General features: G+C 41.4%; 40 protein-coding genes (1 of these 40 cut by a window edge). 16 read left to right on the top strand and 24 right to left on the bottom strand.

What is annotated here, in order from left to right; all coding sequences use genetic code 11:
- Positions 1–800: 800 nt before the first annotated feature.
- From CDC33_RS02480 to CDC33_RS02470, 3 genes are all read left to right on the top strand, one after another.
- Complete coding sequence (locus CDC33_RS02480) at positions 801–1,346, top strand: COP23 domain-containing protein (protein ID WP_109007152.1); 546 nt, start codon at positions 801–803, stop codon at positions 1,344–1,346.
- A 395-nt stretch (positions 1,347–1,741) separates the two neighbouring features.
- Positions 1,742–2,869: a S1 family serine peptidase gene (locus tag CDC33_RS02475; protein ID WP_109007151.1), complete on the top strand. Its 1,128-nt coding sequence runs from the start codon at positions 1,742–1,744 to the stop codon at positions 2,867–2,869.
- Entirely contained in the window at positions 2,866–4,896 is a 2,031-nt protein-coding gene (locus CDC33_RS02470) for a tetratricopeptide repeat protein (protein ID WP_146195764.1), read from the top strand. Before CDC33_RS02475 ends, CDC33_RS02470 begins: the two co-directional genes overlap by 4 nt.
- Positions 4,897–4,925: 29 nt before the next feature.
- On the opposite strand, the gene CDC33_RS02465 is transcribed toward CDC33_RS02470, so the two are convergent.
- Positions 4,926–5,384 carry an HNH endonuclease gene (locus tag CDC33_RS02465; RefSeq protein ID WP_109007149.1) on the bottom strand — a complete coding sequence of 153 codons (459 nt, stop codon included), beginning with the start codon at positions 5,382–5,384 and terminating at the stop codon, positions 4,926–4,928.
- Positions 5,381–5,620, bottom strand: a complete 240-nt coding sequence (locus tag CDC33_RS02460) for a hypothetical protein (protein WP_109007148.1) — start codon at positions 5,618–5,620, stop codon at positions 5,381–5,383. Before CDC33_RS02460 ends, CDC33_RS02465 begins: the two co-directional genes overlap by 4 nt.
- Positions 5,621–6,077: 457 nt before the next feature.
- Between CDC33_RS02460 and CDC33_RS02455 the strand changes: the two genes are divergently transcribed.
- On the top strand, positions 6,078–7,235 hold the full coding sequence (locus tag CDC33_RS02455; protein ID WP_109007147.1) for a trypsin-like peptidase domain-containing protein: 1,158 nt from the start codon (positions 6,078–6,080) through the stop codon (positions 7,233–7,235).
- Between the two features lie 289 nt (positions 7,236–7,524).
- Here the strand turns inward: CDC33_RS02455 and CDC33_RS02450 are convergent, their stop codons facing one another.
- The 4 genes from CDC33_RS02450 to CDC33_RS02435 form a co-directional block, all read right to left on the bottom strand.
- Entirely contained in the window at positions 7,525–8,733 is a 1,209-nt protein-coding gene (locus CDC33_RS02450) for a 4-hydroxy-3-methylbut-2-enyl diphosphate reductase (protein WP_109007146.1), read from the bottom strand.
- Positions 8,734–8,848: 115 nt separating this feature from the next.
- Positions 8,849–9,715, bottom strand: coding sequence for an SGNH/GDSL hydrolase family protein (locus CDC33_RS02445; protein WP_109007145.1), 867 nt, complete (start codon positions 9,713–9,715; stop codon positions 8,849–8,851).
- A 134-nt stretch (positions 9,716–9,849) separates the two neighbouring features.
- Positions 9,850–11,292: an ammonium transporter gene (locus tag CDC33_RS02440; RefSeq protein WP_109007144.1), complete on the bottom strand. Its 1,443-nt coding sequence runs from the start codon at positions 11,290–11,292 to the stop codon at positions 9,850–9,852.
- A 487-nt stretch (positions 11,293–11,779) separates the two neighbouring features.
- Complete coding sequence (locus tag CDC33_RS02435; RefSeq protein WP_109007143.1) at positions 11,780–12,100, bottom strand: YnfA family protein; 321 nt, start codon at positions 12,098–12,100, stop codon at positions 11,780–11,782.
- Positions 12,101–12,341: 241 nt separating this feature from the next.
- On the opposite strand from CDC33_RS02435, the gene CDC33_RS02430 reads away from it, so the two are divergent.
- The 6 genes from CDC33_RS02430 to CDC33_RS02405 all read left to right on the top strand — a co-directional run bounded on the left by CDC33_RS02430 (position 12,342) and on the right by CDC33_RS02405 (position 24,801).
- The gene (locus CDC33_RS02430; RefSeq protein WP_109007142.1) at positions 12,342–17,009 is read left to right on the top strand and encodes a GAF domain-containing protein; all 4,668 of its coding nucleotides are present in this window, start codon (positions 12,342–12,344) and stop codon (positions 17,007–17,009) included.
- Between the two features lie 181 nt (positions 17,010–17,190).
- The gene (locus CDC33_RS02425; RefSeq protein WP_109007141.1) at positions 17,191–17,616 is read left to right on the top strand and encodes a DUF4363 family protein; all 426 of its coding nucleotides are present in this window, start codon (positions 17,191–17,193) and stop codon (positions 17,614–17,616) included.
- Between the two features lie 202 nt (positions 17,617–17,818).
- The gene (locus tag CDC33_RS02420) at positions 17,819–18,100 is read left to right on the top strand and encodes a peptidase (RefSeq protein WP_109007140.1); all 282 of its coding nucleotides are present in this window, start codon (positions 17,819–17,821) and stop codon (positions 18,098–18,100) included.
- A gap of 613 nt (positions 18,101–18,713) precedes the next feature.
- Positions 18,714–20,525, top strand: coding sequence for a calcium-binding protein (locus tag CDC33_RS02415; RefSeq protein ID WP_109007139.1), 1,812 nt, complete (start codon positions 18,714–18,716; stop codon positions 20,523–20,525).
- 478 nt (positions 20,526–21,003) lie between these two features.
- Positions 21,004–22,794 (top strand): pre-peptidase C-terminal domain-containing protein, encoded by a 1,791-nt coding sequence (locus tag CDC33_RS02410; RefSeq protein ID WP_109007138.1) that lies wholly within the window; start codon positions 21,004–21,006, stop codon positions 22,792–22,794.
- A gap of 669 nt (positions 22,795–23,463) precedes the next feature.
- A complete protein-coding gene (locus CDC33_RS02405) occupies positions 23,464–24,801 on the top strand; it encodes a pre-peptidase C-terminal domain-containing protein (protein WP_109007137.1) in 1,338 nt (445 codons plus the stop codon).
- Between the two features lie 113 nt (positions 24,802–24,914).
- Here CDC33_RS02405 and CDC33_RS02400 read toward each other — a convergent pair whose 3' ends face one another.
- Positions 24,915–26,117, bottom strand: a complete 1,203-nt coding sequence (locus tag CDC33_RS02400; protein WP_109007136.1) for a phosphoglycerate kinase — start codon at positions 26,115–26,117, stop codon at positions 24,915–24,917.
- Positions 26,118–26,206: 89 nt separating this feature from the next.
- Between CDC33_RS02400 and CDC33_RS02395 the strand changes: the two genes are divergently transcribed.
- Positions 26,207–26,617 carry a universal stress protein gene (locus CDC33_RS02395; protein ID WP_109012408.1) on the top strand — a complete coding sequence of 137 codons (411 nt, stop codon included), beginning with the start codon at positions 26,207–26,209 and terminating at the stop codon, positions 26,615–26,617.
- A 799-nt stretch (positions 26,618–27,416) separates the two neighbouring features.
- Here the strand turns inward: CDC33_RS02395 and CDC33_RS02385 are convergent.
- From CDC33_RS02385 to CDC33_RS02355, 7 genes are all read right to left on the bottom strand, one after another.
- Positions 27,417–28,385 carry an ABC transporter permease gene (locus CDC33_RS02385; RefSeq protein WP_109007135.1) on the bottom strand — a complete coding sequence of 323 codons (969 nt, stop codon included), beginning with the start codon at positions 28,383–28,385 and terminating at the stop codon, positions 27,417–27,419.
- Between the two features lie 6 nt (positions 28,386–28,391).
- Positions 28,392–29,339 carry an ABC transporter permease gene (locus CDC33_RS02380; RefSeq protein WP_109007134.1) on the bottom strand — a complete coding sequence of 316 codons (948 nt, stop codon included), beginning with the start codon at positions 29,337–29,339 and terminating at the stop codon, positions 28,392–28,394.
- Positions 29,332–30,888 carry a sugar ABC transporter ATP-binding protein gene (locus CDC33_RS02375; protein ID WP_109007133.1) on the bottom strand — a complete coding sequence of 519 codons (1,557 nt, stop codon included), beginning with the start codon at positions 30,886–30,888 and terminating at the stop codon, positions 29,332–29,334. The genes CDC33_RS02380 and CDC33_RS02375 overlap by 8 nt, the downstream gene beginning before the upstream one ends.
- A gap of 175 nt (positions 30,889–31,063) precedes the next feature.
- The gene (locus tag CDC33_RS02370; RefSeq protein WP_244919109.1) at positions 31,064–32,041 is read right to left on the bottom strand and encodes an ABC transporter substrate-binding protein; all 978 of its coding nucleotides are present in this window, start codon (positions 32,039–32,041) and stop codon (positions 31,064–31,066) included.
- 446 nt (positions 32,042–32,487) lie between these two features.
- The gene (locus CDC33_RS02365) at positions 32,488–32,943 is read right to left on the bottom strand and encodes a DUF1392 domain-containing protein (RefSeq protein ID WP_109007132.1); all 456 of its coding nucleotides are present in this window, start codon (positions 32,941–32,943) and stop codon (positions 32,488–32,490) included.
- A 301-nt stretch (positions 32,944–33,244) separates the two neighbouring features.
- Positions 33,245–33,955 (bottom strand): GDYXXLXY domain-containing protein, encoded by a 711-nt coding sequence (locus CDC33_RS02360; RefSeq protein WP_109007131.1) that lies wholly within the window; start codon positions 33,953–33,955, stop codon positions 33,245–33,247.
- Positions 33,956–34,161: 206 nt separating this feature from the next.
- The gene (locus CDC33_RS02355; RefSeq protein ID WP_109007130.1) at positions 34,162–35,577 is read right to left on the bottom strand and encodes a DUF2157 domain-containing protein; all 1,416 of its coding nucleotides are present in this window, start codon (positions 35,575–35,577) and stop codon (positions 34,162–34,164) included.
- A gap of 175 nt (positions 35,578–35,752) precedes the next feature.
- Here CDC33_RS02355 and CDC33_RS02350 point away from each other — a divergent pair, with 175 nt between their 5' ends.
- Both CDC33_RS02350 and CDC33_RS02345 read left to right on the top strand, forming a co-directional pair.
- Entirely contained in the window at positions 35,753–36,718 is a 966-nt protein-coding gene (locus tag CDC33_RS02350) for an RsmB/NOP family class I SAM-dependent RNA methyltransferase (RefSeq protein WP_109007129.1), read from the top strand.
- Between the two features lie 404 nt (positions 36,719–37,122).
- Complete coding sequence (locus CDC33_RS02345; RefSeq protein ID WP_109007128.1) at positions 37,123–37,572, top strand: NUDIX hydrolase; 450 nt, start codon at positions 37,123–37,125, stop codon at positions 37,570–37,572.
- 228 nt (positions 37,573–37,800) lie between these two features.
- Here CDC33_RS02345 and CDC33_RS02340 read toward each other — a convergent pair whose 3' ends face one another.
- The 3 genes from CDC33_RS02340 to CDC33_RS37655 all read right to left on the bottom strand — a co-directional run bounded on the left by CDC33_RS02340 (position 37,801) and on the right by CDC33_RS37655 (position 39,851).
- The gene (locus CDC33_RS02340; RefSeq protein WP_109007127.1) at positions 37,801–38,598 is read right to left on the bottom strand and encodes a GH25 family lysozyme; all 798 of its coding nucleotides are present in this window, start codon (positions 38,596–38,598) and stop codon (positions 37,801–37,803) included.
- A gap of 101 nt (positions 38,599–38,699) precedes the next feature.
- A complete protein-coding gene (locus tag CDC33_RS02335; RefSeq protein ID WP_109007126.1) occupies positions 38,700–39,341 on the bottom strand; it encodes a DUF4232 domain-containing protein in 642 nt (213 codons plus the stop codon).
- Between the two features lie 321 nt (positions 39,342–39,662).
- On the bottom strand, positions 39,663–39,851 hold the full coding sequence (locus CDC33_RS37655) for a hypothetical protein (protein WP_146195763.1): 189 nt from the start codon (positions 39,849–39,851) through the stop codon (positions 39,663–39,665).
- A 123-nt stretch (positions 39,852–39,974) separates the two neighbouring features.
- Here CDC33_RS37655 and CDC33_RS37650 point away from each other — a divergent pair, with 123 nt between their 5' ends.
- Entirely contained in the window at positions 39,975–40,175 is a 201-nt protein-coding gene (locus tag CDC33_RS37650) for a hypothetical protein (protein ID WP_146195762.1), read from the top strand.
- On the opposite strand, the gene CDC33_RS02325 is transcribed toward CDC33_RS37650, so the two are convergent.
- The 3 genes from CDC33_RS02325 to trmFO all read right to left on the bottom strand — a co-directional run bounded on the left by CDC33_RS02325 (position 40,153) and on the right by trmFO (position 42,662).
- Positions 40,153–40,488, bottom strand: a complete 336-nt coding sequence (locus CDC33_RS02325) for a hypothetical protein (RefSeq protein ID WP_109007125.1) — start codon at positions 40,486–40,488, stop codon at positions 40,153–40,155. The two genes, CDC33_RS37650 and CDC33_RS02325, sit on opposite strands and share 23 nt — an antisense overlap.
- A gap of 205 nt (positions 40,489–40,693) precedes the next feature.
- The gene (locus tag CDC33_RS02320) at positions 40,694–41,095 is read right to left on the bottom strand and encodes a fasciclin domain-containing protein (protein ID WP_109007124.1); all 402 of its coding nucleotides are present in this window, start codon (positions 41,093–41,095) and stop codon (positions 40,694–40,696) included.
- Positions 41,096–41,345: 250 nt separating this feature from the next.
- Positions 41,346–42,662, bottom strand: coding sequence for an FADH(2)-oxidizing methylenetetrahydrofolate--tRNA-(uracil(54)-C(5))-methyltransferase TrmFO (gene trmFO, locus CDC33_RS02315; RefSeq protein WP_109007123.1), 1,317 nt, complete (start codon positions 42,660–42,662; stop codon positions 41,346–41,348).
- A gap of 49 nt (positions 42,663–42,711) precedes the next feature.
- On the opposite strand from trmFO, the gene CDC33_RS41110 reads away from it, so the two are divergent.
- Positions 42,712–42,819, top strand: a complete 108-nt coding sequence (locus CDC33_RS41110; RefSeq protein ID WP_280524443.1) for an HNH endonuclease — start codon at positions 42,712–42,714, stop codon at positions 42,817–42,819.
- A 14-nt stretch (positions 42,820–42,833) separates the two neighbouring features.
- Here CDC33_RS41110 and CDC33_RS02305 read toward each other — a convergent pair whose 3' ends face one another.
- The 4 genes from CDC33_RS02305 to CDC33_RS02290 all read right to left on the bottom strand — a co-directional run bounded on the left by CDC33_RS02305 (position 42,834) and on the right by CDC33_RS02290 (position 46,572).
- Entirely contained in the window at positions 42,834–43,529 is a 696-nt protein-coding gene (locus CDC33_RS02305) for a Uma2 family endonuclease (RefSeq protein WP_109007122.1), read from the bottom strand.
- A 116-nt stretch (positions 43,530–43,645) separates the two neighbouring features.
- Positions 43,646–44,437 carry an Rpn family recombination-promoting nuclease/putative transposase gene (locus tag CDC33_RS02300; RefSeq protein ID WP_109007121.1) on the bottom strand — a complete coding sequence of 264 codons (792 nt, stop codon included), beginning with the start codon at positions 44,435–44,437 and terminating at the stop codon, positions 43,646–43,648.
- A 131-nt stretch (positions 44,438–44,568) separates the two neighbouring features.
- A complete protein-coding gene (gene panB, locus CDC33_RS02295) occupies positions 44,569–45,339 on the bottom strand; it encodes a 3-methyl-2-oxobutanoate hydroxymethyltransferase (RefSeq protein ID WP_109007120.1) in 771 nt (256 codons plus the stop codon).
- Positions 45,340–45,465: 126 nt separating this feature from the next.
- Positions 45,466–46,572 carry a ligand-binding sensor domain-containing protein gene (locus CDC33_RS02290; RefSeq protein WP_109007119.1) on the bottom strand — a complete coding sequence of 369 codons (1,107 nt, stop codon included), beginning with the start codon at positions 46,570–46,572 and terminating at the stop codon, positions 45,466–45,468.
- 797 nt (positions 46,573–47,369) lie between these two features.
- Here CDC33_RS02290 and CDC33_RS02285 point away from each other — a divergent pair.
- On the top strand, positions 47,370–48,020 hold the 5' end (the start) of the coding sequence (locus CDC33_RS02285) for a form I ribulose bisphosphate carboxylase large subunit (RefSeq protein WP_100900845.1). Its footprint extends 780 nt past the window's final position; 651 of the gene's 1,431 nt are visible here — the first part of the coding sequence; the start codon lies at positions 47,370–47,372; the stop codon falls past the right edge of the window.

The raw sequence follows: 48,020 nt of genomic DNA, 5'->3' as shown, positions 1-48,020 counted from the left end.
CAACCCCCAAGAATTTACATAAAGCCATTAGACTTCTTGCAAAAGTCCCTAACACCCCACCCCCAACCCCTCCCCGCTAGCGGGGAGGGGAGCGTTTGCGTCAGCAAATGCGGGGTGGGGTTCTTTATTTTTGATTTATGCAAGAGGTCTATTCAATAGGTGCTCATGGGGGAAACCCCCTACAGCCCTTCGGGCATCCTACCGCAGGCGCTAGCCTCTACCTTTGGGAGAAGACCGCACTGGCTTGGCTATACAGACAAAACCCACGAAGGTGGGTTAGAAACCCTTGGTTTTATCGTGCTGACTTACTTAACACAGCCTAGATTTTGCTAAAAATAATACCATTATTTTGCCTTTACCCCAAATCAAGGAATCGATAAATTCGATAAACGTAGTTTTCAGTAATAAGTTATCCATCAAATAAATCAGGAATTTTTGGGGTACTTGACTTTGTGCCACTCACCAAGATTAGATTGTTTTAGTAGCAGTTATATTTCTCTAAAAACAAAATAATGTGGATGACAACAAGACAAGTAGTAAGCATGAAGAAATTTCATATTTACTTTAGCAAGTCTCAGTTAGAGACTGACAATGGTGAAGAAAACTTCACCTCCAAATCTGTGCGACTGAGATAAATGAACTTTTTATCAAATATAGAGTTGTGTGTAAATTTGATTTTAAGATAAATCTCAAGAATCAAGTTTGATTTTTTATTTGTACTGATTGTGCTGGTTTTGAGAAAATATCTGATACGCAATTATTCCAAAAGCCTTGTTTTTCAAAATTTACCGAGAAAAATTATGCAACTCAAACCAATCGTTTCTCTATTCACTAGCTGTGCTTTGACTGCTGTTTGTATCACTTCTATAATTAATCAAGCCAAAGCTGATGATGAAGTTCGTTTTATCTGTGCTTCAGGTTATGACCAAGCAACTAATCTGCGCTTTCCCACTACTTACGCTTGGACAGAACGGGGGAAAATTGCAATTATACGTTGGAAATATGCCTGGTTTACTAGTCAGACTGTTACCCCAGAAGAGAGGTGTCAACAAGTATCGTCTCGATTCCAGACTGCTTACAACAATCAAAGTCTGGCTTATATCGTCAATGGTACTGTGAATAATCAAGCGGTAATTTGCACAGCCAAACAAGAAGACGCTGCTTGCGATACCACACTGTTAACTCTACGACCTCAAGACAATCCTCTACAGATTCTCGATGATCTCAAAGACATTCTTAGAGGACGTGCTACTAAACCAGTAGAGCATAGTTCTAAACAACAACCAGTTTACTACAAAATTGACATCAAGAAGTTTTTGCAAACAGCCCCGGTTGAGAAGGAATAAGATCAAATTTAAATTGAGATATCGTACCTGAACCATCAGCCGCTAGGGGTTTATAACCCCTAGCTAAGAGGTTGTTTGAAAAGTGATTGGCTGTGATTTTAATTGCATTGTTACCCCCCTTAGTCCCCCCTTGTAAAGGGGGGAAACAAGAAAAATCCGGTTCCCTCGCCTTGTATTGGAGAGGGTTAGGGAGGGGGAAAAAAATATTTGATACATCAATCATGACTTTTCAAACATCCTCTAAAAGCTCAAGTCATCTCCAGATGACTAAATAAGAATTTCACTCCACTTGAGTAGAGTTAAGTTATTACCCTGCAACTTTGAGTTCTAGGCAGGATGAGTCGCTTAAAATTATTTGTTCATCATTTTTCTATATACTTTATCCAACTACAAAAATGAAACAATTCAATTCGTTGATTATCGCCATCTTAAGCACTTGCTTTCTACTACCTATCACCAACGCGGCGACATCCCAGCAAGTAGCTAATCAACCTACTTCTCTATTGGCAAGTACCTTATCTCCAGAAAAAATTCGTCAACTAGCTCAAGCTGTCACTATAAAAGTTTTAAGTAATCGTAAAGGTGGAAGTGGAGTATTAATCAACAAACAAGGGACAACTTACACCGTCCTCACCAACGCTCATGTTATTAGCAATAAGGAAAGCCATAGAATTCAAACACCTGATGGGAAAATATATACAGCTACAGTTATTAGTCAAGGTGATTCTTTAAAAGGTAATGATTTAGCCGTCTTGCAGTTTCAATCTCAAGAAAAATATCAAATCGTTGCTTTAGCCATCACCTCAGAAGTATCAGAAAATCAATCAGTATTTACTGCTGGGTTTCCTGAAGATAGTCAAGAATTAGTTATCAATAATGGTAAAATCTCCCTGTTATCTACTCAACCATTAGTTGGAGGTTATCAGATTGGTTATACCAATGAAATTCGACAAGGTATGAGTGGAGGGGCTTTATTAAATCAAGCAGGTGAATTAATCGGGATAAATGGATTAACAAACAATGCCATTTTAAATGAGGCTTATTCTTATCAGGATGGAACTCGACCCAGTGCGGAACAAATTCAGCAATTGCGACAACTGAGTTTTGCCGTTCCCATTCAAACTTTAGCCCAAGTTGCGCCTAATTTAGCAATTATTCCTCCACAATGGCGCAATCAGCAACAACCTACAAGACCAGCAAGTAAAACATTCGTTGAGAAAGTTGATAGTATTGCTCAACAGATTACTGTAAGAATTGATTCCAAAAATAATGGGAATGGTTCAGGAGTAATTATTGCTAAACAAGGTGATACTTATTATGTAGCCACTGCACTTCATGTTGTAAAAAATCCAGATAATTATAAAATTATTGCCCCAGATGGCAAGCAGTATGCAGTACAGCAATCAAACATATTTAAATCAGAGGGATTAGACGCAGCAGTGGTTAAATTTACCAGTAATCAAACTTATGCAGTTGCTAGAATTGCTAAATATAACCTATATTATTCTTGGAAAAAACCGTGATTAAACTCCAACCTGATGATGCTGAGGGCTATAGTTCACGGGGTCTTTTTTATTCTTGGTATTTGATAAATTATCAAGCAGCATTAGCAGATTATAATCAAGCGATTAAACTTCAACCTGATGATGCTGATGGCTATAGATTACGGGGTAATGTTTATTTATATTATTTAAAAAATTATCAAGCAGCACTTGCAGATTTGAATCAAGCAATTAAACTCTATAGTCAAGAGATTAAACTCCAACCTGATGATGCTAGTAACTATAGTTCACGGGGTGATGTTTATTCGCATTTAAACAATTATCAAGCAGCATTAGCAGATTATAATCAAGCGGTTAAACTCGAACCTGATGATGCTAATAACTATAGCTCACGGGGTAAGATTTATCGTGAGTTAAACAATTATCAAGCAGCATTAGCAGATTATAATCAAGCAATTAAACTCTATAGTCCAGCGATTAAAGTCCTACCTGCTAGTAACTATATTCTACGAGCTAATGTTTATTTCAAGTTCAAAAATTATCAAGCAGCATTAGTAGATTATAATCATCTGATTAAACTCCAACCTGATTATGCTGAAAACTATAAATTGCGGGGTAATGTTTATTCGCAGTTAAAAAATTATCAAGCAGCATTAGCAGATTATAATCAAGCGATTAAACTCCAACCTGATGATGGTAGTAACTATAGTTCACGGGGTTATGTTTATTCAATGTTAAAAAATTATCCAGCAGCATTAGCAGATTTTAATCAAGCGATTAAACTCCAATTTGATGATACTGATAGCTATCTTTTCCGGGCTAATGTTTATTACCAGTTAAAAAATTATCAAGCAGCACTTGCAGAGTTTAATCAAGCGATTAAACTCCAACCTGATCGTGCTGTTCTCTATGGATTACGGGCTAATGTTTATTCGCAATTAAACAATTATCAAGCAGCATTAGCAGATTATAGTCAAGCAATTAAACTCCAACCTGATAATGCTAGTGATTATAGTTCACGGGGTGATGTTTATTCAAAGTTAAAAAATAATCAAGCAGCACTTACAGATTATAATCAAGCAATTAAACTCTATAGTCAAGAGATTAAACTTCAACCTGATAATGCTAGTAACTATAGTTCACGGGCTGGTGTTTATTCTAAGTTAAAAAATTATCAAGCAGCGTTAGCAGACTTGAATCAAGCGATTAAACTTCAACCTGATGATGCTAGTAACTATAGTTCACGGGGTCAGGTTTATTTTAAGTTAAAAAATTATCAAGCAGCGTTAGCAGATTTTAATCAAGCAATTAAGATTCAGCCTGATAATGCCAACACCTACTTTTTCCGGGGTTATGTTCATGTTGGGTTAAAAGATTATCAAGGAGCATTAGCAGATTTTAATCAAGTAATTAAGCTTCAGCCTGATAATGCCAACGCCTACTTTGGACGAGGCGATGTTTATGTTGCGTTAAAAGATTATCAGAAAGCATTAGTAGATTTTAATCAAGGAATTCAGCTTCAACCTGATAAAGCCTACGCCTATGTTGGACGGGGCAATGTTTATTTTCAGTTAAAAGACTATCAAGCATCACTTGCAGATTATAATCAAGCAATTAAGATTCAACCTGATAATGCCAACGCCTACTTTTCGCGGGGCGTTATCTACCAAAAGCAAGGAAGCGATCGCGCCGCACTGTCAGAATACAATCAGGCGCTTACCAAAGATGGAAAATTTATAGCAGCTATTATCAACATTGGCAACATAAAATACGAAAATGGAGATGTAGAAGGAGCAATACAGCAGTGGCAAAAAGCTGTTCAAATTAACAGTAGTGTAGCAGAACCACAAATGGCATTAGCTGTTGCTTTATATGCCAAAGGTGAGCAACAAAAAGCTCTAAATATGGCACAAGCCGCCTTGCGTTTAGATAAAAGCTTTGCTGATGTTGACGTTCTCAAACAAAATCTTTGGGGGACGCGCTTAGTTGCAGAAGCACAAAAACTCCTTTCCCATCCTACTATCCAAGCATTGCGAACAAAGCAGTAGTTTGTGTTTCTAGCCAAACTAATTCAACCTTAAACCTCACTTTCTTGTCGAGGGTCTTCATCTGGTGGATGCCAACCACCTTTTATCCAAAGACGACGTGCCTTAATGATAGAACCCTCGTTGTGACGTTCATCATTGAAGTCTAAACGATTACAAGTAGCCCTTCCTATGGAAGTAATGCCAATGATTTTTAAACCATCTACTGACCAGATAAAGTGATCTGACCACTTTTGCTGACGAGGATGAAACAATGGGATAATTTCTCCAGTATTTGGATCAATCCCAGTTGTGAAGTTATAGCGATATCCATTGCAACGTTGACAAGCTAATGCTAAATTATCCAGTTCATCAGAACCATTTATAGAACGTGGGAGGATATGGTCAATAGAAAATTGAGCCGCACTCGCTTCTTCTAAGGAATGACAGTATTCGCAAAGAAACTTTGCCCTTTCCCTGACTAATTTTCTGATGCCACCATTAATTGTCACGATTCAGCAATGATTCTGGCATTGAGTAAAGTAAAAATCCTATCAAGTTCCAATATGCCTGTCAACTCAGCTTCCTCTTCTGAGGTGAGAAATCCAGCTTTTCTCTTAAGAGAAAGTTCTTCGAGTCGAGACTGTAATTCATCAGTAAATTTAAACAAATGTAGATTGCGAATTTTACTGATTTTGATTCCAGACTCTACCCAGAATGAAGGTTGAACCATCATTTGAGTAATCATAAACTGTGTGCATCGTTTAATTGAGCGGATTAGTTTTATTCTAACAGCGAATTTTGCTTGCTTTGCTTTTTCTAGATATCTTTATACCTGACACCCAAAAGCCCTTATCTCAAGGATTTCAGCTTACAGCAGAATTCAGGAGTAAAAGTCAGAAGTAAAACAGGGTTAGGAGTAGCCTCAGACTGAAGTCTGTTAGCGAAGTTGAAGCTGATAATGTTGAAAAAAACTTCACTCAAATAGTGTAATATCTTGCATTGGTGAATTTATTCTCAAATTGTGAGTTGATTTGGTAAATCGGAATAAGATACTTATTAGTCGAAGAAGTTAAATATTTCATGTCTCATGCATAAGCCCAAAAAAGAGTAGAAAAAGAACAATTTTTGAAACCGTCTCCTGGGCATAAAGCACGCGATTTTTTGTTACTAAGGTTATTTCACTTATTAAGGATGATTGAAAAATGAATAGAAAATTTTTAACAATAGGAACTTCAGCCATTTTAACAACTGTTATTGGGGGGATTTGTGTTAGTAATTTATTTGGTTGCCAACTACCTGGAATCGCTAAAAACCCTCAAAAATTTGAGCCTAATTTCCTAAGTGAGAATCCTAAAGAAATAAAATCAAGTATTCTTATTGCAGAAAATTCTGAAGAACAAAACCGGATTCAATTATACGAAAAAGCTAGTAAATCTGTAGTGGCGATCGCCACTGGTTTCGGACATGGTAGTGGTTTTATTGTCAGTCCAGATGGTCTAGTTTTAACTAATGCTCACGTTGTCGAAGATAGTTCTAAAGCTGTTGCAGTAGTACTAGCTGATGGTACACAAGTCTTAGCTGATTTGGTTGGTTTTGCATCTGGGGGTTTAGATTTAGCCGCACTCAAGATTCGCAATCAAAAAAATCTGCCTTATCTGCGTTTAGCTACTCCTGGTTCAGCACGAGTAGGTCAATCTGTCTATGCTATTGGTACTCCCCTGAGACTGGAATTCCAAAATACTTTGACCTATGGTGTTATCAGTCGCATTGATACAAAATTGGCCTTAATCCAACATGATGCAGCAGTGAATCCCGGCAATTCTGGAGGCCCACTGCTCAACTCTAATGGGCAAGTAATTGGTGTCAATAGTGCCATTTTTAATGATACCGAAATTAAAAGATTTATTGGCATTAGTTTTGCAATCCCTACAGAATTAATTCAGCCTTTTTTAGTAGCTGTAGAACAAGGTAATGCTCAGTTAGCAAGTGGGCGTCAACAACCTAGTAATAGTCAAGATACGGATTTACCGTTGAATGGTCAAGTTTTACAAGCGAGTCTGAAAAATGGCGATCGCATTTTACCAAATAATAGCTATTTTCACACTTATGTGTTTGAAGGTAAAGCAGGTCAACAGATAACTATTGAGATGGATAGTCAGCAAATAGACTCTCACTTATACTTACTGCTTCCTGCTAAAGAACGACTAATAGCACAGAATGACGACATTTCCCCAAAGGATTTTAATGCTCGATTGACTGTTACCTTACCAGAAAATGGTATTTACTATCTGTTGGCTAACACTTTTGAAGCAGGAGAATCTGGTAGTTACAGTTTACGCGCAGCGATATCTCAGCAGTAATTTAATGTGAGTTCGACGGGTATAAAGAACCCCACTTCCATTCCTCTCCCCGCAACGGGGAGAGGCTTTGAAACCTTGATTTTTTTGTTCAAAACTCGAAAGATTTCTGCCCCTCTTCGACACGGAGAGGGGTTGGGGAGAGGTTCATCGAACTCACGTTAATTTATTTTTAGTTGGTGAACTATTGGGTATAAATAAACATACTCAGATCCCCGACTTCTTTGATAAGTTGGGGATCTATTTGCTGAGTATTTTATGTTTAATTAGGTTGCTATACACCCTCTAAAATTTAAACTACTGCTGCTGTTGCTTTCATTGCAAAAATTTTCTCAATCACATCTTCTACTACCTTATCTGGCGTGGAAGCACCAGAAGTAATTCCCACAACAATTTCTCCATCTGGCAACCAGTTTTCTGTAGTTATCAACTGCCCATTTAATTGCCGATGTTCTATATAATCTCCTGATTTAATCCGTTCAACAGTATCAATATGATAAGAAGGAATTCCCCGCTCAAAAGCAATTTGTTGCAGTTGAGTAGTATTCGATGAATTAAACCCACCAATTACTACCATTAAATCTAAATTATGTTCCACTAACTCCAACATTGCATCTTGGCGTTCTTGAGTGGCGTCACAAATAGTATTGAAGCTTTGGAAATGCTGATTTAACTCAGTGGGGCCATACTTCTGTAACATAGTCCGCTCAAAAAGCTTGCCGATTTGCTCAGTTTCGCCTTTCAGCATCGTAGTTTGGTTAGCAATACCAACTCTTGCTAAATCTTGATCGGGGTCAAATCCTGCTGAACAAGCTTTAGCAAATTTTGTCAGAAATTCTTCACGGTTCCCACCATTGATAATATAGTCAGCAACATATTCTGCTTCTTGCAAATTCAAAACAATTAAATACTTGCCAGCAAAAGAACTAGTAGCAACTGTTTCCTCGTGCTTATATTTACCGTGAATTATTGATGTATAATCGATTTTTTTGTGTTTTTCTACTGTATTCCAAACTTTAGATACCCAAGGGCAAGTTGTATCAACAATTTTGCAGCCTTTATCGTGAAGTATCTGCATTTCTTGAACGCTAGCCCCAAAGGCGGGTAATATGACTACATCACCAGTTCCAACAACAGAAAAGTCTTTATTCTTTCCTTCAATGGGGATGAATTCTACCTCCATCTCCTGCATACGCTGATTTACAGAAGGGTTGTGGATAATCTCGTTAGTAATCCAGATGTGTTCTGTAGGGAAGTGCTGGCGGGTTTCGTAGGCCATGGCCACAGCGCGTTCTACACCCCAGCAAAAGCCAAAGGCTTGTGCTAGTCGAATTGTCACATCACCCCGTTGTAGAGTGTAATTGCGATCGCGAATTTCTTGAATCAAGTTACTCTGATACTCAGATTGCAACTGGGTGGCAACTTCTGCTTGATGACCAAACCCCTTGCGATTATAATTTTCGGAATGTTGCAGGCTGCGCTTAAAAGCTTTTGTATCCATTAGATTTGTCTACTTAAACCACTATTTCTTATTTTCTCGCGCTCAGACGCGATTTATACAAAGTTGTATTCAAAGATATTATCAGAGAGGGTAAAGGGTAAAGGATTTAATGCCTTTACCCTTTACCCTTTAACCTTTTCCCCTCTTCTTCTTGCTGGGGTTTTAATTCGATCTCGCTATAAATCTGCAATGCAGAACGCCAAACTATATAGCCTTCAGGACTTAAATGTAAGCCATCAGTAGTAAATTCGCGGCGGAGATTACCTTGTTTGTTGGTAAACAGGGGATGTAAATCGAGATATTTGACACCTTTTTTGTTACAAATACTTTGCAGTTGCTGATTTAATTCACGAATGCGACTATTGTCAACAGCCAGAAGTTTATCTCGTCCTTTCCAGGTTGCTTCATCTGCGCCATGTGGCAAAATCGATTGGACAACAATCTGCGCCGTGGGATGCGTCTTTCGTAGGTAATTGATAATTTGACGCTGATTATTTAAAATTACCCTGTCGCTCACCCCTCGAATTAGGTCATTAATGCCAATCATCACAAAAATCACCTCTGGCTGGGTGCGGTCAAATATCTCCAATCTTTTCAAAAGTCCATTGCTGGTTTCGCCAGAAATCCCTTGATTGAGCCAATTTTTACCTTCAGGTAATAACTCAGGCGGAAACCACAAACTCAAAGAATCTCCCACCAAGATCGTTAAATGCGGAGGACGTTGGTCTGCGGCTACCTTGGCTTCTTGCGTGAGGATATCTATCCACTGCTGATAAGAGAGTTGGTGACGACGACCTAAATCAGGTGTAGCAATTTCGGGTGAGAAGTTACGGCTGATTGGCTCTGGGGATGTTACTATCCCAAAAAAAGCGGACAATCTCTGCTGTTGCCAAATTAGCAGGATGACCGCCAACATTAGGATGCCGTTGGTTAACAGCGAGAAAAATGCCCAGATAGGGAAGGTTTTTACAGATGTAGACACGACTAGCGAAATTTACCAATTAATTTGAATCAAATTTTAACGCTAGCGATCGCAAATCAGCCCAATTTTGGATTTTGGATTGAAAGAAAAATCTAAAATCTAAAATCCAAAATTGAAGGACTCAGCACTCTTTACTAAGTAGGACGATCGCCAAACTCGGAGTTGTAACCTTCTTCACCGTGTTCGTTGATATCCAAACCTTGCAATTCAGCTTCTTCTTTTACACGCAGACCGACTGTAGCATCGATAATCTTGAGAATAATCCACGTACCAACACCTGCGATCGCATAAGCAACGGCAATTGCTATTAGTTCAATTCCCAATTCACCAAAATTACCACGTAACACTCCGTCTTTACCTCCGCCGTTGACTTGAGTAGTGGCAAAGATGGCGGTTAAGATTGCCCCCACAGTACCACCAACGCCATGCACGGGATAGGTATCTAAAGCATCGTCAACTTCTAGCTTGTGCTTGAAACTCACAGCATAGAAGCAAACAAAGGCAGTGATGAAACCAATTAAAATCGCTGATAGCGGTGTGACAAATCCGGCGGCAGGAGTGATACCCACTAAACCAGCAACAGCTCCTGTAGCCGCTCCTACAGCTGTTGGTTTACCCCGTAAAGCTGCTTCCAAAATTAGCCACATTAAAGCCGCCGCCGCCGCCGCCGTATTAGTGGCAACAAAGGCTGTTGTTGCTAAATTTGTTGTTAAGTTACCAGAAGTTCCACTAGCAACAGATAGGGCACTCCCAGCGTTGAAGCCGAACCAACCGAACCATAGCAAGCCAGCACCCAGCAAAATGAAGGGGACATTGTGTGGTGGGCTAAGACGATCGGGATGGGTTTTCCGAGGCCCAAGGACGAGCGCAGCTACTAGCGCTGAAACGCCAGAACTAATATGAACTACTGTCCCACCTGCAAAGTCGAGGGCACCCAATCCACCAGCTAAACCTAAGAATCCACCTTTTGCCCATACCATGTGTGCCAGGGGGGCGTAAACAAAGGTTGACCACAGCAGCACAAACAGCGAATAGGCGCGGAAACTCATCCGCTCAACGATCGCTCCAGAAATTAGGGCTGGGGTGATAATGGCAAACATGGCTTGGTAGATCGTGAATGCCTGGTGGGGTATCGTTCCGGCGTATGAGACGACATCAGCATATTTGGGGTCTGCTGCTTTGAGGGCGTCTTCATAAGGCAGATGCGGCAAGTAGCCTTGAGTTTCTAAACCAACACCATTCAACCCGAACCATTGCAATCCACCGATAAATGGTAAACCTGGTGCAAAGGAAAGACTATAACCCCAGAGAATCCAGGTAACTCCCACGATCGCCATCAACACAAAGCTCATCATCAATGTGTTTAGAATATTGCGCGATCGTACAAATCCACCATAAAAGAACGCCAATCCTGGTGTCATTAGCAGCACCAGTGCTGCTGAAATCAGCATAAATGCCGTATCTCCAGTATCAGCAGCAGGCACAGCAGCTGGTGTTTGGGCAAAAGCATTGCCCATCAGCGGCCCTCCTAAAAACAGTAGGGTCATAGCCCCAATGATCGCAATTTTCTTCAACACTTTTTTCCTTCCTAAGCACCAATTATTTGTATACTTAACTACATTTGATTACTTTTAGTTATACATTTTTGTGTTGAAAGTTACTTAACCTTAATTTTCTGGAAATGTTAACGAAAATATAATCCTGTTTGTAGTTGCCAACGTTTAAATAAGGATGTAAACATGCAATGATTGCATGTTTATTTTTTGAACAATAGCATTTTATTCAAACGCTACAAAATTCCAAATTTTTAGTTACCTACTGTTACAAACCAAGATCCTTGTGATAATTGAGAATCATTCTAAATTATTGTCAGTCACTTTGATCGGAAAATTTAGCCAAATATGTGATTTTTTTGGATATCTCCCGCATACATCCGTAGATATCCAGATGCCTGATTCTTACAGGTTAGTTGCCAAAAAATTTTTGCAATTTTGGATGAGGTATTATCCGTTTAAAAGGTAATACCATAAAAGTTCTTGGTCAAAAATAGTATAGAAATTTTACTTAAATTCTGGGTGCAAACATGATAATTAAAACACTCACTAAAGCTAAACATGCTCCGATTAAGTCGTAGCGGTCTGGAGTAACCCCGTCTACCTTCCAACCCCAGAACATTGCCATTGCGATAAACACGCCGTAAGCCGCATAGACTCTGCCAAAATTTGCCGATTGGAGAGTTGCAATAATCCCATAGAAAGCCAAAGCAATTCCACCTAATATGCCCCACCATAAAGGCTTACCTTCGCGCAACCACAACCAGACTAGGTAGCCGCCTCCGATTTCAAATAAACCAGCCCACAAAAAATACAGTAGGGACTTAATCATTTAACAGATTCTTTCATAAGATCGAACTCAGTGAAATTACGCTAACGCTTTTAACTAAAGTGTTGTCATTAATTAAAGTAAGTTTGTTGAACTGGGTACTGGGGATTGGGGACTGGGAACTGAGTACTGCGTACTAAGGAATGGGAAGAAACAAAATAAGGACTTCTTTTTTAATAATCCCTAATTCCCAATCCCCCAATCCCTAATCCCCAGTCCCTAGCCCCTAATCCCCAGAATAAGGATGAAAGCACCATTACCTGATAACGAACCACAGAGAATCGAGACGCTTTTACAGTATAAAATTCTCGACACGCCATCTGAAGCCGCTTTTGATGACCTCACCCGTTTAGCCTCGTATATTTGTCAGACTCCTACTGCTTTAATTAGCTTAGTTGATACAAACCGTCAGTGGTTCAAGTCAAAAGTCGGCTTGGATGCCCTAGAAACACATCGAGATTTCGCATTCTGTGCCCATGCTATTCTACAGCCTGATGTTTTTATTGTGCCTGATGCAACAAATGACAAAAAGTTCGCCACCAACCCACTGGTAACATCTGACCCAAAGATTCGGTTTTATGCTGGTGTACCTCTGACTAATCCTGAAGGATATGCACTAGGAACTCTCTGTGTAATTGACTACGTACCACGAGAACTTGCACCAGAACAAGTTGAGGCATTACGAACTTTAGGTCGTCAAGTCATCAAGCAACTGGAATTACGCCGAAATTTAGCAAGTTTGGTACTTGTAACCAAGAAAAGCAAACAGGCGCAGCAGGTAAGCAAGCAATTTTTCAAAAAGATTGCAGCAGGTTTTGGTTTAGCATCGGTAATTTTAGTTTTGATTGGCGTGGTTTCTTATCAAAATACAAGAGAATCTACTAATAATCGCAGTATAGTAAAAAATACTTATAAAAAAATTGAGAGTCTAGAAAAACTACAGTACCAGATAAAGGATGCTGAGACTGGACAAAGTGGTTACATTTTAACTGGAAAACAAACTTATCTCAAACCTTATCAAGCAGCACTTGGTAACGTCGAGCAAGAAATTGCCAACTTGAAAAGTTTAACAGCAGATCAACCGAATCAACAAAAGCAAATTGCAACGCTTGAATTTTTAATAAGGGCTAAACTTACTGAACTAAAACAAACTATTGACTTGCGCCAAAACAAGGGATTAGAGACGGCATTGCAAGTACTAGTGAAAAATGATCAACAAAATCTCATGGATGATATCCGCAAGGCGATTAATGAGATGGAAAACCAGGAAAGGGGACGACTCCAACAGCAGTTACAAGCAAAAAAAGCCACTAGTCGTAACACAATTCTGATACTTGCGATCGCCATAAGCCTAAGTTTTATCGTTCTTGCTGTAGTCTACTACTTCATCTATCGTGAGGTGATTGAGCGCAAAAGGACAGAAGAAGCTTTAAACCAAGAACGCAACTTTATCTCAGCAGTCCTGGATACAGCCAGCGCCTTAGTAGTAGTTGCTGACTCCCAAGGAAAAATTGTTCGCTTCAATCAAGCTTGTGAGCAAACAACAGGTTACTCCTTCGATGAGGTGAGGGGTAGGTATTTTTGGAACTTGTTCCTACCTCCTGAAGAGGTGGAGTCAGTCAAAGCAGTTTTTGAAGAATTATTAACAGGTAGAGGCTTCCTAGAACACGAAAACTATTGGGTAATAAAGGATGGTAGCCGCCGACTGATTGCCTGGTCGAATACCTTCTTAAAAGACTATGAAGGAGCGGTGGAATACATTGTTGCCACTGGTATTGACATCACCGATCACAAACGAACACAAAAGCATCTGACTGCCCAATATGCTGTAACTCGCGTTTTAGCGGAGTCCGCCACGATTAGCGAAGCTACTCGCCAAACCCTGCAAGGAATCTGCGAGAGTTTGGCATGGGATTTGGGTGAAATTTGGATGGTGGATGAGCAAGCAAATGTGCTGCGTTTTGTCGATATGTGGCATAAGGCATCCCTTGAGGTGCAAGAGTTAGCAGCACTAAATCGGCAAACCACCCTTGCACCAGGAAGTGGTCTACCTGGCCGGGTTTGGGCTAGTTCTGAACCTCTTTGGATCGCTGATATCGTTAAAGAACTCAGTTTCTCCCGCTTCAAAATCAACGCTGAAGTACAACTACATGCAGCTTTTGGTTTTCCGATTCGTAGCGGTCAGAAAATCCTTGGTGTGATTACTTGCTTTAACCGTCAGATTCAACCACCTGACCAAGATTTGCTCAAAACGGTGAATTCTATCGGTGAGCAAGTAGGGCAATTTATCCAACGTAAACAGGCTGAAGAAGAAGTACAACGGCAAAACTTGCGATCGCAATTATTTACCGAAATCACCCTCAAGATTCGCCAGTCTTTACAAATCGAAGAAATTCTCCAAATCACTGTCGAGGAGGTACAAAGAATTCTCCAGACTGACCGAGTTTTAATCTATCAAGTTTTGCCTGATGAATCTGCACCTACCGTTATTGAAGCAGTAGTTTCTGGCTTACCAACAATCAAAGAGCAAAACATCAGCGCCCCCTACTTTCGAGCCGAATATCTACAGCAGTACTATCTACAGCAGTACCGTCAAGGACAAATTTTAGGGCTAGCTAATTTCGATCTGCCAGAAGTCGAACAAAACCATCTAGAATTAATCCAACAGTTTGGGGTCAAAGTCAATTTGGTTGTGCCCATTCTTGTCAAAGAAGAACTTCGTGGTTTGCTCATAGTTCATCAGTGTGACGATTCTCACCACTGGTCTAGCTTTGAAACTCATCTTTTACGACAAATAGCCGACCAAGTAGGTATTGCCTTAGCCCAAGCTCAATTATTAGCAGCAGAAACTCGTCAGCGACAAGAACTTGAAATTGCCCGTCGCCAAGCCGAATTAGCTTCTCAGGCTAAAAGTGCCTTTTTGGCAAATATCAGTCATGAAATTCGCACTCCAATGAACGCTGTATTGGGCATGACCAGTTTGGTGTTAGATACTCCCTTAGACCCAGAACAGCGAGATTTTATTGAAACAATTCGTAGTAGTGGAGACGCCCTTTTAAGTTTAATCAACGAGATTTTGGATCTTTCCAAACTTGAGGCTGGAGAGATGGCTCTCGAAACTCTAGATTTTGACCTATCCACTTGTCTGGAAGAAGTAGTGGAATTATTGGCTCCCTCAGCCCATAACAAGGGATTAGAAATTGGCGCACTGATTGAACATAACGTCCCCACCCACCTCAAAGGAGATACTGGGAGACTGCGGCAAATTCTCATGAACTTAATCAGCAACGCTATCAAGTTCACCAGCGCTGGCGAAGTATTAGTACAAGCCGAACTGCGTTCTCTTACCTCTACTACAGCCACCATTCATTTTGCCATCACAGATACAGGTCTTGGCATTAGCCCTGAAGATCAACGCAAACTCTTTATGCCATTTACCCAAGTGGACGCTTCTACCACTCGCAAGTATGGTGGTACTGGTCTGGGATTAGCCATCTGTAAACAACTAGTGACTTTAATGGGAGGAGTCATTGGGGTAGAAAGTCAGATCGGTAAAGGATCTAAGTTTTGGTTTGAGGTGCTTTTTACAAAGCTTGTTGAGCCTGCTTTACCAAAATGCGAACGCGGACTTTTGAACAATCGCCGCTTGTTATTAGTGGATAACAACACTATTAATTACAAAATTATCTATCATCAAGCTACTCATTGGGGAATGCAGGTAGATCAAGCTGACAGTATTGCTGCTGCCCTCAAAGTTATTCAGTCAGAGCAGGGTAAATCTTATGATGTTGCCTTGGTTGATATAAAAAATGACATGATAATAGAAGAACAAATTAAAGCCAATTCTGCAATTACTAAAATACCTTTGATTATGCTCACCTCTACTAATCAACGGGATGAAGTGCAGCAGACGCTCAAAATTGGATTTACTGCTTATTTGGTCAAACCGATTAAGCCATCACGACTCCTTGATGCCATTATGAATATTTTAGAAAGTCAGTCAGAATCAGAACAAGGAGCTAAAGGCTCTTGGCTAAAAGCTACTGAAAAAATCCAAAGTCAAGAAAATTCAGGCATTCTGACCTCTTCCCCTTACCCCGCTACTAAATCGAAGTTAAGAATTCTCTTAGCTGAAGATAATTTGGTAAATCAGAAAGTAGCCTTGAAGCAACTCGATAGTTTGGGCTACAAAGCCGATGTCGTTGCTAATGGCAAGGAAGTTTTACAGCTATTAGAAAAAATTCCTTACGATTTGATTTTAATGGATTGCCAAATGCCAATTCTTGACGGTTTAGAAACCACAAAAGAAATTCATCGTTGGCAAGAAGATACTTTTGCTCTCCGTCGTCGTCCTGTAGTGATTGCGATGACCGCTAATGCGATGAAAGAAGATCAAGAAAGGTGTCTCAATGCCGGAATGGATGACTACCTGACTAAGCCAGTGTTTAAAGAAAAATTGGCTGCGACTCTAGAGCATTGGACAGGTGTAATCCTCTCAAAACAAGAGGCTGTTGTATATGAGCAGACAGTTACTACTGATTTAGCAATTGACTGGGAACACTTGCATCGGATATCGGGAAATGACACAGAATTTGAGTTAAGTCTATTGCAAGTATGCGTTGAAGATATTAAACCCCGTTTAGAGATAATTAAAGCAGCGATCGCATCTCATGACTTTGGGCAAATTGCGCGAGAAGCTCATCATCTTAAAGGTGCTAGTGCCAACATTGGAGCCACTGTTATGTATCTAGCATCTGACAAACTAGAACGATTGGCTTACCATCAAGACCTTAGAAATACTACTAACTTAATTTTAGAGTTAAAAGAATTTCTTAACAGCATTCAAGATTTTTTAATCAGAAAGGAGGTAACAAATCACACCTTCTTACCAACCAAAAACGATGATGTATAAACCCGCGATTAATGCAAAAACAGCCTTGATGCACCCGTGTTAGTAAAGATTTGTATATAATATTACAAAGTTATAATGCACGAAAAGCTGCATCAAATCTTTCTACATCTCCAACAACTTTAGCTGATATAGTAGCTGATACCGTCGGTATTTGGCGATTTATCATTATTCAAGAGGTCTTATGAAACGCTTAATCTACATCATCCCCGTTACTGCAATTGCCTTACTGACATTAGTAGGATGCAACAGCGATCAAAAATCTACTACCCAGACTCCTGCTGCTACTGAAAACACTTCGGGTACAGCAGTATCCAAAACAACTGTTGCTACACAGGAAGGTTTTAAGACTTTGGTCAGTGTAGTTTCAAATACTAAAACTGCGGTGCAAGGCGGAAACTTTGACAAAGCTCAACAAGAATTTAATAAGTTTGAAAACTCTTGGTCTAAGGTTGAGGATGGTGTCAAAACTAAATCTTCAAAAACCTATAATGTAATCGAAGATACTGCGACTCAGGTAAAGGGTGCGCTGAAGGCAAAAGATAAAGCGAAAGCTCTTAAAGGGTTACAAACACTTAATACAAGTATTGCCAGTGTTTCTAAAAAGTGAGGTAAAGCTAACATAGAGCAGAAGTCAGCCCCTTTGGGGAAGTCAAAAGTTAATAATTTTGAATCCGATAAATGAATTTAGTTGTGCTGCATCCAAATTATTTTTTGGTCAAAAGACACAAGATAGTAGGAAAACAGTCGTCTTTATATCTGGGTTTAAACAAATAGCGAACTACTATAGTTTCCACTGGAGATTTTGGATAATGCGTTCATTTCGCAAGTACCACCGGACTCTAGCGATTATTTTGGCTTTACCACTTGCTGTAACATTGTTAACTGGAATTGCAGCTACGCTGGTAGGTGAGTGGTCAGCTAACCTGGGAATAGGGCGTAGTCTACTGCTTTCAATTCATCGTGGTGAAATATTTGGTTTACAGGGAATCTACCCGATTTTAAACGGACTAGGATTATTGGGATTATTGGTTACAGGATTAAGTATGACTAGTTTGTTTGGTAGAAAAAAGCCAAAATCCGAGAAGGATTAGAAAAGACATAATTTCACTTCCCATGCGATCGCATAGTAAAAAAATTATTACTAGCCCTTTTAAGGTATGCTTAACCCCAGTTTAATGCTAGCAGTGGATGCATTTCCTTGTGAAGATGGTCATGCTCAGGAGCGCTTTCCCAGAAAAATCAATAGGTTGAAACAATAATTAATTAAATTTTACACATAACACATATATTTGAATATATTATCAATCATATTTATCGAAAATTTAAAGTTTTGATAAAGTAGTTGATGTAACCTTGTACTTCATTATAATTAAATAGTTACAACGTTAGTTTAAAAAAGTCTGGAAAAAGAACCAAAATATTTAATATAGTTGCTTACTATTTGGGTTATTAATTAAGAGACTTTCAAAAAAACTATCTAATTCTTTAAAGTAGGCGTCTTGCTCGCGCGTAAGCAAAGGCGGGTTTTTCAGGTCAGCCCACAATAAATAGCTGGATATTTTTTCTTTATAAGTTATTAACCAAATAATTTAGTAGTTTTTAATTTAGATTACACAAATGGTAAGTAATCTATATCTTTACTGATAAATAGTTCTTTGACTGAGGCTGAACTTACGTATTAGTGAGCAATTCAGGAGAAATAACATGGCATTTATTTTCGGCAAAACAAGTGCTGACAATCTTTTAGGGACTTCGGGAAATGACACGATAGTTGGTTGGGCTAGTGGTGGTAATGCCAATAGCACTTCTGGTAATGACACTTTGAATGGTGCAGATGGTAACGATTCTCTTGCAGGTGGGACAGCAAACGACAGTTTAAGCGGTGGAAACGGCAATGACACACTTGATGGTGGCACAGGAAACGACACTCTAATAGGTGGTGCAGGCAATGACACTTTCATAAGCAGTCAGGATAACGACAGCATTAATGGCGGAGATGGCATTGATACCGCAGACTACAGTCAATTAAATCAAACCATTACCTTGTCAGGTTTTGGAACCATTGAAAAAGCTGGAAAATTTGGTCAAGACCAACTCTTTAGAGTAGAAAAGGTTATTGCTAATCCTAATGTTGCCAACAACACCATAGATGCATCCCAATCTTTGGCTGAGGTATCTATCACTGTTAACCTGCAAACCCAAAGTTTAGCTGCTAGTAACGTTCCTGGCTTGGGAAGATTGTCATTTACAGCAGTCAACTTTGATAATGTCAAAGGCACAAATGGAAATGACAGCATTGTGGGTGACAGGCAAAATAACCGATTATCCGGTAATAATGGCAATGACACACTTGATGGGGGCTTAGGTGCTGACACTTTGAGTGGGGGAGCAGGCGACGACACTTACATCATTGATAGTACTACCGACACCATTACGGAAGCTGCGGATTCAGGCACAGATACCGTTCTGTCTTCTGTTACCTACACACTCGGTGCTAATCTGGAGAATCTGAGGCTGACGGGAACTAGCGCCATCAATGCGACAGGTAACAGTCTTAATAACATCCTCATCGGTACTAATTTGAGTAGCAACACTCTCAATGGAAGAGCAGGCGATGACTCAATAATCGGTGGTAGCGGCGATGATATCCTCAACGGTGAGGACGGCGATGATAGACTACGAAGCGGACTCGACAATGACAGACTCAATGGCGGGTCTGGAGATGATGTCTTCATCAGTGTTTTTACTGGTGGTTTTCCTGGTGGTAATCTGCTTCCACCTGGATTAGGGGAAACTGATACCTTAACAGGTGGGACTGGGGCAGATAGATTTATCCTGGGGGACTTTATAAGTGTTTTCTACGACGATAACAACACTGTCAATCCTGGTTTTGGGGACTTCGCTACTATTACTGACTTCGACTCTAGTCAAGATCAAATTCAACTCAAAGGATCTTCACTAGACTACCGTCTAGAAGTTATTGGAAACAACACACGAATATTCTTAGACAAACCTGGAGCAGAGCCAGATGAAATTATAAGTGTTGTTCTGGGGAGAAACAATCTCACACTTGATAGTGATGACTTCCTTTTCAACTATGAGCTGGAAATTCCTGGAAAAGGTACAAACAACTCACTGTTAACTGCTGAAGTGTTAGGTTCCTTGTCATCAGGCTCAAACGTTAATGCTTCAGGCCAGATAGCAACAGTTCAACCAGGGGATAATCCCGATTTCGACTTTTATAATTTTTCTTTAGCAAATTCAGGAACTGTCACTATCAGGACAGTGACATCGGGAGATTCAGTTCTTGGACTGTTTAACGATACTGGGACTTTGGTGCAAAGTGACGACGATAGTGGCGGTAACAATTCGTCATTAATTACCAGTTCGTTGAGTGCGGGTACATACTCCATTTCAGTGAGTAAATTTCCTTTCTTGCCTGAAGATGGCGGAACTTTCTCTGGTAGCAGCTCTAGACCTGATTTTTCTTATACGCTAGAAGTCAGTGTGGCATAAGAAGGTTGTTAAATTAAAGATTGTAATTTCAGGCATTTAGTTTCCACAGTTTTTCCCCTATTTAATGTAGAGACTTTACATATAAAGTCTCTATATAATTCTAAAGATGGCTATTAACCATCATCTAAAGCCGCAATTCCAGGCAATACCTTGCTTTCAACTAACTCCAAGCTAGCGCCGCCCTCGGTAGAGATGTGGCTCATTTGGTCGGCTAAACCGACTGAATAATTATGTAATGCTTAAGTATTATTAAGTTTTACATAATTTCTAGATTTTTATATGAATTAAAGAAATGCATTCTAATATGCATTTCTTTAATAGAAAATTATTTTTTGGTATAAAAAAGATTTGCTACCAAAAAATCTGACTCAGATTGCTATAAATTACACAAATGGCAAGTAATCTACATCTTTACTGATGAATAGTTATTTGACTGAGGCTGAACTTACGTATTAGTGAGAAATTTAGGAGAAATAACATGGCATTTATTTTCGGCAAAACAAGTGCTGACAATCTTTTAGGGACTTCGGGAAATGACACGATAGTTGGTTGGGCTAGTGGTGGTAATGCCAATAGCACTTCTGGTAATGACACTTTGAATGGTGTAGATGGTAATGATTCTCTTGCAGGTGGGACAGCAAACGACAGTTTAAGCGGTGGAAACGGCAATGACACACTTGATGGTGGCACAGGAAACGACACTCTAATAGGTGGTGCAGGCAATGACACTTTCATAAGCAGTCAGGATAATGACAGCATTAATGGCGGAGATGGCATTGATACCGCAGACTACAGTCAATTAAATCAAACCATTACCTTGTCAGGTTTTGGAACCATTGAAAAAGCTGGAAAATTTGGTCAAGACCAACTCTTTAGAGTAGAAAAGGTTATTGCTAATCCTAATGTTGCCAACAACACCATAGATGCATCCCAATCTTTGGCTGAGGTATCTATCACTGTTAATCTGCAAACCCAAAGTTTAGCTGCCAGTAACGTTCCTGGCTTGGGAAGATTGTCATTTACAGCAGTCAACTTTGATAATGTCATCGGCACAAATGGAAATGACAGCATTGTTGGTGACAGGCAAAATAACCGATTATCCGGTAATAATGGCAATGACACACTTGATGGGGGCTTGGGTACTGACACTTTGAGTGGGGGAGCAGGCGACGACACTTACATCATTGATAGTACTACCGACACCATTACAGAGGCTGCAAATTCAGGCACAGATACCGTCCGGTCTTCTGTCACCTACATACTAGGCACCAATCTAGAAAATTTGAGACTAAGGGAAGGTAGCGATATCACCGGAACAGGTAACAGTCTTAGCAACTTCATTTTTGGTAATACTTCTAACAACACTTTGAATGGCGGAGCAGGCGATGATACTCTAGATGGTAATAATGGCAATGATATCCTCAATGGTGGCGACGGTAATGATAGTCTACAGGGCGGGCCAGGCAATGAGGTACTCAATGGCGGAGCTGGAGACGACATCCTCATAGGTGTTTTCCCCGGTAGTCCACTTCCACCTGGAATAGGAGAAACTGATCGCTTTACAGGTGGAGATGGGGCAGATAGATTTATCCTAGGGGATGCTCTAAATGTTTTCTACGACGATAACAATACTACCAGTCCTGGTTTTGGGGACTTGGCTACTATTACTGACTTCGACTCTAGCCAAGATCGAATTGAACTCAAAGGAACTCCACAAGACTACCGCTTGCAAACTATTACAGGCAACACACGAATATTCTTAGACAAACCGACAGGAGAGCAAGATGAAATCATCGGTGTTCTGGAAGGAAAAACCAATCTTAAACTTGATAGTGATGACTTCCTTTTCTATGAGCGGGAAAATCCTGGAGAAGATACAAACAACTCACTAGACAGCGCTGAAGGGTTAGGTTTCTTATCATCAGGCTCAGACATTAATATCTCAGCCCAGTTGGCAACAGTTCAACCAGGGGATAATTCCGATTTCGACTTTTTTAAATTTTCTGTAGCCAATTCAGGAACTGTCACTATTAGTACGGCGACATCTGGAGATACAATTCTCGGTCTGTTTGACAGTGCTGGAACTGTATTAGAAACTAACGACGATAATGGCTTAGACCAGTCATCATTAATCAATACTTTCCTAAATGCAGGTACGTACTCAATTTCAGTGAGTAAATTTAGTTTCTTACCTGAAGATGGCGGAATTTTCTCTGGTAGCACTTCTGTACCTGATTTTTCTTATACGCTAGGAGTCAGTTTTGCATAAGGATGTTGTCAACTTAAAAAAGTACTGACATCAGAGCGCAGATTCGAGGATATTTTTCCTTCTATTTAGTTAGGGGAACACGGTAACGTGTCTCCCTTACCTAAGAAAAGACCATTTATCAGGCAAGATTATTTTCTTCTAAATTTAGACAAGATATAGTAACAAGCAGCGCTCTCTTGTGTTGAACTATCAACTCCCGTTTGTCACTTTTCAAGACATAGTTTGAAATATTTTTTAATTAAAAGTTAGATTATAGATAAATATATCTGTACTAAAAATAATCTTTATTAAGATTTTTAAACTTTAGTAACATATAGTTGATGTAACATTGTATATCATGCATATTTAAAAAAATTAGAATGTGGGTTCCAAAAAATTTGGGATTTGATCTAATTACTTTCCATTTGGGTGATAAATTAAGGAACTTTCAAAAAAGAAATTATCTAATTTTTTAGAGTAGGCGTCTCCCTCCCGCGTAAGCAAAGGCGGGTTTTTCGGGTCAGCCTACAATAAATAAGTGGATATTTTTTCTTTATAAGTTATTAACCAAATAATTAGTGGTTTTTAATTTAGATTACACAAATGGCAAATAATCTACATCTTTACTGATGAATAGTTATTTGACTGAGGCTGAACTTACGTATTAGTGAGAAATTCAGGAGAAATAACATGGCATTTATTTTCGGCAAAACAAGTGCTGACAATCTTTCTGGGACTTCGGGAAATGACACGATAGTTGGTTGGGCTAGTGGTGGTAATGCCAATAGCATCTCCGGTAATGACACTTTAAATGGTGTAGATGGTAATGATTCTCTCGCAGGTGGGACGGCAAACGACAGCCTAATCGGTGGAAATGGCAATGACACACTTGATGGGGGCTTAGGTACTGACACTTTGAGTGGGGGAGCAGGCGACGACACTTACCTTGTTGACACTACTCTTGATACCATTACAGAGGCTGCGAATTCAGGCACAGATACCGTCCGGTCTTCTGTATCCTATACACTAGGTGCCAATCTAGAAAACCTGACGCTGAGGGAAGGTGGGGACATCACTGGGACAGGTAACAATCTTAGCAACTTCATTTTTGGTAATACTTTTAACAACACTTTGAATGGCGGAGCAGGCGATGATACTCTAGATGGTAATAATGGCAATGATATCCTCAATGGTGGCGACGGCAATGATAGTCTACAGGGCGGGCCAGGCAATGAGGTACTCAATGGCGGAGCTGGAAACGACATCCTCATCGGTGTTTTCCCTGATAGTCCGCTTCCACCTGGAATAGGGGAAATTGATAACCTCACTGGCGGGGCTGGGGTAGATAGATTTATCCTGGGTGACGCTGTAAATGTTTTCTACGACGATAACAGCATTACAAGTTCTGGTTTTGGGGACTTGGCTACTATTACTGACTTTGACTCTAGTCAAGATCGAATTGAACTCAAAGGATCTCCACAAGACTACCGCCTGCAAGTTGTTGGAAGTAACACACGAATATTCTTAACAGAGCAAGATGAGAGCATAGGTGTTGTACAGAGGAGAAACAATCTCAGACTTGATAGTGATGACTTCCTTTTCTATGAGCGAGAAAATGCTGGAGAAGCTAGAAACAACTCACTAGACACCGCTGAAGGTTTAGGTTCCTTATCATCAGGCTCAGACATTAATCTCTTAGCCCAGTTAACAACAGTTCAACCAGGGGATAAGCCCGATTTTGACTTTTTTACATTTTCTTTAGCTAATCCAGGAACAGTGACTATCGCAACAGTGACATCGGGAGATACAATTCTCGGACTGTTTGACATTACTGGAACTTTATTACAAAGTAACGACGATAGTGGGGTTCCCGGTGACAATTCGTCATTAATCACCAGTTCTCTGGGTGCAGGTACGTACTCCATTTCAGTGAGTAAATTTGCTTTCTTGCCTGAAAATGGCGGAGTTTTCTCAGGTAGCACCTCTAGAGCTGATTTTTCTTATACCCTAGAAGTCAGTTTGGCATAAAAACGCTGTCAACTTAAAGATTGTACTGACATTACTTACTGGGGATTGGGTACTAGAGATTAAAAAATAGTATTTTTAATCTTATTCCCCAGTCCCTAGTCCCCAGTTCCTACTTACGCATCATCTAAAGCTGCAATTCCAGGCAATACCTTGCCTTCAAGTAACTCTAAGCTAGCGCCGCCGCCGGTGGAGATGTGGCTCATTTGGTCAGCTAAACCAACCTTTTCCACAGCCGCTACTGAGTCGCCGCCGCCAATGATGGTGGTAGTACCAGTTTTACCGATTTCGGCGAGGGTATGAGCGATCGCTTCCGTACCTTTGGCAAACTTATCAAACTCAAACACACCCATTGGCCCGTTCCAAATTACCGTTTTGGTATCTGCAAGGGCATCTTGGAAAAATTTCACCGAGTCTGGCCCAATATCCAAACCCATCCAACCATCTGGGATATTCTCAATGCTAACGGTTTGAGAATTGGCATCAGGGGCAAAGTTATCTGCCAATACCACATCTGTAGGAAGCAGTAAAGCAACGCCCCGTTCTTTAGCCTTAGCTTCCAAAGACTTCGCTAGTTCTAGCTTGTCTTCTTCTACCAACGACTTACCAACATTCAAACCACGGGCTTTATAGAAGGTGAAAATCATCCCACCGCCGATGATTAGCTTGTCGCACTTCTCTAGCAAAGTTTCAATCACGCCAATTTTACTGGAAACCTTGGAACCGCCAATAATTGCTGCCAAAGGACGTTGGGGATTTTCAATAGCATTTTGCAGATATTGCAATTCCTTTTCAACCAAATATCCAGCCACAGAAGGGCTGAGGAATTTAGTCACACCTTCAGTAGAAGCATGGGCGCGGTGTGCAGTACCAAAAGCATCATTTACATAAAAATCAGCATTAGCTGCCAATTTTTTCGCAAATTCTGGATTGTTTTTCTCTTCTTCTGGATAAAAACGGACATTTTCGAGTAACAGCACTTGGCCATTTTGCAACGCACCAACTTTAGCTGCAACTTCATCACCAATGGAGTCATCAGTTTTAACGACTTCTTGCCCCAGTAACTCAGAGAGACGCTTGGCAACGGGAGTTAGGCGTAATTTGTCATCCACACCCTTGGGACGGCCAAAATGGCTGGCGAGAATGACCTTAGCTCCCTTCTGCGTCAAATCTTGGATGGTTGGTAGAGCTGCGCGAATGCGAGTATCGTCGGTAATGTTGCCTTGATCGTCCACAGGCACGTTAAAGTCAACCCGCACTAAGGCACGTTTCCCAGATATATCAGCCGAAGATAAACTTGCTAAACTTTTTTTGGACACACCAAACTCTCCTGATTGCCTTTTTGTTATTGTTTTGAAAGTAGAACCATCAAGATTTTACCGGAGTCAGGGGTACCCAAGTGACAGAGATATTTAAGACAGTACTATTTCCTATTGATCAAAGCCGGGAAACGCGGGAAGCTGCTGATGTAGTAACCAACGTAGTCAAAAAGTATGGCAGTCGCTTGGTGCTGCTGTCTGTGGTAGAAGAACCGCCTCCAGATGCGCCTAGTGCAGACGATCCGATGGTGTCACCAGAGGTAGTTGCTAAACTGCTGGAAAATGCCCAATCTTTATTTTCTGGGCAAGGAATTCAAGCTGAAATCCTGGAAAGGCGGGGTAAACCAGCTTTTACTATCTGCGATGTCGCTGATGAAATCGGAGCCGATTTAATCATTATGGGCTGTCGAGGGCTAGGCTTGACTGAAGAGGGAGCCGATGATAGTGTTACTACTCGCGTAATTAATCTTTCTCCTTGTCCAGTGCTGATTGTGCCTTAGTAGTCATAAGTGCCCAGGAGCTAGTGTTTTGCTGAATACTAATAATATTTCTAGCGATCGCCAATAGACATCTCCAGAAATAAAATATGCGTTACCCAGAACCCTTGTAGAGACGTAGCACTACTACGTCTTTACATTCTTTTTCCCTTCTATGTCTAATCAAAAAGAGCAAAAAAGGACGAATCTCACGAAGAAAAGGTGAAACCCTTAATTTACCTGATTTTGGGCTTAACCGAGAAGTATTGAAACTAGGACTTACGCAAAAATTGCTAAAAAGCTTAATTTCTCGAACCGCCAAGACGCCAAGAGCGCCGAGAATTCGTAGAGTGTGCGTAAGTCCTAGAAACTTAAATGACTAACAGTAGTTTTTACATCTTTGAACCACATTTATTGTCAGCACACAGTATTGCTGTACTGCAAAAGTATATTTTATATACGTGAAAATAGGTGTAACGCAAGTATGTTTTTGCTAACGTGAAGACGGAAGCTCTTGCAGGCTGCGCGAAATACTCAAACGTGAAGGCGGAAGTTCTTACAGGGAAGACGGAAGCTCTTGCAGGCTGCGCGAAACACTCAAACGTGAAGGCGGAAGTTCTTACAGGGAAGACGGAAGCTCTTGCAGGCTGCGCGAAACACTCAAACGTGAAAGCGGAAGCTCTTACAGGGAAGACGGAAGTTCTTGCAGGCTGCGCGAAACACCAATTTGAAAAAAGAATGCGACAAATAGACCATCTGTAGAGACGCGATTCATCGCGTCTTTGACCCAAAGATGTGTTTAAAATCATTAATTGAATTGGTATTATTCCCTCTGGGCGATGCGCTGTTGAAATATCACGACCATAAGTAGAAAGCCGCCTCGAAGCACAAGCTGCCACCACGGAGTAATAGTCCCTTCGAGATTCAGAAGGTTGTACATCATTCCTAAGAGAAGGACACCTATAAGCGTCGGAAACACGCTTCCCTGACCCCCTGCAAGAAATGTTCCTCCCATGACGGTTGCGGCGATCGCATCCGTTTCCCAGCCAAAGGCAGCTACAGGTTGACCCGCCCCTAGACGACCCGCGAGAACGACACCAGCAAGTCCTGAAAGCATACCGCTAAATGTGTAGACTGCAAGCTTCACTTGGTTTGGGTTTACGCCCATCAACCGAGAGGCTTCCTCGTTGTCGCCGATAGCGAACACATGCAACCCTAATCGGCTTCTATGCAGCATAAACCAAGCTGCAAAATATAAGAGCGCAACTATAATCACAGGGACAGGAACGAAACCAATAAACCCTCTACCCAGCCAAACAAGTCCTGATGCTGTCGATGGGACGGCAATCGACCTCTCTTCGGTGATGCTCAACGCTAGCCCCCGTGCCGCGCTTGCGGTGAATAACGTAACAACGAACGGCTGGAGCCTGGCGCGAGACACGAGAAGACCGTTTACTACACCGAGCAAGGTAGTGCTGGCAATGCCGCTAACAATTGCTACGAAGCTTCCTTGTCCAGCAAGTAATGCCGCGATGACACCACCTAGAGCAACGAGGGAACCCACGGAAAGATCGATTCCTCCACTCAGGATCACAACAGTCATGCCTAGTGCCACGATCGCCAGCATACTGTTCTGTCGCATGATGTTCATCAGATTAAGAGGTGTTAGGAAGGTTTCATAACGAAACGATGCGAAAACAGCCAAACTAAGGAGCATGAGCAGCACGCCCTGCGAGGTGAGGAGTCTGGCGAGACGCTTCCCAGCAAGGGCAAGAGATTTTGTAGCAGCCATGACGCGTTAAACCTCCTTCGGGCGCTGTAAAAAAATAGCGAAAAGAATGATTACGGATTTTAAAACTAATGACCAGGTGAAGGGAATTAGGAGCATGTTGAAACTTGTGGAAATTACCTGCATAATCAAGGCTCCGACAACAGTTCCGAGTACATTGGCGCGGCCACCGGAGAAGGGCGTACCGCCAACAACAACGGCTGCGATCGCCTCGAATTCCGCGTTGACACCTACCTTGCTAGGATCGCCTAAACCAAGCCTCGCCGTCTCGACGAGTCCGGCCAGTCCCGCAAGTAGGGCGCTAATTATATAGACAATGTATTTCACGCGTTCCGCACGGATGCCCGCAAGCCTTGCGGCCTTCTCGTTGCCGCCGACTGCAACAATCTGACGCCCAAAAAGCGTAGAGCGGATACAGAAGAAGGCTCCTGCAATGACGATTGCCGCAATTACAACCTGAATTGGTATAAAACCAAGATAGCCCTTTCCGAGTGCTTCAAACGTGGGATTGGTGAAGGGAACGAGCTGACCGTCCCCAATCACCTGAGCGACGCCACGCCATAAAATCAGAGCCGCCAAGGTAGTGATTAGGGGGTCAAGTTTCAGACGTGATATGAGAAAGCCATTGATCAGACCAACTAACAGGGCACAGCACAAGGCGAACAAAATGGCAACAGTAATTCCATACTTAATAAGCAATGCCACAACAACTGAAACCAATGCCATAGTAGAGCCGACGGTCAGATCGATGCCACGCGAGGCAATGACAAATGTCATGCCAACAGCAATAAACATGGTCGTGGATACTTGGAGCAACATGTTTAAGGTGTTGCTAACTGTAGCGAAACGCGGAGTGAAAACGGCGTTCGCAACATACAGAATTAGCAGTGCCGCAGGTGCGCCAAAGTCTGGGTTCCACAGGTTTTTCCAACTCAGGTAAGGCTTCTTGCTATTCATTATCTGTGCTGCTCTTCACGGCTTCCTGACGATCTGCACCTTCCGCCATTACGTGCAGAATTGCCTTTATGTTCTTCTGCTCGCCACTGAGTTCCGCGATTGACCGCCCGTCACGGAGGACGATGACACGTTGCGAACCTTCAACTAGCTCTTCCACTTCCGAAGAAATCATCACAACCCCCAGCCCTTGCTCTGCTAATTCGGCGATCAGGCGCTGGATCTCGCCTTTTGCCCCAACGTCAATACCGCGAGTCGGTTCGTCGAGGAGAAGAAGTTTTGTATTCTTGCACAGCCATCGCGCCAGAAGAACCTTCTGCTGATTGCCGCCTGATAGTTCGTGGATCTTCTGTTCGGCGCTAGTCGCCTTAATTCCAAGGCGCTGCATAAAACGGTCAACAAGTTCATTCTGTCGTTTTCTAGAAACGATGCCCCATTGCGTAAGGTTCGGTAGGGCAGCGAGGGTGAGGTTTTCTCGCACCGAAAGCTCAGGGATGATGCCGTCCGCCTTGCGATCCTCTGAAAGAAAAGCTATGCCAGCATCGATCGCATCATGAGGATCGCGCAGGGATAGAAGATTCCCTTCGAGTTTTACAGTTCCACCTTCAAGTGGTTCGGCCCCGAACAGAGTACGCACTGTTTCACTTCGGCCAGAGCCGAGCAAACCCGCAAGCCCAACGATTTCGCCATGTCGCATTTCAATTGAGACACCATCGAGCCGTTTTTTATATTTGAGAGCTTCCGCTTGGAGCAGCACTGGCCGATCTACCGCATTTTGCGATCGCCCTGCAAACGCCGTGACTCCTTTGCTCACCTCTTCTGGCTGGCGACCCAGCATAGAACAAACGAGTTCGAGGCGATTGAGCGTTGCTAGCGATCGCGTTATGATGTTGCGCCCATCACGCAGAACTGTGACGCGATCGCACACGGCGTAAAGTTCTTCAAAACGGTGGCTGACGTAAACGATGGATGTTCCTTCCGACTTTAGCCGTCGCATGACGTTAAAAAGAACAGAGACTTCAGTTTCGGTAAGCGAACTCGTGGGTTCATCGAGGATCAGCACCCGCGCCCCAAAGGATATGGCGCGTGCGATCGCCACCATTTGGCGATGGGCAATATTAAGCGAATCAACCACCGATCGCGGTTCGATATCCAACCCCAGGCGCTTCAATATTTCGGATGCTTCGGTATTCATCCGCCGTCTGTCAATAATCCCAAAGCGATGCGGCTCTCTGCCAAGAAAAATATTTTCAGCAACGGTTCGGAAACCCACAAGCTGAATCTCCTGGTAGACAGCTACGATGCCTACCGCCTGCGCTTCGGTCGGGTTTTGGAATGTAACAGGATCGCCATAATCCATAACACCCGAATCTCGTCGATAGGCCCCCGTCATGATCTTAATGAGTGTCGATTTGCCAGCACCGTTCTCTCCGACCAGTGCATGGATCTCGCCCGCCTTTAGCTCAAAATCTACGCCCCGGAGTGCCGACACCCCGGAAAAACTTTTTTTTATGTCCCTCATGCACAAAACAATTGGAGTCGCCTGAGTCATCGGCTTTACCTAGTTTTTGTCCTGATACCCCATAGTCATCTTCTTTATTCATCGTCCAGGTTCAATATATTTCCTGGATATTTCCTGGCTATCTTTTCTTTATTTATATGGTGCAAGAAGCTCGGAATAAATATGATTATTTTGACTTTTGACTTTTGACTTCCGCTTTGCGGTATTAGTATGCTTCATGCACAAAATCTTTGGCGTTTGTTACGTCGAAGAGTCTGTCTTCAAGAATGATTCTAGGCGGAATCTTTGTGCCGGCAAAATACTTCTCCATCGTAGCGAAAACAAGTGGCCCAAAACGCGGGTTCGACTCGACACTCACGCCAAGTTCGCCGCGAATAATCGCTTCAAGTGCGGCTTTCTGACCATCGATTGAACCGACGATCACATCCTTGCCAGGCTTCATACCTGCTGACTTGAGAGCCTGGATGGCACCCAATGCCATTTCGTCATTGTGAGCATAAACTGCGGTGATATCAGAACCCTTAGCCTGGATAATGTTTTCCATTACACGCACTGCCGCAGCCCGCGAAAAATCCGCCGTCTGGGTGGCAATGATCTTCATATTGGGATAACTGGCGATCGCATCGCGAAACCCCTTTGCCCGATCAATTGCGACCGATGATCCTGCTGTTCCGGTGAGTTCCACAATAGACGCCTTGCCATTAGTAGCTTGAGCCAGCCATTTGCCAACGCGGCGGCCTTGGACAATAAAATCCGAACCGAGAAAGCTGACGAAATCCTTGCCTGGTCTTCCCGCAGCTTCACGGTCGATGAGAAACACTGGTATTTTTGCCGCTCTTGCTGCTTCGAGAGCAGGTGTAAGACCCTCATATTCGCGTGGCGCAAGAAATATGGCATCGACTTGTCGGGCGATCAAATCTTCAATGTCGGAAAATTGCTTCGATGTCTGCCCCTGAGCATCTGTCATCAGGAAATCGTAAGTTTTCTTACGCTTGGCAGCTTCCTCTTTGATGCTGTTCGTTTCGGCAATGCGCCACGGGCCAATGTTCTCTGTTTGCGAAAATCCGACAATTTTTTTTGTTTTCTCGCGCACACAGCCAGACTGTGAGAAAGCCGCAATAATAATCACAGCGTAGGCGCTAACTACCAGAAACTTTGACATATAGACTCGGACAGGTTTCATTTTTCATAACCCTATCAGATATTCTATTTCTCGTGTGCGATCGCTAATTATACTTAGATCCATCTTCTGATTCATCTTGTCTACCATCTGCTCATGTTAGCGTCGAACATGTTAATACTGCGGCGATGGCCAAGGAGCAGACATCGGATTCCTATAAAAATACTCTACTGAATTTATTAGACTCAGTAGAGTATAAAAATGTATACATATCTTATGCCTCTAAGCATTAGATTATCCAATAGTAAATCTTTATACCACAGTGCAAATACTGTAAATGCGGAAAGTTGAACATTAGCGATGATGCAATCTTTGGAAAGCAATATTGGATTTGGGATTTGGTTGACTCACTATTCAGGTTCAATCTCAGTAATAGGAAATCAACCTAAACGATTAAGCGCAGACTCGGATGAACGCAGTAACTTTTTGGTACAAATCCAAAAACATAGTCATGCATTCACTTTTACTAAATCCACATCCGCAAGCCAGATAATTCTACTTTGAGCCGATGCCATTTCTTCCAAAATTGGGGAACGCCATTCTACTGCATAAAGCCAATTGTTTTTCAGGCTAAAAATCCCTTGAATAGTCCGACGTGATGGTTCTTCACTAAAATCAACTTCCACCATATCCCCCAATTGAAAAGCTGGTGTAGCAACTGGGGCTTTTTCCACTAAGTTTGTTCCAGAAAATTCTTTTTGAGACAAATAGAGTATTTCACGACAGCAGACTATGGCATAAATCCATTCCTGTCTCTCCCATTGGACACCACAACAGTAGCCTGATATATCAGAGTTTGATAAAAAAACTTTTTCCAGGATTTGAACTGCCAATGGTGGCATGTCTTTTCCCCAAGGTACAGAACTATGCCAACAAGATTCTAAAGCGACAATTTGATTAATCATGCAAAGTAATCTCTTTTTTATACATAAACTACTTTGCATTTGTATAATCCGGATGTAATTTCAAAATCCAGTCACAGCAACATCTTGGTGAGCTACTCTAGGGAGGCAGGGGCAGGTAGATGAGGTAATATGATATCTAACGGCAAGTCTTACCTCCGGGTTCTCAAGAAGGGTACGAGTTTGCGCTACTTTCCAATAAAGGTCATCGACAAACAAAGAAGCCTGAGCGCCGGAAGCCGATGCTCAGAACTTTGGAGACAAACCTTGCGTGTAAATATGCAATGTTTATTTGCCTAACAGCTTAAAAGCGATAGTTGCGATCGCGCACCCACATACTAACTGGCACTGCCTTGCCCTGTGGATCAACTTTCGCCTTGACCACAATGGGCGGTACTTGTCCTCTACGGGCGCGTTGGGCTTGTAAGTCGTTCCTAATTTGTTGCCGTTGGTTTTCTGGAATGTAATATGTTTCTAAGCCGTAGTTAACAGAACCATCTTGATAAACACCTTTTAAGGCTACTTGGTTGGCTCTTAGAGTTGTGGGGCGATCGCTACTTACTCGTAACGGTCTCCAAGCTCTAGGAACACCGCGACCAGTGGATAGTTGCTCTTGCAAAGTCACGTAAATGTTGGTTCCTTCAGGCAATCTTCTACCACTTCCACGACCTTTGCTGACTAATGTTTGCCAACCAGGTAATCTGCTCAAATTTGCAGTGCGGGATATATTGTAATCTAAGTCTAAGGTGTTACCTTCTAGCAGATTGTTAGGATTTACAGGTACGGTTTGTAAAATCACCGTCTTACCTGTCACATCTGTATAAACTGCTTGGGCTGGTACTGCCATAATCAGCCCTGTTTGCAGCGCCAGGGGAGCTAGTAACCGCCAAAAAGGCAAAGGCTTATTCGATTTTTGTTCACTAGCAATCAAGTAATCCCGAAAAGTTACCTTACTAGAAAATTCGGCTTCGGGAGATAAGGTTTTATTTTTAGATTCAGAAGAACTATTAGTCATGAGCGTAGTCCTAAAAAGCAGAGGGATTGAGGAGGTCAAAAGTAACGAGCTTAGGACTGACGCAGAGAAACTTTAAAAACTTTAACGCACAGAGATTTCAGAATAAGTTAGGAGTTAGGAGTTAGGAATGCAAGACAAAATCATCTTTATGGTTGGTCTTTTCCTGACTTCTGAATTCTGACTCCTGAATTCTTTGATCCTTTGCACTACTTCTTACTTGCACTACCACCAGGTAAGCGACGTTCAAACCAGAGTCCAGCGCTAATTAAAGCAGAACCGCACAAAACAAAGACCAGAGACTTGAAAAGTAAATCGGTATCGTACTCTTGCACGCGACTGATAATTTGCAGTGTTACTAACAACATACCACCCCAAAAGGAACTTCTGTTGTTTAATTTCAATCCTTCTTGAATTAGTCCCCAGGCTAATGTTGCTAGAAGTACATTGAAAATAAAAACACCAAGTTCATCAATCCGGCTGATAGTTTGATGCCAAAAAGGTACTACGGTAATAAAGGCAAGAAAGGTAGTAATGACAGCAGTAGTGAAAATCACTTCGCGGCGCGGTGGGTTATTTCTTTGACGCAGTAGAAACAACCATTGCAATACTGCCAAGCCACTGAGAATCCCCAAATCGATAATCGGCAGAGACGCGAATAAGTTTGTCACATTCGTAGGCTGATTATAACTATAATTTGGAGATTCCCAGACCCAACGAAAAGACAAGATATAAAAGACAATGCCGAAGCTTACCAAGGCTAAATTACGGGCCAGAGATTGAAACAACCTGTAATTTATGCTTGGAAACAGCAAGTCATCATAACTCCAGAATAATGCAGGTGGGAGTGCAAAAGCAAAAGATGCCACCCAAGGGGCTATATCAGCATAATTCAGCAGTGGCAGAGGATTAAGGTTGGCTTGTAAGGAACTAGCAAAGACAAAGGCTGCTAAACCAAAAATCCAACGCGAGCGACAGAAGTAGGCTAAGGGTACAAACACCAGCCATGCCAACAAAGGCATGTGCTGCACCACTAGACGCGACCAAGTTGGATCACCTGAAGCGTACCACAAGTCTTCTAATCCTGTCCAATAGCCGATTTCCACGAGGATAATTGACAGAATTCCTAAAGAATTTAAGCACAAACTGAAGGCCATTACCACAACACCCAACCCCCAGGCGAGAAACAGTTGGGAAGCTGAACCAGCAATATTGAACATCTGGGCCATCAGCAGTAAATTTGCACCGAAAATTAAGGCGCTTAAAATGAGCAACCCCTCTCCCAGTAAGCGTTTGCTTTTTTGTGGCTTCTTTCCTTCAGGTGTTATCCAATTGTAAAATCCAGTGATTGCGATCGCAAAAAACAAACTGATCAGTACAATAAACTTGACTTCTCGCGATCCTCCCTGCCAGTTTCCTGCTACAAAGGTAATTATGCCTAAGCATAAAAGGATGCCACCTATAGCAATTGCGATCGCTTTATTGCGATCGCGTGTAGCAGCTTCCAGGTTTTTAAATTGATAACGTTCTGCTATTTGCTCATAGAGCGAAGAACTAATTAATCCTTCATCCCTCCATAATTGTGCTTCTTTGCGTAATTTTTGCGGAAAACTATCTAAGAACATGACCTTCTCCGGTGCAGTGGGGTAGCTTGGCCATTGCGTTCCCAATGGCGGTCATTATATTTTGAGTATGAAGCCAAAAGCCTTAATTACATTGTTCTTGTGTAACAGTTTTATTTTGATTTTGATACAAGCTAATTCATAATTCGTAATTCCTAATTCGTAATTAATAATCCACATGGAAAAACCTTCTAATTTATTACTTAAAGTCTCGCGGCGTTTGTTCACTAATCTAGATGATCAAGAAAAATTTATTGAGGCTTTAATGAATCCTCAGCCATTTTCACCTAGTATTCTTTGGTGTAAAGAAAAGCCAGAGGTTTCGTTTTTCGCGGTGGAAACACCAACCTATTGGCAACCAGAATTTATAGACCGTTTATCTTTGGGAGAAAAACCCGGTCAGCATCTCTTGCATCAACAAGGATATTTCTATTGTTTAGATTTTTCTTCGGTGTTTGCAGCGACTACTTTGTTAGCTATTCCTGTGCCAATAAGTTTAGTTTTTGATATGTGTGCCGCACCAGGAGGTAAAAGTATCTTCGCTTGGAAAGCTTTACAACCTGACTTACTCATTAGTAATGAAGTAATTGGTAAACGCCTGGGAATGCTAATTTCTAATTTGAAGCGTTGCCAGATTAGCCCTAGTGCAGTAGTTAATAGAGATTCGAGTATATTTGCCGAAATGTTTCCTGATTCTAGCAATCTAGTAATAGTAGATGCTCCTTGTACTGGACAATCTTTACTTGCTAAAGGTGAAAAAGCTCCTGGATGTTTTCACCCAACTGCTATTAATAAGAGCGCAAATCGACAAAAACGTATTATAGCTAACTCTGCTAAACTTGTTTCACCACAAGGCTATCTTGCTTATATGACCTGCACATATTCGCCTGAAGAAAATGAGCAAGTTTGTGAATGGTTTTTGGAACGCTTTCCCCAGTTCCAGGCAGTAGAAATTAGTAATTTAGCCAAATATCAGTCGCATTTAACTAAAATGCCTTGTTATCGGATCTTTCCTCAAGATATGTTAGGTGCTGGCGCATTTACAATACTGTTTAAAAATACTAACGAGCATGAAAGTGAAGGTAATGAAGTAGATTTAAATACAATCTCCTCGTTGTATATCTACCAAAATCTGAAAAAGTAAAGTTAGTTAAATTGATGGCAGATATTTTGGCATTAAGACTTACATAATATCTAATGTTTTGAATAATGCTACATTTGTCAATCAGTCATCAGAAGTACACTTTTTACAACAATTGATTTTATATTTATAAGGTTACAAACCTAGTACAGCACAACAGAAATAAGCATACTATTTCAATGGCACAAAAGTTTGGAATACAATTATGCGTGACTTTTGACTTCCGCCTTGCGGTTGTGCGGTGCTACTTCAACAATCAATAACTTTCAATAATTAAATTTTATAGTTAAAAATGTTTTTTAACCTTTTTATAACCTTAAGTTAACTAAAATTTATCCGGTATCAGCTCTCGACTTTTTGAAATAAACATTGTACAAAAAAGCTAGACCGTAAAGGATGCAAATTACATGAGTCGAAAAATCAGCAAAGTCTTTAAACAGTCTGGGGTTATTCCTTATAGAGTAAACAATGGCAAAGTCGAAATCTTGCTAATCACAACCCGTAACTTTCAACACTGGGTAATTCCGAAAGGAGATATTCCTAACGGCATGAGTCCACCCGCTTCAGCAGCCAAAGAGGCGTGGGAAGAAGCAGGGGTAATTGGACAAGTAGACACCAATGAACTCGGTAGTTATAAGTACCGTAAAGGAGGAAAAATTTACCGAGTTAAGATGTATTTGTTACCAGTTGAGATGCTAAGTGAAGATTATCCAGAAGCAAGTAAAAGAAAACGGCAGTGGGTAGAAGTTACTAAAGCTATCAGGCGGGTTAAGTTTAATTCACTCAAACGAATCCTTAAAGGTTTTTTCCAGGTCGAATCTCACTTTTGTGCATTTCGAGATTTTACTCAAGTATAGTAAAATACATTAATTAAATATGTATAATTAAACATACAATAAAATCCTACTTTGTAGTGAAGATTCATCACTCATATAGCAGTCCTAAATCATTCGTGAAAAATCAGATCCCCGACTTATTTGAGAAGTCGGGGATCTGAGTCTCTCTATTTTCACAACTTATTTAGGATTGCTATAGCAAGGTTTATTTATTTGATAGTACTATGGATATATTTATTGAGTGTCGTTTTAAATCCACAATAAAGCTACCCAAGTTTTGATACCAACAATTCCATCAGCTTGCAATCCTTTAGATGTTTGGAAACTAACAATTGCATCCTTAACTGACTCAGAAAAATGCCCATCAATGGCATCAGTATACAATCCAATATCTTTTAATTGCTGTTGTAATTGTTTTACTCTCAGCCCAGAATCTTCTAGCTGTAAGGGATTAAATCTATTTAAATCAGCTCGACCACTAACACCAGCTACACCAGGTACATCATCATCATATTGATGGATTAAGTATTGCCCCTGCCAAGCACTAGGAATATGTGGAACTTTAACATTGTAATGGGCAATCCATAAGGGATAACTAGCAAAATCAGATGGGTTGTCAAGGTCTTCTTCCCAGAAATTGGGGTAAGTATAAATAATCGGTTTAATTGGTTTTTGTGTTTGTTGTAAAAGAGCTTTTTCCACCTCTGCTAACCACTGTTTGGCTGCATCAATTACTTCTTGTTTATTTCCTCCTTTGTCAATTGCCTCTACATCCAAAACTGGTGGTAAGTCTCCTGGTTCTAATTTTCCCACGGTTTTTAAGAATTCCTTCGCTTGGTCAACCGGGTCTGATGTACGGGAATGAAGGAAATGATAAGCACCCCGAATAATACCAACAGTTTTCATAGTCTGCCAATGATGAGCAAAAGCAGAATCTTTAATGGTAACTCCTTCTGTGGCTTTGACAAATGCAAAGGTTTTACCAGAGTTTTTTACTGCCGTCCAATCTACTCTGCCGTCTTTATCAAAAACATCAATTCCTTCCATAGAATTTTTTAACCTTTTTGATTAGTACAATAGTGAACTTATCAGAGGCTTTGATTAAATTTATGCTTTTCTTGGGTATTTGAGTAAATTACAGAAATTTACTAGGGTTGAGTGTCAACAGACCGTACTGGAGTCACTCTGACTTTACCTGTACAAGGATTGATTTGTTCTGTGAGGGTAAAGTGCTCGTAAGCATTAGGAGGTGTGATTTCAATCTTACTAGACATTGGGCATTGTTCCTCTGTGGAACGAATGTGGTTATATGCTATCTGAAATGAGGCTTGTTTTCCAGGAGCTAGAGTTACTTGTTGTTGAGGTTGCTTACTCGAAAAGTAAGTGCCCTCAGAGCGAAGAATTTTAACCCCCTTCAAAGGCTGGTCTTTTTTATCCAATAATGCCAATCCTGGATAACCGTAGAGGGTGCAAGGCGATGAGGCGTTATTGGTGAAGGCGTAAGTCAGTGCAACATTCCCAACGCCAGCATCTTCAGAAACTCGGCGCACTGACAATTGGCTAGTTTCACAGCGCGTTGGATTTGTAGCACTAGTGGCTTGAGGGGTAGAATTGTCTGTAGTTTTTCTAGTGGGTGTAGGTGTTGAGGTTAACACAGTTGCCTTCGTTGCTTGCTCAGTACTTGCTGGCAAGGCTTGCGGCTGGTTTGTAACAGAGGAAGAACCGACACATCCACTTGTCACCGCAGTTAGGAGCAATAACATACTGCTTTCCACAATTGAAATTCGCATATCTGTTTTTTGTAGTGAACTACTTAGACTGATGCTTTATATACAGTGTAAGTTTCCAAATTCACAAGGGTTAGGATTGCTGTGTATACAGCATCTTTTTTCCTTTCATGGGTATGGTTCTGAATAAGCTTTGATCATCATTCCTGAGGTCATAATTCTCTACTAACACGCTTGGTGTCTGGAAACTACAAAATCTCTGATTTTGAACTTGTGAGGATTACTTCAGGATTACGTCTTCCTTTTCTGAAGAATGTTAATTTCTTAAAAATTCTTTATAGAACCCATTTGACATCTAAGAAGGTGCAGCAAGCCTTCTAACCATCAACCGAATAAAACAAATTGGTGATAACTGTGGTCTAACAGGATAGTGATCTTGGAAATTTTATCCAGTAGAGAAGCGATCGCAGTTCCGTATAAGCGATCGCTATAATTAATCCCTAACCACAGGGATTGATTATGACAATTATATTTGTCCCAGTAGTTTAACGATTGCAGTGCTAGCCCCCTCATCCCGTCACTCTTAACCCCAATTTCTCACAAATGAGAAATCCGGGGGTTGACCTGTTGAGCCTGAAGTGTAGATGACATAGGCTAAATTATCGAATGTAGAGCTATTAACAGGATTATCTTTATTTGCGTGAGATACGTCTTGCCAGTCTTGATCTAAGCAGACTGCCGTTTCTTACGCAAAAGCTTTGTCAGTTAGTTGTGCAAGTTGCCTTAGAAAGTTATAAAGGAACAATTACTATACCGAACGGTGCTGAAGGATATTGGGTAGAACAATTGGTGCGATCGCTACTATGTGTAGATTTCAGGCATTGTTGGAAAGACTAGGGTTATTACTGTAGCGTCTTTGAAAAAGAATTGCTGCCAAATTAGTTACTAAACAGGTGATTGCTAGCCACAGCAAGATATAAGTAGGAGCCATCACCACGCCAATCTGGAACCAAGTATATACGTGCAGTATCATTACAGAAGCGAAAAAGCTAGCAATTCCCGCAGATTGCCACACTTGATACGATGGGCGACGTAAGGCTACCAGGCTCATCGTTAAAATTGTGACAAGTAAGTTCGCTGGTACGAGAAATGCACAAATACTAACGCAATTGCCACGAGAGAACTCAGCTAAGGTGTTTAAATCGAGCATTAATTTCTTGGGATAGATGTTAGCGTTTTAAGAATTTAATTTATTGTATTTTAAAATAACGAAATTAACTTTAATATATGAGTGAGTAATCACATTGCAAATATAACATGATTTCAACTACAGAGTTGCGTTTTGATACTCCCAATAGTTAGTTAATTATAAAGATTTTGGATAAGTAGGGTGGAAAATACCCACCCTAGCGGAATTAACCCGGTAAAATCACCGTATCGATAACATGTATCACACCATTATCAGCTTCGATATCTGCTGCTAAAACTGTGGCATTTTTAACTTCAAAACCATCAAAAGAACTAATTTTAATCGGTGAACCTTCTACAGAATTAACCGTACCGAGTTCTGCTAAATCAGCCTTTAGGAGCTTTCCTGAAACGACATGATACTTTAATATCCGCGTTAACTGGGGAATATTCTGTAACAAAGTTTGGATAGTTCCCGGCGGTAACTTGGCAAAAGCATCGTCATTTGGTGCAAAAACAGTGAACGGACCAGGACTTTTTAATGTTTCTACTAAACCAGCAGCTTGTACAGCTGCCACTAGTGTTTTAAAAGACTCAGCCGTAACTGCAATATCAACAATATCAGCCATATATCTTACCTAAATCTCCCTAAATCTCTGCAAAAGATTTTAAAGGATAATAAACCTATTTGAAGTTTTATTAAACAAAATAAATTTAAAATTAGGCATTAAAAAAGAGGCGGGGGAGCAGGGAGCAGGGGAGACAAGGGGACAAGGGGACAAGGGGACTTAAATCAGAACTTGCAACAAGTGTTTCCCCTTGTCCCCAATTCTCAAGAGTCCCCAAGTCCTCTTTCCAATGCTCCATGCTCAATTCCCATTAGTTATGATTAACTTTCCAGTTTGCTAGATCGGTTAAAGAGCGATCGCGGTAACGTCCATAACGCTCCTGCTTACTCTTGATTTTCGCACCCAGTTCGGGAAAAATCCCGAAGTTGGGCGGCATTGGTTGAAAATGCTTCGGCGAAGCGGAACTAATAAATTCTAATAACGCACCCATCATTGTTGTTGGTGGTAAAACTAAAGCTTCTTTACCCAAAGCTAGCCGCGCTGCATTAATTCCCGCCAGACAGCCACCCGCAGCCGCAGCAGTGTAGCCTTCAGTACCAATCAACTGTCCAGCAGCTAACAATGTTGGACGCTCTTTAAATTGCAGAGTCGGATGCATTAGCCCAGGAGCATTAATAAAAGTGTTGCGGTGCATTACTCCCAATCGGACAAATTCTGCCTTTTCCAAACCTGGAATTAACTGAAATATTCGCTTTTGCTCACCCCAGCGCAGGTTAGTTTGGAATCCTACCATATTCCACAGTTGACCAGCTTTATCTTCTTGTCGTAACTGCACCACAGCATAAGGACGTTCCCCGGTGCGAGTATCTGACAATCCCACTGGCTTTAGGGGGCCGTAGCGCATGGTATCTTCCCCACGCTGTGCTAGTTCTTCAATGGGTAAACAAGCTTCAAAAAATTTCGCCGTTTCCCGTTCAAAACCCTTGAGTTCTGTTTGTTCCGCTTTACAAAGTTCTTCTCGAAACCGCAAGTACTGCTCCTTATTCATTGGGCAGTTGAGATAAGCAGCTTCACCTTTGTCATAACGTGATGCCATAAAGGCAATGTCACGGTTAATCGATTCTCCCACAATAATCGGACTAGCCGCATCGAAAAAGCTCAGGTATTCCATCCCTGTAAAGCGGCGCAAATCTTCGGCTAAGTCGGGACTCGTTAAAGGCCCGGTTGCCAAAACCACAATTCCTTCCGGAATCGCAGATACTTCACCCCGGCGAAATTCAATTAAAGGATGGCTGGCTAAAGTTTGAGTCAAGTCTTGGCCAAATTGTCCCCTGTCTACTGCTAGCGCCCCACCCGCAGGTACGGCGTGTTCATCAGCTTTTGAGATGACAATAGAACCGAGTTGGCGTAATTCTTCGTGCAATAATCCAGTTGCGCGATCGCTTGCCATTGCCCCAAAGGAATTACTACACACTAATTCTGCCAAATGTTCTGTATGATGAGCAGGGCTGAACCGTTTTGGACGCATTTCATGGAGAATTACCGGCACTCCAGCTTGGGCTATTTGCCAAGCTGCTTCAGTCCCAGCTAGTCCACCTCCAATTACTTGTATCGGTTGTTGTTCCATAGTTAAATTTTTAATTCCTATATCATAAGTATCACAGAAGGAAAATTAAATAAAAAGTCATGCTGACTATATAATCAGCGTAAAACATAGTGGAGCAACAACACCAGATAATCTCTGCTATGCCTGTGTTTTATGTAATTTTCAAACAAAGAACTGATTTGGAGTCAACAATTATAAATTATCTGTGTCAATTCCCTTTTCTTTGAGTTTAGCCAACAATTCTTGATAGCGATCGCGCTCTTTTTCTAATTCTTGTAAAGCCGCTTCCTTTGCTTGGCGTTCTTGTTCGCGTAACTGGTCAATTTCTACAGGTGACAAAAACTTTTGTCCGGTTGGAGAAACAATTTCCAGGGTATCCGGTGTCAGTGTAAAACTGATTCCCAAACGCGGACTTACCCAGCCATTCATCTCTTCGATAACTTCAAAACTATCTCCAGAACGAAGCAAGCCATTTAAATCGTTCTTAGCCGGATCATAAATATAATATTCTTCCACGCCGTAACGCTGGTAAAACTGCAATTTTTTGGTCATTTCTTTGAGGGTGTTACCTGGCGATAGAATTTCAAATACTACCTGTGGGGGGATATTATCTTCATTCCATTGTAAATAGGAACCCCGTTTTCCTTTTGGTCTACCAAAGACTACCATCGTATCCGGCGCTTGTTTAATATTCGGGCTTCCTTGAACTGGATACCAAAACAAATCTCCGGCAATAAATACATCAGCTTGCGATGCAAATAGAATTTCTAAATTTTCTTTAATTTTGACAATCCATGTAAATTGTTCTGTATTATCCGCCATTGGCTGTCCGTCGCTTTCTGGGTAGATGACTTCGATGGTGGTTTCTGGTGTAACTTGTTGTACCATTGCTGCACCTCCAAGTATGGGGTTTATAGCTGATATTTGTAGTTAAGGTAGCGATCGCGTTAATCTAAAATGCTTAGATGCAAAAAGACTTGTCGCCAAACATTGCTTGTCTGAATTTATTCATTTAGAGGCGTTTGCTGTATTGCTTGCTGAACCTGTACAACATCCAAATCTAACGCCTGTGATATCTGTTCCACACTTAAACCCAGTGCTAGCAGTTTAGGTACAGCTTCTAACTTTGCCTCAAAACGACCTTCTTGTTTGCCTTCTTGATAAACCCGTGTTTGCTTCAACTCACTTAACCCAAACATCGCTTCTATCTCCTCTCGACTTATGTTAGGCAATTTATAAACTAAGATTGTCTCTATTAATTCTAGTAATTGTTCTTGTGGTAGTTGCAAATTTACCGCTTGTTTAGTACGGTTAATTAGTTCTCTGGCGGTAGTAATAGTTGTATCTTCATTTTCAATTACTAATTTTAGGGTAGCAATACCTATTGGTAGTGATGCAGCTTCGCCTAATTCATCCAAGTAAATTATACTAATACGACTGCTGTTGAAGAATTCGTGGCAATCTTGTCGCTCACCAGTATCTATATTCCTTCTGGGATAAATCACCACTCCTCGCCAAGAATTTTTAGATTTATTTTGCCGTAAATAGAGAAATACTTCTGAAACTAGACGTAAATAAATATCTAAATCTGGTTGAAATTGAACTTCGACGAAATAAATGGGATTTTCTTCGTCTTGAGTGGGAAGAAATACACCATCTATTCTAAAGGCAGTTTGTTTGATTTCAACTGAAGAGAATTGATAGGTATTTGCAGTTTCAGGAGGATTCCCAATCAGTTCAAAGAAGATACTGGGAAATTCTTGAAATAAACGATAAAAGATGCTGTCAGTTTTCACTCTGGATGTTAAGGCACAATTTTGAACTTCAGCAATTTTATAATGTGCTGCTTTCTAATTGCATAAATTATCCCAGATGGAAAACTAGCTATTTGGCAGCTTCTTGTATTTTTTGATCGTAATTTCCATACTTATGGAAATTTCCGATCGCGTACTTCCAGCGCATAATCTTGCACGGCTTTGGTAATCGTTTCTCGCAAGTTTGTATAAACTTTGGCAAATGGTGGATGCTTTTCGGTAAGTCCGAGGACATCTGAGGTAACTAAAACTTGTCCATCGCAGTGAGTTCCTGCACCGATACCGATTGTCGGAATGTTTAATTTTTGTGTAATCTGCATTGCCAAATCTGCGGGGATATGCTCTAAGACAAGAGAAAATACACCTGCTTGTTCCAGAGCGATCGCTTCTTGTAAAATCCTCTCACTCGCTTCTTGCGTTTTCCCTTGTTGTCGCAAACCGAGTTGATGTATTGATTGCGGTGTCAAACCGACATGACCCATTACCGGAATTCCAGCTTGAACCAAACGAGCAATAGTTTCTGCGATCGCTGGATAGCCACCTTCCAATTTTACCGCTTGAGCGCCCGTTTCCTTCAGTACCCGCCCAGCTGAGTGCATCGCTTGCTGGAGACTTTCTTGATACGTCAAGAATGGTAAATCTACTACCACTAATGCCCGTTTAACCCCACGGCGCACAGATTTGGCGTGGTATATCATCTCATCCAAAGTTATCGGCAGTGTTGTTTCATACCCTAGAACTACTGCCATAGAATCACCCACAAGGATTAAGTCTACACCAGCTGCATCGATGAGTTGAGCGATCGCATAATCCCAGGCCGTCAACGCTACAATTGAACGTCCCTGTTGTTTCCATTGAATTAATTGCTGGGTAGTAATTGCCATTGCCAATTTTAGATTTTAGATTTTGGATTTTGGATTGGGGATTAGGTATTAGTTATTAAGTATTGGGTATTAGGAATAAAATTTCCTATTCCTAGTCCCCAGTCCCTAGTCCCCAGTCCCTAATCCTTACTTAACGGCGCGACTGAAAGCAATATGTGGTTTTGCACTGTCGGTTTTAGGCATTAACCAAGCTAGACCTTCACTAGTGCCGATCCATAATTTATTAGCGATGTCAGGTGCAAGGGCAAGAACCCGACTAGAAGGAAGTCCAGCAACTTCTGCATCTAACACAGCTCCTGTATTTGGATTTAATCGTAACAAACCATTGTTAGTCCCAACCCAGACACTACCATCTTTAGCAAAACGTATTGCTGTCACGTCACGCCCACGCAGGCGAGTCACAGACCGTAACACTGCACCAGTTTTTGGGTTAATAACTAGCAAATTATTTGGCATTCCCGCCCAAATTAACCCTTCTGGACTGATAGCTAAAGCTTGGACAGTCGTCCCTGGTAAATCGGCTATCCGCTTCATAATCGCAGCACTAGCAGTATTTATCCGCACCAGTCCATCAAGAGTGCCAACCCACAGTTGACCTTCAGCATCTAAAGTCAGGGTGTTGGCGCTGACACCAGGCAGATTTTTTAATGTTGTCATAATCAAGCCTTGGTCGGGACTAATTAGGGCTAAACCGCTATCGGTTCCAGTCCACAAATAACCCCTTTTGTCAACTAACAATGACAACACCCGTTTAGAAGGCAAAAATAAATTCTGCGCCGTGATTTCACTAGTACGGGGGTCTACTCGGAACAGTCCATCATAACTTCCTACCCACAAACGTCCTACTTTGTCTTGGGCTAAAGCACCAATAGCAACATTCGGTAAACTAACACGAGAAATAATCTTGCCGGTTTTAGGATCAATCCGCGATAGTCCCCGCCAAGAACCTACCCAAAGATTGCCAGTAATATCTCCCAGTAAATTACCGACACGATAATCAGTTTTTGGCGAATTTTCTTGCACTCCTCGCTCATCGGGCAAAGGTTCTACTCGCGGTGGCGGTGCAGAAGGTGGGTAAGCAGGAGTTAAATCAGATGAATTAATATCAGGGGTTTTTTGTGCCCATCCTATACTTGGCAAAGCTATCAACCCCAGCAAGATAGAAGTAGTCAATAAACTAGTACGCTTGCAAAACAATACCACGGTGACATTTCCTTTGGAGACAGTACCCATAGCCGTTACCTAAACTGGCTTTGGGTTAGTTCCAGTGTTCCCCTAGTCAGGATTTTTTAAACATTGAGAATTGGGCATTGGGCATTGGGCATAGAGGATGAGTCTTTGAACTCCATTAATGAGTTTTTGAACTCCACTCCCCATGCCAAAACACCATTGATGACACCTTGTAAAGCATTTGTAATAAAATGTTAAATGTTTATGTAATAACAAAATTAAATATATAAGTTAAAAACTTTCAAAGAATAACTTATCGAATTATTGATATATTGTGGAATAAGTTACAAATTACGTGGTGTGCAATTTTTTATCTTTAACGCTCACGACTCTGCTAAATCTCTGTCAAGTAAATTCTTTTCTGGTATCTTTTCCATCAACGGAAAAGATATAGGGAGTGTAGAGGCGGGAATGTGTGCCAGCCAGCCCAATCCCCTGAATACCCCGATTTGTAGGGGAATTATCTAAAATAAAGCCGCAAAAAGCGGAATTTTTGGTGAAATTGAGAAGGTTTAGTTAGGTGCGAAGAAGAGGTAAAAAAGAATTTTGATTCGTAGGAAGAGGAAACAGTAGAAGCGCTAGGTTGTGTACCCATAGAATGGGATAACACTGGTGAGGAGGGCTACCACCGCTACCAAAGTGTCAGCCGCAAAAAAACTGCTACCCTTTGCCAAAAACAACCCCTAACAAAAATTTTTCCTGATCTCCTCCCCGATGAAGGGGGGAAAAATCGGGTGAGGGGAAGTTGCACAAAACGTGATTTGATAATTAACAAGAGTGATTTCAGGGAAGGATAAAATATGTCTTACGCTCAAACGAAGACTCAGAGCAAGTCTGGGTATCAAGCCGGGGTTAAAGATTACAGACTAACTTATTACACACCCGATTACACACCAAAAGATACCGATCTTCTAGCTGCGTTCCGCATGACACCCCAGCCTGGTGTTCCTCCCGAAGAAGCAGGTGCGGCTGTAGCGGCTGAGTCTTCCACAGGTACTTGGACAACTGTGTGGACAGACTTGCTCACCGACCTTGATCGCTACAAAGGTCGTTGCTACGATATCGAACCAGTTCCTGGTGAAGACAACCAGTACATTTGCTACGTTGCCTATCCTCTGGACTTGTTTGAAGAAGGTTCTGTAACCAACGTTTTGACCTCAATTGTAGGTAACGTATTTGGTTTCAAAGCTCTGCGGGCATTGCGTTTAGAAGATATTCGCTTTCCAGTAGCTTACATCAAGACCTTCCAAGGGCCTCCTCACGGTATCCAAGTTGAGCGCGACAAGTTAAACAAATACGGTCGTCCTTTGCTGGGTTGTACCATTAAGCCCAAATTGGGTCTTTCTGCTAAGAACTACGGACGCGCTGTATACGAATGCTTACGCGGTGGTTTGGACTTCACCAAAGACGATGAAAACATCAACTCCGCACCATTCCAAAGATGGCGCGAT

Origin of the sequence: Nostoc commune NIES-4072, assembly GCF_003113895.1 — a bacterium.
Classification (GTDB): domain Bacteria; phylum Cyanobacteriota; class Cyanobacteriia; order Cyanobacteriales; family Nostocaceae; genus Nostoc; species Nostoc commune.
The sequence above is the reverse complement of the archived record's forward strand: the minus strand, read 5'-3'. Positions and strand labels throughout refer to the sequence as shown.

Excerpts from the sequence above, each read along its gene's own strand:
- CDC33_RS02480 (WP_109007152.1), top strand. The coding sequence starts at position 801 with ATGCAACTCAAACCAATCGTTTCTCTATTCACTAGCTGTGCTTTGACT.
- CDC33_RS02475 (WP_109007151.1), top strand. The coding sequence starts at position 1,742 with ATGAAACAATTCAATTCGTTGATTATCGCCATCTTAAGCACTTGCTTT.
- CDC33_RS02460 (WP_109007148.1), bottom strand. The coding sequence starts at position 5,620 with ATGATTACTCAAATGATGGTTCAACCTTCATTCTGGGTAGAGTCTGGA.
- CDC33_RS02455 (WP_109007147.1), top strand. The coding sequence starts at position 6,078 with ATGAATAGAAAATTTTTAACAATAGGAACTTCAGCCATTTTAACAACT.
- CDC33_RS02450 (WP_109007146.1), bottom strand. The coding sequence starts at position 8,733 with ATGGATACAAAAGCTTTTAAGCGCAGCCTGCAACATTCCGAAAATTAT.
- CDC33_RS02435 (WP_109007143.1), bottom strand. The coding sequence starts at position 12,100 with ATGATTAAGTCCCTACTGTATTTTTTGTGGGCTGGTTTATTTGAAATC.
- CDC33_RS02430 (WP_109007142.1), top strand. The coding sequence starts at position 12,342 with ATGAAAGCACCATTACCTGATAACGAACCACAGAGAATCGAGACGCTT.
- CDC33_RS02425 (WP_109007141.1), top strand. The coding sequence starts at position 17,191 with ATGAAACGCTTAATCTACATCATCCCCGTTACTGCAATTGCCTTACTG.
- CDC33_RS02420 (WP_109007140.1), top strand. The coding sequence starts at position 17,819 with ATGCGTTCATTTCGCAAGTACCACCGGACTCTAGCGATTATTTTGGCT.
- CDC33_RS02415 (WP_109007139.1), top strand. The coding sequence starts at position 18,714 with ATGGCATTTATTTTCGGCAAAACAAGTGCTGACAATCTTTTAGGGACT.
- CDC33_RS02410 (WP_109007138.1), top strand. The coding sequence starts at position 21,004 with ATGGCATTTATTTTCGGCAAAACAAGTGCTGACAATCTTTTAGGGACT.
- CDC33_RS02405 (WP_109007137.1), top strand. The coding sequence starts at position 23,464 with ATGGCATTTATTTTCGGCAAAACAAGTGCTGACAATCTTTCTGGGACT.
- CDC33_RS02385 (WP_109007135.1), bottom strand. The coding sequence starts at position 28,385 with ATGGCTGCTACAAAATCTCTTGCCCTTGCTGGGAAGCGTCTCGCCAGA.
- CDC33_RS02380 (WP_109007134.1), bottom strand. The coding sequence starts at position 29,339 with ATGAATAGCAAGAAGCCTTACCTGAGTTGGAAAAACCTGTGGAACCCA.
- CDC33_RS02375 (WP_109007133.1), bottom strand. The coding sequence starts at position 30,888 with ATGACTCAGGCGACTCCAATTGTTTTGTGCATGAGGGACATAAAAAAA.
- CDC33_RS02370 (WP_244919109.1), bottom strand. The coding sequence starts at position 32,041 with ATGAAACCTGTCCGAGTCTATATGTCAAAGTTTCTGGTAGTTAGCGCC.
- CDC33_RS02365 (WP_109007132.1), bottom strand. The coding sequence starts at position 32,943 with ATGATTAATCAAATTGTCGCTTTAGAATCTTGTTGGCATAGTTCTGTA.
- CDC33_RS02360 (WP_109007131.1), bottom strand. The coding sequence starts at position 33,955 with ATGACTAATAGTTCTTCTGAATCTAAAAATAAAACCTTATCTCCCGAA.
- CDC33_RS02355 (WP_109007130.1), bottom strand. The coding sequence starts at position 35,577 with ATGTTCTTAGATAGTTTTCCGCAAAAATTACGCAAAGAAGCACAATTA.
- CDC33_RS02350 (WP_109007129.1), top strand. The coding sequence starts at position 35,753 with ATGGAAAAACCTTCTAATTTATTACTTAAAGTCTCGCGGCGTTTGTTC.
- CDC33_RS02345 (WP_109007128.1), top strand. The coding sequence starts at position 37,123 with ATGAGTCGAAAAATCAGCAAAGTCTTTAAACAGTCTGGGGTTATTCCT.
- CDC33_RS02340 (WP_109007127.1), bottom strand. The coding sequence starts at position 38,598 with ATGGAAGGAATTGATGTTTTTGATAAAGACGGCAGAGTAGATTGGACG.
- CDC33_RS02335 (WP_109007126.1), bottom strand. The coding sequence starts at position 39,341 with ATGCGAATTTCAATTGTGGAAAGCAGTATGTTATTGCTCCTAACTGCG.
- CDC33_RS37655 (WP_146195763.1), bottom strand. The coding sequence starts at position 39,851 with ATGAGGGGGCTAGCACTGCAATCGTTAAACTACTGGGACAAATATAAT.
- CDC33_RS02325 (WP_109007125.1), bottom strand. The coding sequence starts at position 40,488 with ATGCTCGATTTAAACACCTTAGCTGAGTTCTCTCGTGGCAATTGCGTT.
- CDC33_RS02320 (WP_109007124.1), bottom strand. The coding sequence starts at position 41,095 with ATGGCTGATATTGTTGATATTGCAGTTACGGCTGAGTCTTTTAAAACA.
- trmFO (WP_109007123.1), bottom strand. The coding sequence starts at position 42,662 with ATGGAACAACAACCGATACAAGTAATTGGAGGTGGACTAGCTGGGACT.
- CDC33_RS02305 (WP_109007122.1), bottom strand. The coding sequence starts at position 43,529 with ATGGTACAACAAGTTACACCAGAAACCACCATCGAAGTCATCTACCCA.
- panB (WP_109007120.1), bottom strand. The coding sequence starts at position 45,339 with ATGGCAATTACTACCCAGCAATTAATTCAATGGAAACAACAGGGACGT.
- CDC33_RS02290 (WP_109007119.1), bottom strand. The coding sequence starts at position 46,572 with ATGGGTACTGTCTCCAAAGGAAATGTCACCGTGGTATTGTTTTGCAAG.